This window comes from Sulfitobacter sp. AS59 (assembly GCF_038899995.1).
Taxonomy (GTDB): Bacteria; Pseudomonadota; Alphaproteobacteria; order Rhodobacterales; family Rhodobacteraceae; genus Sulfitobacter.
In genome coordinates this window covers 625681-682742 of record NZ_JBBMQK010000001.1, presented here as the reverse complement: position 1 = coordinate 682742, position 57062 = coordinate 625681, and the positions used below count along the sequence as shown (strand labels likewise).

The window sequence follows — 57062 nt, the reverse complement described above, 5'->3', positions numbered from 1 at the left end:
GTCGGGGGGACGCCTAAAGGTCGATGTTCTGCCAGCGGGGGCAGTTGTTGCTGCATTCCAAGTGCTGGACGCGGTGAATGACGGTCTGATTGATGCTGCACACTCTGTGCCGGTTTACTGGTACGGTAAGAACAAGGCCGCATCGCTGTTCGGTACGGGGCCGGTTTTCGGTGGCTCTGCAACAACGATGCTGTCGTGGTTCTATGAAGGTGGCGGTCAGGCGCTGTATAACGAGCTGACCCAAGACGTTATGGGTCTGGATGTCGTGGGCTACATGGGCTTCCCGATGTTCGCGCAGCCCTTTGGCTGGTTCAAAGAAGAAGTGAACACCGTTGCCGACCTGCAAGGGTTTAAGTATCGCACCGTTGGCCTTGCGGCTGACCTGATGGCCAAGCTTGGCATGTCGGTGGCGCAGCTGCCCGGCGGCGAGATTGTGCCCGCGATGGAACGCGGCGTGATCGATGCGTTCGAGTTCAACAACCCATCGTCGGATAAGGATTTTGGCGCACAAGACGTGGCCAAAAACTACTATCTGTCCTCGTATCACCAAGCGTCCGAAAGCTTCGAGTTCCTGTTCTCCAAGACCTTCTTGGAAGACCTGGACCCCGATCTTCAGGCCATCTTGAAATACGGTGTCGAAGCGGTATCGACGGCAAACACAGCCAAAGCGATGAACCGGTATTCTGCGGATCTGCAATTCTTGCAGAATGATGCAGGCGTCAACGTGCGCCGCACCTCCAAGGAAATCCTGGACGCGCAGCTCAAGGCATGGGACGAGCTGATTCCAGAATTGGAAACAGACCCGTTCATGAAGAAATGCCTCGACAGCCAGCGCGACTGGGTCAGCCGTGTGTCGTATTACGAGCTGATGAACTCGCCTGACTACGGGTTGGCTTACGAGCATTACTTCCCCGGCAAGATCAAGCTTTGATCGCTTAGGTCAGTGTAAAGAGACGAACCTCGGCATTTTTTGTGCCGGGGTTCTTACGCGAATTAAGGGAACACCATGTTATCCATTATCCGCTTCGCCGATAATCTTTCGGCTTGGTTCGGCAAATCATTTGCTTGGCTCATTCTACTCATGTCTATCGGAACGGGCTACGAGGTTTTCGTGCGCTATGTGATGAACAACCCCACCGCTTGGGCGCTGGATGTGTCGTTTATCATGTATGGCACGCTGTTCATGATGGGCGGCGCTTATACGCTGTCGCGGGGCGGGCATGTTCGGGGCGATTTCCTGTACCGGCTTTTGCAACCGCGGACCCAGGGCAAGATCGATCTTGTCTTGTACATCCTGTTCTTCTTTCCCGGTGTGACAGCCCTTATTCTGGCCGGGTGGAAATACGCCGCCCGATCATGGCAATACGGCGAAGTATCAGTGAACAGCCCTGCGGGCGTGCCGATTTACCAGTTCAAAGCGGTGATCGTCGCGGCAGGTATTTTGCTGTTTATCCAAGGGATTGCGCAGGTATGTCGATGCATTATCGCCATTCGCGATAACTATTGGGTGGAACCCGACGAAGACGTGTTCGAAACCGAAGACCTGCTTATGCAAGAGGCCAACAAGGCCGAGAAAGACCATATCACATGACCGATCCGCATATTGCCCTGATGATGCTGGGCCTGTTCATCATCTTTGTTTTCCTTGGCTTTCCGATTGCATTCACGCTGATGGCGATGGGCATCGGCTTTGGCTATTACGCCTATTTCGACGCGCGCCGCATGTGGCGCAGCTTTGACCGATTGGACGAAACTGCGGGGCAGTGGGAACAATGGTCGACCTGGGTCGAGGGGTTTTATAATAACCGAATATTCGACTTATTCGTGAACCAGACCTTTACGGTGATGTCGAACGAAGTACTGACCGCCGTGCCCTTGTTCCTCTTCATGGGCTATATCGTTGAACGCTCCAATATTGTTGACCGCCTGTTCACCACCTTGAATGTCGCGTCGAAGAACGTGCCGGGTTCGATGGGTGTTGCGGCGCTGATCACCTGCGCCTTGTTTGCGACAGCCACAGGGATTGTGGGCGCGGTCGTCACCTTGATGGGCTTGCTTGCACTGCCCGCGATGCTCAAAGCGCGCTATGATCCGTCCTTTGCGGCGGGCATCATTTGCGCGGGTGGTACATTGGGTATCTTGATCCCGCCGTCGATCATGCTGATCGTCTATGCTGCGGCCACAAACGTGTCTATCGTCCGTCTCTATGCGGCGGCGCTGCTGCCGGGGCTGACGCTTGTTGGCCTCTACCTGATCTACATCATAGGCCGGTCGTTGATCCAGCCATCCTCGGCACCCAAACCCACTGATGACGAAGTGCCAGACATGCCAATGGGCAAGCTGGTGTGGATGATCATCACGTCCTTTGTGCCGCTCGCTTTCCTGATCTTTGCGGTTCTCGGCTCGATCCTGTTCGGCCTTGCCACCCCGACCGAAGCAGCATCCATCGGGGCCTTGGGCGGTATCTTCCTCGCCTTTATCTATCGGGCGATGACGTGGCAGCGGATGCGTGAAAGCGTCTATCTGACGGTGCGCACGACGGCGATGGTGTGCTGGCTGTTTGTCGGGTCCTATACCTTCTCGGCGGTGTTCTCGTATCTTGGCGGCGAACATGTGATTTCCGAGTTCGTTCAGGGCATGGACCTCACGCCCATCCAGTTCCTGATCCTTGCGCAACTGATCATCTTTTTGCTGGGCTGGCCGCTGGAATGGTCCGAGATCATCATCATCTTCGTGCCGATCTTTCTGCCGCTTTTGGCCGTGTTCGAGATCGACCCGCTGTTCTTTGGGATATTGGTGGCGCTCAACCTGCAAACCAGTTTCCTGACGCCGCCCATGGCCATGTCGGCCTATTACCTCAAGGGGATCGCGCCGCCTGAACTACGGCTGACGCAAATCTTTGCGGGTGTTATGCCGTTCCTGTTCTGCGTGATCCTGTCGATGGTGCTGATGTATGTCTTCCCGTCGATCGTGTTCTATCTGCCGGAAATGTTCTATGGACGATAACGCCCCACATGCCGATCACATGGTCGCATCCCCCAGCGTGACGCTGCTGCGGGATCGATTGGCATCCGGTGCGCTGGATGCCAGCGCGCTGGTCGAAAGTTATATCGCCCGGATCGAGGCGCGCGAGGCGGACGTCGGTGCGTGGGCGTGGTTCGATGCCGACTTTGTGCGCGCGCAAGCCAAAACGCTGGATGCGCAACGCCGTGCTGGATTGCCGTTGGGCCGTTTACATGGGCTTCCTGTCGGGTTGAAAGACGTCATCGATACCCTGCGTATTCCGACGGAAAACGGATGCGCGGGCGATGCGGGGCGGGTGCCGCTGCGCGACGCCTTTATTGTTGAGCGTCTGAAAAAAGAGGGCGCGATCATCATGGGCAAGACGGTCACGACCGAACTTGCCTTTATGCATCCGGGCAAAACCGCCAACCCGCATAATCTGGCCCATACGCCGGGCGGATCATCGCAGGGTTCTGCCGCTGCCGTCGCTGATGGCATGGTGCCGTTGGCCATTGGTACGCAAACTGGCGGGTCCGTGATCCGGCCTGCATCCTTTTGCGGTGTGACTGGATACAAACCCACATTCGGCGCGATCCCGCGACGCGGTGTGCTGGCTCAATCGCCGACATTGGACACCATCGGGGTTTTCGCCAGCGATCCAGCGGGTGCCGCATTGCTGGCCGAGGTTTTGTTCGGCCATGACATCGACGATCCGGCAACCACATTGGCCCCCACACCCGCGCTGCACGCGGCGGCCGTGTCAAAACCACCGCTGCCACCTGTATTCGGTTTTGTGCGCCCGCCGGGATGGGACGAACACGCAGACCCGCAGATGAAAGAAGCGTTTAACGAGCTGATTGCAGCACTTGGCGATCAGGCGTTTGAATTGCCGCTGCCTTCGGTTTTTCAATCCGCCGCCGAGCAGCGCAAGCTGATCAACTTTGCGGAAATGGCCTATCATTACTACCCCTATGCCCGCGATATGGGCGATCAGTTGGGGCAGGTGACGCGCGACGCGATCAGCGAAGGGAACGCGGTGCTGGCACGTGATTACCAGTCGGCCTGTGATATGCCCAAGGTGCTGAATGCAGCGTTGGACGAATTGCTGACCCGCTGTGACGCTTTGATTTGCCCCTCTGCAACCGGCCCCGCACCACGCGGGCTTGAGAGCACGGGCGATCCGATCTTCAACGGGTTATGGACCTTTTGCGGCACACCTTGCATCAGCCTGCCGCTTCTCACCTCGGTCGAGGGGCTGCCAATGGGCGTCCAGCTTGTCGGCGAACGTGGCAATGACGCGCGCTTGATGCGCAGTGCGCAATGGCTGTTTAACTGGGCCGATGGCGCAACCTCATAAGGAATGACATGACATGAACCGCATACTTGCCCTTTTCGCCTTTTCCACGCTTGCTGTCTTTTTGCTGATCTTGGCGGTCAAAGTGCCTAGCCCTGATCTGGTGATCATTGTCCTCGTGACCCTTGCGTTCGTGGCCTATGATTTTGCCACCTCAAGCAAAAACAAACGGGATTAATCAAATGTCCAAGCCGGTTATCTGGATCACGCGCACCCTGTCAGATGCCACTTTGGAACGCGCCCGTCGCGATTACGAGGTGATCTGGGATCCGGCTGATACACCGGGCAGCGCGCAAGATATCATCGCGATGAGCGCCAAGGTCGATGGCATGATCCCGTGCCACTCCGAACATTTCAGCGCGGATGTTGTGGCCCGGCTTGATCCACGTCTTAAGATCGTCGCGAACCATTCGGTGGGCGTCGACCATTGCGATTTGGCGGCACTGCGGGCCAAGGGGATCACTGTCACCAACACGCCCGGCGTTTTGTCGGATGCCACGGCAGAGCTGGCGATGATGCTGATGCTGGGCGCTGCCCGTCGCGCGGTCGAGGGGGATCGCACGGTACGCTCGGGCGCGTGGAATTCTTGGTCGCCTGCGTTTTTGGTGGGCAAGCAGGTCACCGGTGCGCGGTTGGGGATTATTGGCATGGGCGGCGTTGGCCGCGCCTTTGCCCGCAAGGCGCGCGGCTTTGAGATGGAGATCCACTATCACAACCGCCGCCGCCTTTCGCCCGAAGACGAGGCTGGCGCGATTTACCATGAAGACCTTGATGATTTGCTGGTGGTCTCTGACTTCCTGTCCCTGCATTGCCCCGCGACGCCCGATACGACCGGCTTGCTGAACGCCGAACGGCTGGCACAAATGCCCAAGGGCTGCGTGATCGTGAACACAGCGCGGGGTGCGCTGGTGGATGAAGACGCGTTGCTGGATGCTATCAACAGCGGCCATGTCGGTGCGGCGGGGCTTGATTGCCTTGTGACCGAGCCGGGCGGAAATCCGGCATTTGCACAGCATGAAAACATCATGATGATGCCTCATGTCGGAAGCGGTACAGTCACGACGCGCAATGCGATGGGGTTCAAAGCGTTGGATAATCTGGATGCGTTTTTCCGGGGCGATACACCGCCGGACAAGCTCTGAATCTCCGGAGATCCGAGCCTGTTTCAGCGTTTCCGGATCGTCATACATGTCTGCTATTCTTGTCTTACACGGTAGGATCTCAACGTGCATCTGCGCGGGCCGATATCATTTCCGAGTCCATTCAATATCATATAGGTATTCATTAAAAACAAACCATTAGGCTGTGATCTTCATCTTTCCGGCCATGCCGCATTACGAAGGCGGCGATCTAAATACGGGAGGAGAATAATGCCGCGATTGAATTTTTGTATACAAGACCTTTTGACTTGGGATGCAAAGCGTGGAAAGATTTGTGGCGTAGAACCGGGGCGCTCGACCTTGGTCACATTCTGGGAGGAATATATGAAAATGACTGCACTCAAGGCAGCGGCGACGCTTGCCTGCTTTACGCTTGGCTCTGCTGCTCACGCCGAAACGCTGCGTCTGTCGCATCAATGGTCAAATACGGACGTGCGCCATCAGGTGGCGCAGATCGTCGCTGATGGTGTTGCGGCTGCGGATGTAGATTTGGATATCCAGATTTTCGGGTCCAAGTCGCTTTTTAAACCGCGCGAGCAATATCGCCCCCTAAGCCGTGGCCAGCTGGACATGACAGTTCTGCCGCTAAGCTATGCCGGTGGCCAACAGCCCGCGTTTAACCTGACATTGATGCCCGGCATGGTGAAAAACCACGATCACGCCGCCCGGCTTAGCGCGTCGCCGTTTATGGCCGCGCTAGAAGAGAAAATGGCCGAAGATGATGTGATGGTCTTGGTCCATGGCTATCTGGCCGGTGGTTTTGTCGGCAAAGACAAATGCATCACCAAGCCCGAGGATGTGAAAGGCCTGCAAACCCGTGCGGCTGGTAAGGCGTTTGAACAAATGCTGGCCGGGGCAGGGGCGTCGATTGCGTCCATGGCATCGTCCGAGATTTATAACGCAATGCAAACCGGCGTTCTGACGGCTGCGAACACATCGTCGTCGTCTTTCGTATCCTACCGGATTTATGAACAAGTGGCCTGCTATACACCAGCGGGCGATGTGGCGTTGTGGTTCATGTATCAACCGCTTTTGATGAACAAATCCAAGTTCGACGGGCTGACGGCAGATCAGCAAAATGCACTGCTGGACGCATCCGCTAAAGCGCAGGCGTTCTATCTGGAAGAAGCCAAAAAGCAGGACGCGGCATCCGAGCAGGTGTTCCGTGACGCGGGCGTGGAAATCGCGCAGATGACGCCAGCAGACTTTGAGGCATGGCGCGCATTGGCGCAGGAAACATCCTACAAAGCGTTCGTTGCAGATGTGCCTGACGGTCAGGCGCTGCTCGATATGGCGCTTGCTGTCGATTGATCCGATCAAGGGGGGCTGCTGACGCGGCCCTCCTTGCGCAGATGATTTTCAAAAAAGTCTAAGGATAATGTTATGGCGGGCCAAAGCTCGGCCGTTGCGGCGCAAACGGGAGACAATCCGTTCCTGCGTATCGTGGCGGCACTTTCTACGGTTGCAGGGTGGTGTTCGGCGGCGATGATTGTCGCGGCGGTGGCCATCACCTGCCAGATGATTTTCATCCGCTTTGTATTGAACGGATCGACCGTGTGGCAGACCGAAGCGGTGATTTATCTGGCCATCGGCTCAACGCTCGTGGGCTTGCCCTATGTGCAGCGTCTGCGCGGCCATGTGAATGTTGATCTGATCCCGATCTCGCTGGGGCCACGGGCGCGCTATATCATGGCGCTTTTCACGCTCTCGCTGTCCATCGTGATGGTCGCGATCATGCTGTGGTACGGCTATGAATTCTGGCACCTCGCCTTTGAACGCAACTGGAAATCCGACACGATTTGGGGCGTGCGTTTGTGGATACCCTATGCCGCGCTGCCCATCGGCTTTGCGCTGTTTTTGTTACAGCTGATTGCGGACCTCATCGCGGTCGTCTTGAAAATTGATAAGCCGTTCGGCTTGGAGGACCGCTAGTGGATCCGCTTACACTTGGCGCGTTTGTCGCCTTTAGCACGATTATTGTCCTGTTCTCCGGTGTGTCGGTGGCCCTTGGGTTGCTGATTGTATCGACCGGGTTCTTGATGGTCTTTGACGGGATGCGCTCGCTTGAGCTGCTGCCCGAAATCCTGTTCGGCAAGCTGGATAACTTTGCGCTTTTGTCGATCCCGATGTTCATCATCATGGGCTCGTCGATTGCATCAACGCGGGCAGGGGCCGACCTTTACGAGGCGCTGGAACGCTGGCTGACGCGTGTGCCCGGTGGGTTGGTGATCTCCAACCTCGGTGCCTGCGCGTTGTTCGCCGCCATGTCCGGGTCCAGCCCCGCAACCTGCGCGGCAATTGGCAAGATGGGCATCCCCGAGATGCGCAAACGTGGCTACCCCGATGGCGTGGCGGCTGGGTCAATCGCGGCTGGAGGCACCTTGGGCATCCTGATCCCGCCATCAGTCACCATGATCGTCTATGGCATTGCCACAGAAACATCGATCGGGCGCTTGTTCTTGGCCGGTGTGATCCCGGGCTTGCTGCTGGTCGCGTTGTTTATGGCGTGGTCGCTTTACTCCACATGGAAATCCGGCAACCGCGAATTGCTGGCAACGGGCAGCTATAGCTGGAAGGAAAAATTCGAAATTCTGCCGCGTGTCCTGCCGTTTTTGTTCATCATCATCGGCGTGCTTTATGCGATGTATGGCGGCGTCGCGACCCCGTCCGAGACCGCCGCCGTAGGCGCGCTTTTGTGTCTGGTGATTGCGATGGTGATCTACAAGCTGTGGAACCCGCGCGACCTGTGGGTGGTGCTGCGCGACAGTACCAAGGAAAGCGTGATGATCCTGTTCATCATCGCCGCTGCCGGTGTGTTTTCCTATATGCTGTCCAGCCTTTATATCACGCAATCCATCGCCAATTGGATCGGTACTTTGGATGTGAACCCGTGGGTGCTGATGGGCTTTGTGAACGTATTTCTGTTGATCGCCGGTTTCTTTCTGCCGCCCGTGGCCGTGATCTTGATGGCGGCACCGATCTTGTTGCCGATCATCACCACGGCAGGTTTTGACCCGATCTGGTTTGCGGTGGTGTTGACGATCAACATGGAAATCGGGCTGATCTCGCCGCCGGTGGGGTTGAACTTGTACGTGATCAACGGCATCGCGCCGGACATTTCGCTTAAGACGATTTTGATGGGGTCGCTGCCGTTCGTTGCCTGTATGGTGCTGGCGATCTTTTTGCTATGCGTCTTTCCGGGGCTCGCCACGTGGCTGCCTGACGCCGTGATGGGGGCCGCGATATGAGCGGTCCCTCCCTCAGGACAATCGTGCCTCTATTGGCGCTCGCAGTTGCATCCCCATTGGTCCGCGCGCTAAGCGCAGCCAGCAGACTTGAAATATAGGAACTTAAAGAATGGCTAATCCGCTTTTTGATCGTCTTTTTGGAAAACACGCAGGTACATCGCGGGTGTTTTTACATTTGGCAGATGGGCAAACGATCACCTATGCGGATTTTCTGCGCATGGCCGCGCAATATGCTGGGGCGCTGACCAAATTCGGATTGGTGCCCGGTGACCGGCTGGCGGTGCAAATCGCCAAGTCCCCGCAAGCGCTGGCCGTCTATGCCGCTTGCGCGCAGGCGGGCGTTATCTTTCTGCCGCTCAACACGGCTTATACGGCGGATGAAGTATCGTATTTCGTCGAAAACAGCGGTGCGCGGTTGGTGCTGTGTGATCAGGCCAAACACGCGGGCATGGTGCCGGTCGCGCAAGCATGCGGTGCCGAATTGGCAACGCTGAACGCCGACGGATCAGGCACATTTGCAGATGTCGCAGCCGATATGCCAGACAGCTTTGCGACCGTGGATCGGACCTTGGATGATCTGGCCGCGTTCTTGTACACGTCTGGCACCACTGGCCGGTCCAAGGGCGCGATGCTGACCCAGGGCAACCTGCTGTCGAATGCTGAAACATTGGTCAGCGAATGGCAATTTACCCAAGACGACGTGCTGCTGCACGCCTTGCCGATCTTTCACACACACGGGCTGTTTGTGGCGTCCAACATCACCTTGCTTGCGGGCGGTCAGATGATTTTCCTGCCCGCGTTCAACGTTGATCAGATCATTGAAAACCTGCCCAAATCCACGGCCCTGATGGGCGTACCGACGTTTTATACGCGCCTTCTGGGCGACAAGCGATTTACCAAGGAACTGGTCGCCCATATGCGGCTTTTCGTGTCGGGCAGCGCGCCGCTGTTGGCCGAAACCCATGTGCAGTTCGAAAAGCTGACCGGGCTGCGCATTCTGGAACGCTATGGCATGACCGAAACGAATATGAACACCTCGAACCCCTATTCGGGTGAACGGCGCGCGGGCACTGTCGGCTTTCCGCTGCCGGGGGTTGAACTCAAGATCACCGACAGCAAAACCGGTGAAACCTTGCCCCAAGGCGAGATCGGAGAGATCGAAGTGCGCGGCCCCAACGTGTTCAAAGGCTATTGGCAGATGCCCGAAAAGACCGCCGAGGAACTGCGCGAAGACGGGTTTTTCATCACTGGTGACTTGGGCCAGATCGATAAGGACGGCTATGTTCATATCGTCGGGCGGAATAAAGATCTGATCATTTCGGGCGGCTACAACATCTATCCCAAAGAGATCGAACAACTGCTGGACGATCAGGAAAACGTGCTGGAATCAGCCGTGATCGGCGTGCCGCATCCCGATTTTGGCGAAACGGTCGTGGCCATCTTGGTACCTGCGCCGACAGGGCAACCTGATCTTGAAGCAATCAAGGCAAATATCGCCACGTCACTGGCGCGGTTCAAGCATCCGCAACGCATGATTGTCTTGCCCGAACTGCCCCGCAATACGATGGGGAAGGTGCAGAAAAAGGCGCTGCGGGATCAGTTCAAGGATTTGTTCACGGGCTGAGGCCCCCGGCCTGACATCAAAGACTAGGGCAGGGGAACCAACGCCCCGCGATACTGAATAACATGGGCGGCCAGCGCGGATGCGGCATTGATCGATTGGTCTGTGGCGCGTCCTTGCGTCCAATTGGCCAGAAACCCGGCATTGAACGAATCCCCGGCGGCTGTGGTGTCGACAATCTGGTCGACCGTGACAGGCGCGTGGGTTGTCATTGTCCCGTCTTGCAGGGCGATGATTTCACCCGGACCATTCTTGACGATCACGGTGCTGGCCCCAGCATTTGCATATCGTTGCGCAGTGGCTTCTGGATTGGCATCGCCAAACCACTCGGCCTCGTCCTCAAACGACGGTAACACGATGTCGCTGGCGGCGGCGGCGGTCATCACATTGGCGGTCATATCTGAGACCGACGGCCAAAGCCGCATCCGCAAATTGGGGTCAAACACCACCACACCACCATCGCGGCGAAAATTGCTCAAAACCTCCAGCAGCCGTTCGCGATCCTCTGGGGGCAATATCGCCAAGGTGATCCCCGAGAAATAGGCAACATCCGCGCCGCTTAAGACTTGGCGAATGGGCTGTGCATCTTGGGCGAGGGTGCGCGCCGCACTTTGACCGCGCCAATAATTAAAACTGCGCTCACCCTCACTAAGTTGGATCATATAAAGCCCGACGATCAACCCGTCGCGGCGCGCGATATGGGCGGTTCCGATCCCGACATCTTCCATGAAGGTGACCATTCGATCCGATGCAGGGTCGCGCCCGACGGCGGTGAAATAATCAATCTGATCGGTGTCCGGCAAAAGCTTACGCAGATACCACGCGGTGTTAAATGTATCCCCGCCAAAACCCAGTTGATAGCTGCTATCGGCGTCCTTGGGTGCCATTTCGATCATGCACTCGCCGATTGAAACAATCCGCGTCATACGTTCGCTTCCGTGAAATAGCTGTGATCTTTGGCTTTCAGGTCCGCAATCAGGATCAGGATACGCGACAGGTGCAGATCAAGAACGCGTTCAGCCTCGTCCGGGTTATTGGAGATGATCGCATCGAAGAGGTCGATATGTTCCTGCAAGGCGATTTTTTGCAAGGAGCTATCCAGCGACAGCATGCGAATACGGTCCATATGGGCCTTTGTTTCTTGCAGCAAATCCCAGACGTATTCGACCCCTGCGATAATGCAAATCTCGCGGTGGAATGCCTCGTCAGCGTCATGGAACCCGGTGCGATCCGCTTTGCTGACCGCCTCTTTCTGGACGTCGATCAGGGCGGCAAGGCTATCGCGCCCCGAATCGGTTAGGGTCCGGCATGCGGTGCGGCAGGTTTTCACCTCAAGCGCTGTGCGAATAAACCGTGCCCGCAGTACCGCGTCTTCGGAAATAAGGCTTACCGTCGTGCCGCTTTGCGGGCGGATCATCAGAAAGCCCAGCTTGGCCAACCGCTTGAATGCCTCGCGGACCGGTTGGCGCGATACGCCCATTTGGCGGGCGACTTCGGCCTCGGAAATCTTGGTGCTTGGCGGTAATTCCAAACTTAGGATGCGCCGCCGTAACGCGTCAAAAACCTGATCAGCAACAGTAGGTTGCGGGATTTGCGTAATCGTGGGCAGGGGCAACATGGTTTCGTTTTGCTGCTTTGAAGTCACCATCGATCCGTCTTCCTGCACTTGGTTATTGTTCTTTCATTGTATGACAGTTTTTTCTGAACATGACAACTAGGATACTAGTTGACACATAAAATCTGACTAACTAGGTTATTAGTTGGGTCGGGTGGCATAGACGTGCATCCAGCCCCATCTGGGAGGGTGGCATGCAGCTATTGAATGAGGATCGGCTTTTTCCGACGGAGCCTACGGTGCGTGCCTTGGCGCGTGAGCTGTATGGCGACGTTAAGGATCTTCCGATCATCAGCCCGCATGGTCACACGGACCCGCGCTGGTTTGCTGAAAACGAGCCGTTTCCAGACCCGGCAAACCTGTTTGTAACGCCCGATCACTATGTGTTCCGGATGCTGCATTCTCAGGGCATCCCGCTGGATGCGATGGGCGTCCCGCGTGCCGACGGTGGCCCGGTCGAGGCTGACCCCAGAAAAATCTGGCGGCTGTTTGCACAGAACTACCATTTGTTTCGCGCCACGCCGTCGCGCATCTGGGTGGACCACGCGTTTCAGACGGTCTTTGGCGTGACCAAACGGCTTTCAGCAGACACGGCTGACGAAATCTATGACCAGATCGCCAATTGCCTGAGCCAAGACGCCTTTCGCCCCCGCGCTTTGTTCGAACGTTTCAATATCGAGGCGATTTCGACCACTGAAAGCGCAATTGACGATCTGCGTTGGCACAAGATGATCCGCGACAGCGGGTGGTCGGGCAGGGTGACGACCACCTATCGCCCTGACGCGGTGATTGACCCGGAATTTGACGGCTTTGCCGATAACGTCGCGATTATGGGCGAGCTGTCGGGTGAAGATACATCGACATGGGCGGGCTATCTGGCCGCACATCGCAACAGACGCGCGTATTTCAAAGCGGTCGGCGGGGCGACGGCCAGTGATCATGGCCACCCGACCGCCCGCACCGAAGACTTGCCACAAGCCGAGGCGGCGGCGCTGTTTGCCAAAGCGTTGCACGGCAAGTGCAGCGCAGAAGAGGCGGACCGTTTTCGCGGTCACATGCTGACCGAAATGGCGCGGATGAGCCTGGATGACGGGCTGGTTCTGCAAATTCACCCCGGTGCCGCGCGCAACCATTCGACGTCGATCTTTGACAGGTTTGGCCGCGACAAGGGCTATGACATCCCGACCCGCACTGATTACGTGACCGCGCTGCGCCCCTTGCTGAACGCCGTGGGCGAAAACCCTGGCCTGACGGTCATTATATTTACGCTCGATGAAACCAGCTATGCCCGCGAATTGGCACCGCTTGCGGGGGTTTATCCCGCGCTCAAGCTGGGGCCGCCGTGGTGGTTTCATGACAGCTATGAAGGGATGATGCGGTTTCGGGAAATGGCCACCGAAACAGCGGGTTTTTACAACACAGTCGGTTTTAACGACGACACCCGCGCATTCTGTTCCATTCCCGCCCGTCACGATGTGGCGCGTCGGGTGGATTGCTCGTTTCTTGCCACGCTGGTCGCAACGGGCCGGCTGGACAAGGACGAAGCAGTCGAGGTCGCTCAAGACCTCGCATATCGGCTTGCAAAACAGGCTTACCGGCTCTGAACGGGCCATTTTCTGGGAGGAAAAACCAATGACTTACATGAAATCTTTAGGTGCGGCGCTGCTGACATCCGTGGCGCTCTCCACGGCTGCATCCGCGTGCGAGGTCACGCTCCGGTCATCTGACACGCACCCCGACGGCTATCCGACGGTGGCAGCGGTGAATGCAATGGGCGACATGCTCAAGGAACGTTCCGGCGATCGCTTGTGCATCGAAGTGTTCCATTCTGCGCAGCTGGGTGAAGAAAAAGATACGATCGAGCAAACACAGTTCGGCGTGATCGACATGAACCGCGTTTCGCTTGGGCCATTCAACAACATCATTGAAGAAACCCAAATCCCGTCGCTGCCTTATATCTTCCGCTCGGTCGAACACATGCACAAGGTCATGGACGGCCCGGTCGGTCAGCAAATTCTGGACGCTTTCTCTGACCACGATCTGGTGGGGCTGGCCTTTTACGACGGCGGCTCGCGCAGCTTCTACAACTCCGAAAAGCCGATCAATTCCATGGCTGACCTTGCCGGTATGAAGTTCCGCGTGATGCAGTCGGACATGTTTGTTGATATGGTTTCCGCCCTTGGTGCGAACGCAACGCCAATGCCCTACGGCGAGGTATATTCGTCGATCCAAACCGGCGTTATCGATGGTGCCGAAAACAACTGGCCATCCTACGACAGTTCGGGTCACTTCGAGGTCGCGAAATACTATACGCTCGACCAACACTTGATCGTGCCCGAAGTTCTGGTGATGTCGAAATCCAGCTTTGACAAGCTAAGCGCCGAAGATCAGGCGTTGGTCCGTCAGGCTGCCAAAGACTCCGTGCCGATTATGCGCGATCTGTGGCAGGCACGCGAAAAAGAATCCGAAGCGCGTGTGCGTGAAGCGGGCGTAGAGATCGTAACAGACATCGACAAGACCCCGTTCATCGAGGCGATGGTCCCTGTTTACGAGAAGTATGTCACGTCTGATACTCTCAAGAAGATGGTCATGGATATCCAAGCGACCAACTAAATAACGGGATGGCCCGCCGCGCATTTTCCGGCGGGCCGTTTTTTCAAAGATTGGAACACTAAGTGAAAGATACGATGAGGTCCGTCGCCCGTGCCACATCCCGTATGGCGCATGTGTCGCTATGGGTTGCCGGACTTGGGTTGATCCTGATGACGGCGTTGATCGCAGCGCAGGTTTTCTGGCGCTATGTTTTAAATGACAGCATCGTGTGGACCGAACCCGCGTCGGTCATGATTATGGGGTGGTTCATCTTTCTGGGGGCCGCCGTTGGCATCCGCGAAGGGTATCATCTGTCCTTTGATGTCGTCCTTTATATGATCCCGCAAAAGGCCAAGCTGGTGCTCCACTCGATCTCTGATCTGACCGTGGCAGGCTTTGGCGTGGGCATGATCTGGTTCGGCTGGCAACTGGCCGAAAAGACGGCAGGCAACAAGCTGCCCGGTCTTGGAATTTCAGGTGCCTTTGATTTTATCCCTATCGTGGTGGGTGGATTTTTGATCGTCATTTTTTCAGTCGAACGGGTCGCACGCCGCGCTGCGGGCCTGGGGACGGCGCGCTTTGGCGATGACCCGGTGGAGGATTAACCGATGGAGCTTTACGTCCTGTTCGGCACATTTGTGTTTTTGCTTCTTATCGGGACGCCCGTGGCCTTTTGCCTTGGTGTGTCCAGTTTCGCGACCATCGCCTATCTGGGCTTGCCCCCGGTCGTGGTCTTTCAACGTCTGAATTCTGGCGTGTCGGTCTTCGCCTTGATGGCGATCCCGTTCTTTATCTTTGCGGGTGATTTGATGGTGCGGGGCGATATCGCCCGCCGCTTGGTCGCGCTGGCTGGGGCCTTTGTCGGCCATCTGCGCGGCGGTCTGGGGCAGGTGAATGTTCTGTCGTCGGTCATGTTCGGTGGCGTGTCAGGGTCGGCTGCGGCGGATGCGTCGGCGGTGGGCGGCCTGATGGTGCCACAGATGGTCGAACGCGGGTACGAGCCTGACTATGCCGTCAATATTACCGTGGTCAGTTCCATCATCGCGCTGTTGTTGCCGCCCTCGCATAACATGATCATCTATTCGATCGCGGCGGGCGGGCGCATTTCCATTGCTGATCTGTTTACCGCAGGCATCATTCCGGGCTTTTTGCTGGCTTTGGTGTTGATGATCACCGCGTGGTGGGTGGCCAAGCGCAAAGGCTATCCAGTGCAACCCTTTCAGGGTTACCGGATAATCGGGACGCTGTTCGTATCTGCGGCCCCCGGTCTGATCTTGGTCGCGATCATCTTTGGCGGGGTACGCTCCGGCGTCTTTACCGCATCTGAATCGTCAAACATCGCGGTCGTCTATGCGCTGCTGGTGACGTTCTTTGTCTATCGCACCCTCAGCTGGAACGACTTTATCCAAGCGACATTTGCCGCCGTGCGCACCACGGCAATGGTATTGATGGTGATCGGCTGCGCTGCGTCTTTTGGCTGGCTTTTGGCCTATACCAAGGTGCCAGCGTCGATGGTTGTGCTGTTGCAGGGGGTATCGGACAATCCGATTGTGATCTTGCTGCTGCTTAATCTGGTGTTGCTGATCCTTGGCACCTTTATGGACATGTCACCGCTGATCGTGATTACCACGCCGATCTTCCTGCCTGTGGCCTTGGCCTTCGGGGTGGATCCCGTCCACTTTGGGGTGATCTTGATCCTGAACCTCGGCATCGGCCTTTGCACCCCTCCGGTGGGGTCGGTGCTGTTCGTGGGCTGTGCTGTCGGGCGCATTCCGGTTTGGGATGCGGTGCGCACGATCTGGCCGTTTTACGGCGCGGCCTTCGTGGTGCTGCTGATGGTTACCTATATCCCTGCGCTGTCTTTGTGGCTGCCATCCCTGTTTCGCTAAGGAGAGTTTATGACCTATCCAATTGTGGCCGCTGATCCGGGTGTGACCCGCCAGATTTTGGCCGAGAACGCTGATCTGATGGTCGTCGCCTTTCGCTTTGAGGGCGGGGCCGAGGGCAAGCTGCATCACCATGTGCATGTCCAATCCACCTATGTCGAAAGCGGCCGTTTTCGTTTTCACCGGGACGGGGTCGATCATGATCTCGGGCCGGGCGACAGCCTGATCATTCCGTCCAATGTCACACACGGCTGCGTCTGCCTGCAAGCGGGCACGCTGATCGATACCTTTACGCCGCGCCGCGACGATTTCCTTTGAATTAGAAAGAGACCTCTCATGCTTAAGACAGAAACCCGCTATGCCATCGATCCCGCCACCGCCAAGACATTGGACACTGATCAGCTGCGCGACCATTTCCACGTCTCGGGGCTGTTCGCCCCGGGTGAGATCAATGTGGTCTACAGCCATTATGACCGGCTGATCCTTGGGTCCGCAGTGCCAAACGGGTCGCCACTGACCCTTGACCATGTCGAGGCGACAGGCACCAAGAGCTTCCTAGAGCGCCGCGAAATGGCAGTTCTGAACATCGGTGATACCGGCACCGTGACCGTGGACGGCACCAGCCATACGATCGAGAACGGTGAAGTGCTGTACATCGGCATGGGCGCGGGCCCGGTCGAATTCAGCGGGGCAGGGCGCTATTATCTGCTGTCGGCCCCCGCGCATCACACGTACGCGACGACCTTGATCAAAATCACCGACGCCCGCCGCGTCGAGATGGGATCGAAAGAGGCCGCGAACGAGCGGGTAATCATTCAACTGCTGCACCCTGATGTCTGCAAAAGCTGCCAGTTGCTGGTCGGCTATACGCAATTCGCCGAAGGGTCCGTTTGGAACACCATGCCCGCCCACACCCATGACCGCCGGATGGAGGCGTATCTGTACTTTGGCATGCCCGAGGACGCCCGCGTGTTCCACCTGATGGGCGAGCCAAGCCAGACCCGCCACCTTGTCATGTCTAACGAAGAGGCCGTGATTTCGCCGCCTTGGTCCATTCACGCGGGCGCTGGCACGTCGTCTTATACGTTCTGCTGGGCGATGGCCGGCGACAACGTCGATTTCACCGATATGGACATGATCCCGATGGGTGATCTGCGATGACCAACCCGTTCTCACTTGAGGGGCGGCATGCCTTGGTGACGGGTGCCAATACGGGCATCGGTCAGGCCATTGCGGTGGGTCTGGCCGCGGCGGGGGCGCAGGTGGTTTGCGCTGGTCGCCGCGCCAGTGACGAAACCGTCGCACAGATCACCGATGCGGGCGGTAGCGCCACATCCGTGCTGGTTGATTTCAGCGACCCGATGGCGGGCCAAAACCTGTTCGTCGGGAAAGACATCGATATTCTGGTTAACAACGCAGGTATCATTCGGCGCAATGATGCGGTGGATTTCACCGAAAGCGATTGGGACGCCGTGATGGATGTGAACCTCAAGGCACTGTTTTTCACCACGCAAGCCTTTGCCAAGGATGTCTTGGCACGCGGCGGGGGCGGGGCCGTGGTCAACATCGCCTCGCTTCTGTCGTTTCAGGGAGGCATTCGCGTGCCGTCTTATACCGCATCAAAACACGGTGTTGCGGGGTTAACCAAGATTTTAGCCAATGAATGGGCGGCAAAGGGCATCAATGTGAACGCCGTGGCACCGGGCTATATCGCGACCAATAATACCCAAGCGCTGCGGGACGATCCCAACCGCAATGCCGCGATCCTTGACCGTATTCCTGCAGGGCGTTGGGGCGATGCCGCTGATATCGCAGGGGCAGCCGTCTATCTATGTACGCCTGCGGCGCAATATGTTCACGGCGCGATCCTGAACGTTGATGGAGGCTGGCTTGCCCGCTGACACCAGCACTGAGCGCAAGGCCCGCCCCGCCTCAGGGATCGTTCATCTTGGGCTTGGCGCGTTTTTTCGGGCCTTTGGATGCGTTTATGTCGCTGATGCGATGGCGGCGTCGGGCGGCGATTGGGGCATCATCGGTGTCTCGTTGCGCAGCCCCGATACCCGCGATGCGCTAAAGCGGCGTGATTGGCGGTATCAGTCGGTCACGCTGGCACCGGACAGCGAAGAAATCCGCGATATCGAAGTGCTGAACAACGTGCTGGTTGCACCCGAAAACCCCCGCGCCGTTCTGGATGCGATGGCAGACCCTGCGATCAAAATCGTATCGCTAACCGTGACCGAGAAAGGGTATTGCCACAATCCGTCAACAGGCGCGCTTAACCTTGATCACCCCGATATTCAGCATGACCTGACCAACCCGCACCCCGTGTCAGCGCCCGGCTTTTTGGTCCGGGCGTTGGAAATGCGGCGCACGGCGGGGCACATGCCGTTCACGGTGCTGACCTGCGATAACCTGCCGGAAAACGGCAAACTGGTGCGCGGCATGGTGCTGCAACTGGCCAAAGAAATTGACCCGCGTCTGGCCGCATGGATTGAAACAAATGGTCGGTTCCCGTCAACCATGGTCGACAGGATCACCCCCGCCACGACCCAAGCCGACATTGACCGGATTGCGGCGCGCACCGGCATCTCTGACGCGGCACCCGTTTTTCATGAACCGTTCAGCCAATGGGCGATCGAGGATGATTTCGTCGATGGTGCGCGCCCTGACTTTGCCGCCGCCGGGGCTGAAATGGTTACCGACGTTACTGCGCATGAAAACATGAAGCTGCGCATGCTGAACGGCACGCACTCGGCGCTGGCCTATACCGGATACCTCGCCGGTCACGAAACCATTGCCGACACCATCGCCGATCCGGTTTTCGCGCGATACGCCCGGCTGCTGTGGTCCGAGATTATGCCATCCGTAGAGGCCCCCAAAGGGGTGTCTTTGGCGGATTATGCCGATGCCCTTTTTGCGCGCTACAGCAACCCGTCTATTCGTCACCGCACATGGCAGATCGCAATGGATGGCAGTCAGAAACTGCCGCAACGCATCCTTGGCACCCTGCGCGATAATATGGCGGCGGGGCGGCAATCGCCGGGGCTGTGTTTGGCTGTGGCGGCATGGATGCGCTATGGTGCTGGCTCGGACGAGGCGGGGCAACCTATCGATGTGCGTGATCCTTTGGCCGACCAGATGCGGGATGCTGCGGGCACCTCGGATACGGTTGCGGGCAAGATCGCTGCTTATCTGGCGCTGCGCGATGTCTTTCCCGCTTATGTGGCGGATCCTCTGCAAGAGCCCGTGACCCAAGCGGCGGAAGCGCTGTGGACGGACGGTGCCCGCCGCGCGATTGAAAAGGTGGCCAAATGATCGAAACCTGGCGTTGGTATGGTGATTTAGACGCAATCTCGCTGGGCGAGATTGCGCAAACCGGCGCGCGCGGGATCGTCACGGCCCTGCACGAAATTCCCTATGGCGAAGTCTGGCCGTCCCAAACCATCGCCGAACGCAAAGCGCGGATTATCGAGGCGGGGTTTAGCTGGGAGGTCGTCGAAAGCCTGCCCATCCACGAGCGCATCAAAAAAGGCGATGGCGATCTGTCGCAACTCTTTGCGAACTACCGTCAATCGCTGGCAAATCTGGCTGGGCAGGGGGTTAAGACCGTTTGCTATAACTTCATGCCGCTGCTGGATTGGACCCGCACCGACCTTGCAGCCCCTGTTGCGGGCGGGGCGACCTGCCTGCGCTTTGAGGCGGTGCGCATGGCCGCGTTCGAGGTCCATATGCTGGGCCGGCAGGCGGCCGAGGCAGATTATACGCCGGAGGTTCTGGCCAAGGCGGCTGCGTGGTTCCAGCAAGCGACCGAAGCCGACCGTGACGCATTGTTGGCAGCGATCATGGCCGGACTGCCCGGTGCATTCGACCGCTATGATGTCAACGGGTTGCGGGATGCCCTAACGCAGTACGACGGCATTGACCGCGCCGCGTTACGCGCGAATTACAAACGCTTTCTGGACGAGGTGATCCCCACAGCAGAAAACCTTGGCATGCGGCTTTGTGTGCATCCCGATGACCCGCCCCGCGATATCTTGGGGTTGCCCCGGATCGTGTCAAACGGCGATGATCTTGACTGGGTGCTGGCCGCCCATGACAGTCCTGCCAATGGCATCACACTGTGTTCGGGATCGCTGGGCGCGAACCCGCAAAACGATGTGCCTGCGATTGCGGCGCGTGTTGCGGATCGCATCCATTTCGCCCATCTGCGCAACGTCCGCAAAGACCCTGATGGATCGTTCGAGGAAGCGGCCCATCTGGACGGCGACACGGATATGGTGGCCTTGATTGCCGTGCTGTTGGCCGAACAAAAACGCAGGCAGGCCGCGGGGCGCGAGGATGTGTTGATCCCGTTTCGACCGGATCACGGGCATCATATGCTGTCGGATCATGAACGTGATCTGATCCCCGGCTATCCGTTGATCGGGCGGCTGCGTGGCTTGGCCGAATTGCGCGGTGTGATCCAAGGGTTGTCGCATGGCTGATGCATTGGTTCTGCACCCCGATGATACAATCGCTGTCTTGACGGCGCGGGCAGGCGCGGGGACTGATCCGCTGGGCATTGGGGGTGCTTTGACGGCACCCGTCGCGTCGGGCCACAAGATCGCGCGTAGGGCCATTGCAAAGGGCGCGCCGATCTTGAAATTCGGGCAATTCATAGGGACTGCGACAGGGGACATCGCAGCGGGCCAACATGTGCACAGCCACAATTGCAGCTTTGCCAACCCCGACCGGCGCTATGACATCGGCGCTGATCTGGCGCTGGCGCAGGCCGCTATCCCGCAAACGTCGCCGCTGACCTTTCAGGGCTATGCCCGCGCCGATGGGCGGATCGCGACGCGCAATTATATCGCCCTGATCGCCACAGTGAACTGTTCGGCCACTGTGATAAAAAAAGCCGCGGCCGAGGTCGAGGCCAGCGGGTTGCTCGACCACTACGAAAACGTTGACGGGATCGTGGCCCTTGCCCATGGCACGGGCTGCGGCATGGCGGCGACGGGGCGGGGCTATGACATCCTTGACCGGGTGCTCTGGGGGCATGCGATCCATCCCAATGTGGGGGCCACGGTCTTTGTCGGATTGGGGTGCGAGGTGATGCAGATCGCGCGGATGCAATCGCATTTCGGCGATGCCGGCACCGACCGGTTTCATGCGTTGACCATCCAAAGCAACGGCGGCACTCGCGCCACCATTGACGCGATCAAGGCTCATGTCACCGCGATCCTGCCGCAGGTGAACACGGCCCGCCGCACCGCGCAGCCCATGTCGGCCTTGCGCATCGCGCTGCAATGCGGCGGGTCCGACGGGTTTTCTGCGATCACTGCAAATCCCGCCCTTGGCAAGGCCAGTGATCTGATCGTGGCACAAGGGGGCAGCGTGATCCTGTCGGAAACACCCGAGATTTACGGCGCAGAGCAGCTGTTACTGCGCCGTGCCAGCAGCGACGCGGTGGCGCGAAAGCTGATTGCGCAGATTGAATGGTGGGAGGGCTATGCCGCCCAAAACGGCGGATCGATGGACAACAACCCCAGCCCCGGCAATAAGCAGGGCGGGATCACGACGATCCTCGAAAAATCCCTGGGCGCGGTGGCCAAGGTGGGCACGACGCCACTGACCGCCGTGTACGACTATGCCGAACAGGTCACGCAAGCCGGGGCCGTGTTCATGGACACGCCCGGTTATGATCCTGTGTCAGCGACGGGCCAGATCGCCGGAGGCGCGCAACTGGTGGTTTTCACGACCGGGCGCGGATCGGCCTTTGGGTCGAAACCGGCACCGACCATAAAGCTGGCCACGTCAGATCAGTTGATGGCGCAGATGCCCGATGACATGGATTTGGGCACCGGCGATATCGTATCCCAAGGGGTCAGCATCGCAGAGAAGGGGCAGCAGATTTTCGATCTGATCCGCGCCACGGCCTCGGGACAGGTCACAAAATCCGAAGCTTTGGGCTTGGGCAATGATGAGTTCGTGCCATGGCAAATCGGAGCGGTGATGTAGGGGTTTGGGCGCTAAAGGGCGTCGGTCAATATCTCGACCAGTTCTTGCTGCGATAGGGCAAAGGGGTTGCCTTTCATCGATGATGCGCCTGCTGATGCGGCTGCAACGTCTTGCAAATCTTCCGCACGCAGACCCATGTCACCCAATCCCCGCAGGCCCATGTCCCGCGACCATGCCTTTAGCCGCGACAGCCCCGTGCCGTCCGCGCCAAAGTGCTGGTCGATCTGATCCATCACCCATGTCAGGCGTTTTTGAATATCAGCCCCGTCCTGCGCCTTACGTTGGTGGGATGCCAGAACTGCGGGCAACAGCGCGCCGCAAATCTCTCCGTGGGGGGCGTTGGTTCTGCCGCCGATCACCCCAGCAAAACCGTGCACAGCGCCCAAACCGGCATTGGCCAGGGCCAGCCCGCCCCACGTACTGACCCGCGCCATAGCGTCCCACGCGGCGGGGTCATCTTTTTCAACCACATCCCTGATCGCCCCAAGCGCCGTTGGAATGGCCGCCAGACACAGCGCGTCAGTCATCGGGTTTGCCTTGATCGAAAGATAGGGTTCGATCACTTGGGTAATCGCGTCCAGCCCAGCAGAGAGGGTGACGCGGCGGGGTGCACCCTGCATCAGGCCCGCATCAACGATGGCGATGTCGGGGATCATGCGGGGATCGCGCAGGCTGACCTTGATGCCATGTTCCGGCACCGTAATCACCGCGTTTTTCGTGACCTCTGCGCCTGTTCCGGCGGTGGTCGGCAGGGCGATCAGGGGCAGGGGCGCATGGTCAAGCGGGCGACCGGTGCCCACGACCTCAAGATATTCTTGCGGGGGGGACGCGCAGGGGATGAGGGCGGCCAGTGCCTTGGCAAAGTCAATGACCGCACCGCCGCCAAGCGCGATCACCACATCCGGATTGAACCCTTTGATTTGCGCCAAAGCCAGTTGGACATCGGGCAGGCTGGGTTCGTTTTGACAGCCAAGGCTGCGCACCGTCATTCCCGCATCCGTGCACGCGCTCACCAACCATTCCGCGCGTTGCGCATTCGCGCCGTGCACCAGCAGCAGGTCGTTGCCGTAGGCACGGGCAAGGCTCGGGGCTTGCGTGCTTTGACCACGGCCAAAATGGATGGCTTGGGGGCTGAAAAACGAAAACATGTCCGGCTCCTTGCGCTGTGGGGTGGTGTCTTAGACGCTAAGTGTGGCCTGAACGGCGCGTTTCCAAGCGTCGTATTTCTGGCCGCGCAGGGTTTCATCCATATGCGGTGAAAACTGCGTCTCGCGCGCCCATGCTGCGGCGAACCCCTGTTGATCTGGATATATACCGGCGCGCATCCCGGCCAGCCACGCGACACCTAGGGCCGTGGTTTCGTGGTTCACGGGACGGTCGACCGGGGCCGCGATAATATCGGACAAAAACTGCATCGCCCAGTCATTCGCCGCCATGCCGCCATCGACGCGCAAGGTTGGCTGAACGCCGGTGGCTTTCCAATCTGCCGACATCGCCTCGAGCAGGTCACGGGTCTGATAACCGACGCTTTCAAGGGCTGCTTTGGCCATTTCGGCAGGCCCTGTGCCACGGGTCAGCCCAAAGGTTGCACCACGGCAATCGGGGTTCCAATAGGGCGCGCCAAGCCCGACAAAGGCAGGGACAAGGATCACGTTCTGATGCGGATCGGCCTGTTCGGCCAGCGCCTGGGTCTCTGCCGCGTCCGAGATAATCTTTAACCCGTCGCGCAGCCATTGCACGACCGCACCGGCCACGAAAATCGATCCTTCAAGCGCATAGGTGGGTTTACCGTCCAGCTGATAGGCGATGGTTGTCAGCAAGCGGTTGTTCGATTGCACGGGCGTGTCGCCAGTATTGAGCAGCGCAAAACAGCCGGTGCCATAGGTCGATTTCAACATGCCCGGCTTAAAACAGGCCTGCCCGATGGTGGCCGCCTGCTGGTCGCCCGCAACGCCATAAATCGGGACTGGCGTACCCAACAGATCGGGCTGCGTCTGGCCGAAATCGGCGGCGCAGTCTTTAACCTCGGGCAGCATTTCCATGGGGATGTTCAGCAGGCCGCAGATGGTCTGGCTCCACCGGCCTTTGTGAATGTCGTACAGCATGGTGCGGGCGGCATTGGTGGCGTCGGTGGCATGAACGGCCCCGCCGGTCAGCTTCCAGATCAGGAAACAATCAACCGTGCCAAAAAGCAGTTCGCCCTTGGCAGCGCGGTCGCGGGCACCGTCAACGTGGTCTAAAATCCAGCTTAGCTTGCTGGCCGAGAAATACGGGTCCAGCAACAGGCCGGTGCGGGCGGTAATCATCGGTTCGTGACCGGCGTCGCGCAGGGTACGACAGGTGTCGGCTGTGCGGCGGTCTTGCCAGACGATGGCGTTGTAAATGGGGTCGCCCGTTGTCTTGTCCCAGACAATGACGGTTTCGCGCTGGTTGGTGATGCCGATGCCCGAGATATCAGTCGCGGCGATATCCGCAGCTTTGATCGCATCGCGGCAGGTGGCAACCGTGGTGTCCCACAGGTTCACCGGATCATGTTCAACCCAGCCCGATTGCGGGAAATGCTGGGGGAATTCTTGTTGTGCTTGGGCCGTGACAGACATTGCGCCGTCAAACACAATCGTGCGGGTCGAAGTGGTGCCCTGATCAATGGCAAGAATATAGGTCATGTGGATCCCCGAAGCGTTAGGTGAAAAGCGGCCACCTTGAGGGGCAGCCGCTGATCTGAACTTTAGGCACATGGGCCTATGGTTCAAGAGTTAGGAGTAACCGGGGCCAGCTGCCTAGCCCCGGAAAGGGTCGTTTACTGCCAGGATTTGATCAGCTCGTCATAGGCGATTGTGACGGGCGTTTCATCCTCGTTTGCCAGTTTCGCTTTGGGCGAACCGGGCTGCGACAGCCAGTACTCTGGGTCCATTTCTTCGTTCATTTTCGGGCCGATATCACCCTGAACACCAGCACGTTCCAGACGGATCAGAACTTTTTCCTGATCTGCGCAAAGCGCATCAAGCGCTTCTTGTGGGGTTTTCGCACCGGACATTGCGTCGCCGATGTTCTGCCACCACAGCTGGGCCAGCTTTGGATAGTCAGGAACGTTGGTGCCGGTTGGCGACCACTGAACCCGTGCAGGCGAACGATAGAATTCGACCAGACCACCCAGTTTCGGCGCACGTTCGGTAAAGCTGTCGTGCTGGATCGTGGATTCACGAATGAATGTCAGACCAACATGGCTTTTCTTTACGTCCACAGTCTTGGATGTGACGAACTGCGCATAAAGCCACGCGGCTTGTGCACGGTCCACTGGTGTGGATTCCATCAGCGTCCAGGAACCGGCATCTTGATAGCCGATCTTGGTGCCTTCGGTCCAATATGCACCATGTGGGGAAGGGGCCATGCGCCATTTTGGCGTGCCGTCTTCGTTCATCACGGGCAGATCAGGTTCCACGGATGCTGCGGTAAACGCAGTGTACCAGAACATCTGCTGGGCGACGTTACCTTGGGCAGGGATTGGACCCGCTTCAGAGAATGTCATACCGGCAGCGGCAGGCGGGGAATACTTTTCCAGCCATTCGATTGCTTTGGTCACAGCGTAAACAGCCGCTGGTCCGTTCGTGGCACCACCACGCGCAACGCAAGACCCGACGGGCTGCGATTGTTCGTTTACGCGGATACCCCATTCGTCGACGGGCAGACCGTTTGGTTCGCCCACGTCACCGGCACCAGCCATGGACAGCCACGCGTCAGTGTAACGCCAGCCCAAGGACGGATCTTTCTTGCCGTAGTCCATGTTACCAAACACTTCGCCTTCGACGCCAAGACGCGACAGGTCGCGACCGGTGAAGAATTCAGCAATGTCTTCATACGCGGACCAGTTGACCGGAACGCCCAGATCATAGCCGTATTTTGCTTTGAAATCCGCTTTGTTCTGTTCGTCGTTGAACCAATCGTAGCGGAACCAGTAAAGGTTCGCGAACTGTTGGTCGGGCAGTTGGTAAACCTTACCATCGGGACCGGTTGTGAACGACAGACCGATAAAGTCTTCCAGATCGAGGTTCGGGTTTGTGACAGCCGCACCTTCGCCCGACATCCAGTCGGTCAGGTTACGTGCCTGTTGGTACCGCCAGTGCGTCCCGATCAGGTCAGAGTCGTTGATATAGGCGTCATAGATGTTTTCGCCCGACTGCATTTGCGTTTGCAGCTTTTCAACAACGTCGCCTTCGCCGATCAGGTCATGGGTGACCTTGATACCTGTAATGGCCTCGAACGCGGGGGCCAGAACGTTTGATTCATATTCGTGGGTGCCGATTGTCTCGGATACCACGTTGATAGACATGCCTTGGTAAGGCTGTGCTGCATCTACAAAGAATTGCAGTTCAGCTTCTTGATCGGCGCGTGACAATGTCGAAAGATCGCCAATCTCGCTATCAAGGAATGCCTTGGCGGCATCCATGTCCGCGAACGCTGGCGCGCCAAGCATGCAAGCCGCAAGCCCGATGGCAGTCGTTCCTTTAAGTCGCAAGTTCATGGTTGTTCCTCCCTAAAATAGAACAGTGAAAGCAGCCCCGGTTCTTGCGTGCCGGGGTACCTGATCGACTACACCCAGCGAAAAACCGCGATGGCATAGACGAAACACACAATCAGTGCCCCCCATTGGGGCGCGCTGAGCAGTCCAAGCCAGGCCAGATTGATAAAGGCCGAACCCAGCAACGTGATGAAAAGACGGTCACCACGGGTCGTTTCGATCCCCAAAACACCATTGCGCGGCGTTTCAGGAAATTTGATTGCCAGCACGGTGAAGGTCACCAGCGTGGCCGCAATGATTGCGAAGAATATGGCGGTCGGCCAAGTCCATGCCATCCATTCCATTAGATTTCTCCCTTATACGCGCCCAAGGGCAAAACCCTTGGCGATGTAGTTGCGAACAAAATAGATGACCAAGGCACCGGGCACGATCGTCAGAACCCCGGCTGCGGCCAACACACCCCAATCGATGCCCGACGCGCCCACGGTGCGGGTCATGGTGGCGGCAATCGGCTTGGCATCAACGCTGGTCAAGGTGCGGCTGAGCAGAAGTTCAACCCACGAGAACATGAACAAGAAAAACGCCGTTACCCCGATGCCGGAGGCGACCAGCGGCGTGAAAATCTTGATGAAAAAGCGCGGAAAGGAATAGCCGTCGATATAAGCGGTCTCGTCGATTTCCTTGGGCACGCCGCGCATGAACCCTTCGAGGATCCAAACCGCCAGCGGTACGTTGAACAGACAATGCGCAAGCGCGACGGCGATATGCGTGTCGAACAACCCGACCGAGCTGTAGAGCTGGAAAAACGGCAGGGCGAAAACCGCAGGCGGGGCCATCCGGTTGGTCAACAGCCAGAAGAACAGGTGCTTGTCCCCCATAAAGGAATAGCGGCTGAACGCATAGGCGGCAGGCAACGCCACGGCCAGCGAGATCACCATGTTCATCACCACATAGGCCATCGAGTTCAGATAGCCGGTGTACCAAGACGCATCGGTAAGGATGGTCAGGTAGTTGTCGAACGTCAGGTCGCGCGGCCACAGGGTAAAGGTGTTCAGGATCTCTGTGTTGGTCTTAAGGCTCATCATCACCAACCAATAGATCGGCAACAACAGAAACAGCAGATACAGGCCCATCACAACGGCGCTGCCATTTACGGACGGCAGGCCGAGCCCGCGTTTGGGGGGGGATTGGGTAAGATCAGACATCAGTGGCCATCCCTTTTATCAAGGTTCGTCATGACGGTGTAGAACACATACGACACCAGCAGGATCACAAGGTAATACATGATCGAGAACGCCGCCGCCGGACCCAGATCGAACTGACCCAAGGCCATCTTGACCAGATCGATCGACAGGAACGTGGTCGCGTTGCCGGGACCACCGCCTGTGACGACGAACGGTTCGGTATAGATCATGAAACTGTCCATAAACCGCAGCAGGATGGCGATCATCAGCACGCCCATAATCTTAGGCAGCTCGATGAAGCGGAAGACCTTCCAACGGCTGGCTTGGTCAATTTTCGCGGCTTGGTAATAGGCGTCGGGGATGGATTGCAGACCGGCATAGGCCAGCAGGGCCACCAGCGACGTCCAGTGCCAGACATCCATCACAATAACGGTGATCCAAGCGGCGGTGGGGTCTTGGGTATAGTTATAATCGATGCCAAGCGCGGCCAGTGTATGACCCAGCAGGCCAATATCGACGCGGCCAAAAATCTGCCAGATCGTGCCGACCACGTTCCACGGGATCAGCAGGGGCAGGGACATCAGCACCAGACAGAGCGAGGCCCAGAACCCTTTTTTAGGCATGTTGAGCGCGACAAAAATGCCCAGCGGAATTTCGATGGCCAGAATGATCAGCGAAAAGATGATCTGACGCGCAAAGGCATCCCACATCCGGTCCGAGGCAAGCATCTGCTTGAACCATTCTAGTTTGTCATCCAAAGGGTAAAAATCGCCCGCGAAAGCATCTTGCACCGAATAGTTCACCACGGTCATCAGCGGGATAACGGCGGAAAAGGCGACCAGCACGAGCACTGGTAGAATTAGGAACCATGCTTTTTGATTGACTGTCTTGTTCATGATCAAGCCACCTTTGGCGCGACGCGCCAGCTGTCGGAATACACATTCACACCTGCCGTATCAAAGACGATGCGGTTCATGTCGGGCGAGATTTCGGCACCTTCAGCGGCGATCACATTGATTTCGGAGCCTTGGAAATCCGCGCGAACGATCTTGTGGCGGCCGACGTCCTCGACCCTTTTGATGGTGACGGGCAGGCCGCTGTCACCGCCTTGCAGGGACGTGAATTCTGGCCGCACGCCCAGCTCGACTTTGCCCGTGGGGGTGCCGAAACCCTTGCCAAGTGCAATCTCGACGCCGCCAACCACGGCTTTGTCGCCCTTCACGTCGGCTTCCATCAGGTTCATACCGGGTGAGCCGATGAAATAGCCGACAAAGGTGTGTTCCGGCGTTTCAAACAATTCCTGCGGCGTGCCCATTTGGACGACGCGCCCATCATACATCACAACGACCTTATCGGCAAAGGTCAGCGCCTCGGTCTGGTCATGAGTCACGTAAATCATGGTGTGACCGAATTCGTGGTGCAGGGATTTCAGCTGCGTGCGCAATTCCCATTTCATATGGGGATCGATCACCGTCAGCGGTTCATCAAACAGCAGGGCGTTCACGTCTTCGCGTACCATGCCACGGCCCAGTGATATCTTTTGCTTGGCATCGGCGGTCAACCCGCGCGCCTTGCGGTTCAGCGTGTCTTCCATCCCGATCATCGCGGCGATCTGTTGTACGCGCTCTTGGATATAGGCCGGATCAGCGCCACGGTTGCGCAGGGGAAAGGCCAGATTGTCGCGCACCGTCATGGTGTCGTAGACCACGGGAAACTGGAACACCTGCGCGATGTTGCGCTGCGTGGTCGGGGCCATTGTCATGTCTTTGTCGTCAAACAGGATGCGCCCTTGGCTGGGGTGCAGCAGGCCCGAAATGATGTTGAGCAACGTGGACTTGCCACAGCCCGAAGCCCCGAGCAGGGCGTAGGCCTCGCCGTCGGACCAATCAAGGTTCAGTTCCTTGAGCGCAAAATCGTCTTCGGTGACGGGTTTGGGCAGATAGGAATGCGCCAGATTATCGAGGGTGATTTTTGCCATGTCGTGTTCCCTCAGGCTGCTGTTGCATAGGATGCAGGGGCGACCGAAGTGCCGTCTTCTGCAAAAATATAGACGTGAGCGGGGTCCAGATAGACATCCAGCGCCGTGCCGATCTTGAGGTTCTTCACCCCGTGGATCAGGCCAACCCAGTTGTCCCCGTGGTGATCCAAGTGCACGAACGTCTCGGAACCGGTGATCTCGGTCACTTGCAATTTGGCGTTGAAGGCCAAAGCGTTCGGTCCCTGTTGCACCAGCTCCAGATGGTTCGGGCGGAACCCGGCAAGGTAGTCGCCATCGCCGAGGGTCGCGAATGTGCCCGTCGCGGGGGCGGTTTGGGCGTCGCCAAAGGACAGGCTATCGCCCGATTTCCGGACCTTCAGGAAATTCATTGGCGGGTCGGAAAAGACGCGCGCGGTCGTCGCATCGACGGGCTGGCGGTAGACAACCGGCGTGCGGTCAAACTGGGTAATCCGGCCTTCCCACATCGCGGCGGTATTGCCGCCCAGCAGCAACGCCTCTTCCGGTTCGGTGGTCGCATAGACAAAGATTGAACCGGCTTCCTCGAATATCTTGGGGATTTCGGCGCGCAACTCTTCGCGCAGCTTATAGTCAAGGTTGGCCAGCGGTTCGTCCAGCAAGACCAACCCCGCGTCCTTGACCAAGGCGCGGGCGAGGGCGCAGCGCTGCTGCTGCCCGCCGGATAGTTCCAACGGCTTGCGGTCCAAAAAAGGGGTAAGCTTCATCAGCTCGGCGGCTTTTTTGACGGCCTGATCAATCTCGGTTTTTGATTTGCCCAACAGACGCATGGGGCTGGCGATGTTGTCATAGACGGACATCGAGGGATAGTTAATGAACTGTTGGTACACCATCGCCACGCCGCGATCCTGAACCCGCATTCCGGTCACGTCCTTGTCGTTCCAGATCACCTTGCCGGTGTTTGGCACATCAAGACCCGCCATCAACCGCATCAGGGATGTTTTGCCAGCAGATGTTGGCCCCAGCAGTACGTTCATCGTACCGGCGCGCAGCTCTAGGCTGGTGGGGTGGATATGTGTTTGGCCGTTCACGACCTTGGACACACCCTCAAGAACGAGTGACATTAACCTCTCCCTTTTCGCAACGCTGGTTGCGGTTCGCTGGTGGTTTGCGCTGTGTTTTTCGCCATCCAAACATCCAGCAGTTCAATTTCCTGCGCGGTCATGCGAAGGCCCAGTTTGGACCGCCGCCAAACCACGTCATCCGCCTTGCGCGCATATTCATTCTTGATCAGCCACAGCACTTCTTGCGCCGTCAAGTTCGATCCGAAGTTCTGACCCAAGTCGGCTTCGGCAGTGGCATCCTTCAACACTTTAAAAGCGTCAGTACCGTAGGCCTTGATCAGGCGTGTGGCCCAAGCCAGCGTCAGAAACGGGAACTGTTTTATCAGGCGCGCGGTCAGATCGGCAACGCCGTCCACAGGGAAATCACCACCGGGCAGGGGAACACCTGCCGTCCAGGGCCCTTCGGTATCTGGAAAGAACGGTGTGATCTTTTCCAGCGCCGTTTCGGCCAGCCTGCGATAGGTTGTGATCTTGCCGCCAAAGACGTTCAACATGGGTGCGCCTGCGGTTTCATTAACCTTTAACACATAATCACGGGTTGCGGCCGTCGCAGATGTCGCCCCGTCGTCGTACAAGGGGCGCACGCCGGAATAGGTCCAGATGATGTCGTCTGTCGTTACGGGTTTCTTAAAGTAGTTAGAGGCGAAATTTGCGAGATAGGATTGTTCTTCGGGCGTGCACACCGGCTTGGTGCCCACATCTTTATGTTCCGCGTCCGTGGTCCCGATTAGGGTGAAATCCGTCTCGTAAGGGATCGTGAAAATGATCCGCCCGTCTTCACCTTGGAAGAAATAGCATTTCCCGTGATCATAGAGCTTTGGGACCACGATATGGCTGCCGCGCACCAGACGCACGCCTTCGGTGGAATTGATGCGCACGGTGTTGCGGATGATATCTTCGACCCACGGGCCGCCTGCATTCACGATCATCCGTGCTTGCACCACCCGCTGCGCGCCGCCGTCCAACTCTTCAAGGGCGATATGCCAGATGCCGTCTTTCTGCTCGGCTGATACGACTTTGGTACGGACGTTAATCTTGGCACCGCGCGCCTCGGCGTCGCGGGCGTTCAGAACAACCAAACGGCTATCTTCGATCCAGCAATCCGAATACTCGTACGCCTTTTCAAAGCGGTCTTGCAGCGGGTCCCCTTCGGGCGTGCCGTGCAGATTAAGCGACGTCGTGCCCTTAAGGATCTTTCGACCGCCCAGATTGTCATACATGAACAGACCCAACCGGATCAGCCACGCGGGCCTACGCCCCTTCATCCACGGCATGACGACATTGAGCAGTTTCGATGTGGGCGTATCGCCTTCGAACCGCATATCGGCGTGGTAGGGCAGAACAAACCGCATCGGCCATGAGATATGCGGCATGGCGCGCAGCAGGGTTTCGCGTTCAATCAACGCCTCGCGGACAAGGCGGACTTCCCAATATTCCAGATAGCGCAAACCGCCGTGAAATAACTTGGTCGAGGCAGAGGAGGTCGCGGAGGCCAGATCGTGCATCTCGGCGAGTTCGACACTAAAGCCGCGACCCGCAGCATCGCGCGCGATGCCACATCCATTGATGCCGCCGCCGATGACAAACAGATCGACCATGTGATGGTGTTTGTGCTGGCTCAATGAAGCCTCCCCGCATTCATTTTGCACCGCAGACTTGCGTCCTGCGATTGGCGGTAAAGGAACACCTAATCCCGCTGAAACGCAATAACGAATGTTCGTTTATGTTCCTTTTTGATAAAATAGGTGAAAACGCGCGTTTTTTGGCTGGGTTTTCTTTCCGTATTAGATGGGTTGTTTGCGTTAACCGTGATTCGACCACTTGACCCCCCGCTCAGACTGCTGATTGTTGCGCGGGCGGTTCGTACGGCGGGATAGGGCCGTATCCGCACCACGCGTATGCACCACGGGAGGGCGCAATGGTTTCGAACTTCAGGCAAAAAGAGATACTTGAGCTTGCACGCAAAGATGGCAGGGTCACGGTAGATGGCCTTGCCCTGCAGTACGATGTGACTGTTCAAACCATCCGCCGCGATTTGTCGGATTTGGCGGAAACGGGGCAGCTTGAACGGGTGCATGGCGGCGCTGTGGTGCCGTCGGGGGTGGTGAACATCATCTACGAAGAACGGCGGCGGCTGAATGATGCGGGCAAAAAGGCCATCGGCGTCAGATGCGCCCAAGCGATCCCGGCAGGTGCGTCGGTATTCATGAACATCGGCACCACGACCGAGGCAGTCGCGCGCGAGCTGCTGAACCACGAAAACCTGTTGGTGGTGACGAATAACCTGAACATCGCCAATATTCTGGCGGCCAATCACAGCTGTGAAATTATTCTTGCAGGTGGCGTCTTGCGCCGTGCAGATGGCGGGATCGTTGGGGGAATGACCGTCGAAATGGTGAAGCAGTTCAAGTTTGATTACAGCATCTTGGGATGCTCGGCCATTGACGCAGACGGGGACATTCTGGATTACGACGGTCAGGAAATCATGGTCAGCAGCACCGCGATCCAGCGGTCGCGCAAGGTGATGGTCGTGGCCGATCATCTGAAATTCCAGCGTACCGCCCCGTTGGCCATCGCCACATTGGGCGATGCTGATGTGCTGTTCACTGATGGCGCGCTGTCGCCCGAGCTTGAGGCCCATTGCGCGGCTTGGGAGACCGAGGTGGTGATTGCATAGCCTGCAACCACGCCGCCCCAAAGCGGAGCGCGCATGAAAGATCGCGACAATACCGGTTGGATTTTTGTGCTGCCTGCCGCGCTGGTTCTGGGCCTTGTGGGTTTGATCCCGCTGATGACGGTGGTGAATTATTCATTCTTCGAGATATTTATTCTGGATGCACGGTTTTGGGTCGGTCTGGAGTGGTACGAGGGTATCGTAACGTCGGGCCGGTTCTGGGCCAGCTTTGGCCGCAGCACCCTGTTTTCAATGCTGATCCTGACGATACAAATCCCGCTGGGCATCGCCATCGCCTTGTGCATCCCGCAGCGAAAAACATGGGTCGGGATCAGCCTTGCCGTGGTGGCGCTGCCGCTGCTGGTGCCGTGGAATATGATCCCGTCGCTTTGGCTGGCGCTGATGAACCCCGATAGTGGCATTTTGGGCCGGGTGCTTAGTGCGTTGGGCTGGCCAGCGGATTGGAAGCTGTCGATCCCGCACACATGGGCCGTGGTGATCGCGATGGATGTCTGGCACTGGACCAGCCTTGTGGTGATCTTGTGCTATAGCGCGCTGACCACCATTCCGCCGTCGCATTATCAGGCCGCCGCAATCGACGGGGCAGGGCCGTGGCAGGTGTTTCGCCACATCCAATTGCCGCAGCTTTATCATGTCTTGCTGATGGCGGTTTTGCTGCGGTTCATGGACAGCTTTATGATCTATACCGAGGCGTTTCCGATCAATGCAGGCGGGCCGGACGGGGCCACGATGTTCTTGGCGGTGGATCTGGGCGAAGAGATCAAGGCGTTCAACTATGGCCCCTCAGCCGCCCGTTCGGTGATCTATTTCCTGATCGTGTTGATCGTCGCCTATAGCTTTAGCAAAGCGCAATCCAAGCTCAGCGACAGGCAAACGTCATGAGGGATCGCGCGCGCATGTGGCGGGTCATCAAAGCCTTGGCGCTGGCCGCATTTGTGGTGTTTGTCAGCCTGCCACTGGTGCAGATGATGATGATCAGCTTTGTCGCGACGCTGGCCCATCCTGATACACCGCTGGGCGCGGTCACTTTGCGCAATTACAGCGCCATCCTGACCGACCCAAGCTTGCGATCTGCCTTTGCCAATTCGATCGCCTATGTGCTGATCAACATTTGCATCACGGTGCCGGTGGCGATCCCGGCGGCTTACGCGTTTTCACGCCTCTCCTTTGTCGGCGACAAGCATCTGTTTCTGGCGTTCATCGCCTTTCGGATCACCCCGCCTGTCGTCCTGACCCTGCCGATATTCCAGCTGTTTTCATCGCTTGGCATTGAGAATTCTGTCTTTGGCATCGCGCTGGCGCATTGCCTGTTCAATCTGCCGATTTCGATCTGGATTTTGCAGGGGTTTATATCCGCTGTGCCAAAGGAAATGGATGAAACCGCGTTTCTGGATGGCTATTCCCGTCGCCGGTTTATCTGGAAAATCCTTCTGCCCCAGATCGCCCCCGGCATCGCGGTCACGGCGTTCTTTTGCTTTATGTTTTCGTGGGTCGAGGTCGTGTTTGCGCGCATTCTGACCACCACCAACGGAAAGCCGATTTCGATGGCGCTGAACGCCTTGTTCGGATTTCAGACCGACATCGGGTTGGTGATGGCCGTCACGGTCGCGTCAATGTTGCCGGGGGCTGCGTTACTGTTTGCGATGCGCAGCCATCTGTCACGCGGGTTCAAGATCGGCAGCGTTTAGGGCGTTTCAGGTGATGACATCGGGCGTGGTTCTGCCAATGATTTTGTCCATGTCGCTGACCTGTTGCGCGGCGGCCCAGACGTCTGCAAGGGCGGCTTGGGTGTCTTGCGTGGTGTCGCCATCAGTGCCTGAATATTGCTCAAGATAAAGCCGGATCGTGGCCCCTTCGGTGCCTGTTCCCGACAACCGAAAGACGGCGCGCGCGCCGCCGTCAAAGCCGATCCGCAGCCCTTGGTTCTTGCTGATCGATCCGTCAACGGGATCAAGATAGGAAAATTCATCCGCCGTTGTCACCGTCAGACCGGCCAGGGTTTTGCCCGGCAGGTCATGCAGTTGATCGCGCAGGTGATCCATCAGGCGGTTCGCCTTGTCCGAGGCCACGGCCTCAAAATCATAGCGGGAATAGTAATCGCGACCGTAGGTTTTCCAGTGCTCCGCCAGTATCTCTGCCACGGATTGTTTGCGCACGGCCAAGATGTTCAGCCACAACAGCACCGCCCATAGCCCGTCTTTTTCGCGCACGTGGTTTGATCCGGTGCCGGCGCTTTCTTCACCACACAACGTGACCTTGCCCGCGTCCAGGAGATTGCCAAAGAACTTCCAGCCGGTGGGCGTCTCATAGGCGGCAATGCCCAGTTTTTCCGCGACCCGATCACTGGCGGCACTTGTGGGCATCGACCGCGCGATGCCAGCCAATCCGTCACGATAGGCCGGGGCCAGATGCGCGTTGGCCGCCAGTACGGCAAGGCTGTCGGACGGGGTCACATAAATGCCGCGCCCCACGATCATGTTGCGGTCGCCGTCGCCGTCTGACGCAGCACCCAGATCGGGTGCGTTGTCAGACATCATAAGATCCACCAATGGCTTCGCCCAGATCGGGTTGGGGTCGGGGTGGCCTTTGCCAAAGTCCTCGAGCGGGATGCCGTTGACCACAGTGCCCGCTGCGGCCCCTAATGTGCCTTCCAAAATGGCCTTGGCATAGGGGCCGGTGACCGCATGCATCGCGTCAAATCGCATGGTAAAGCCGCTGGTAAACAACGCGCGGATTGCGTCGAAATCAAACAGATCGGCCATCAGCGCCTGATAGCTTTCGACCGGATCAACCACGCGGATCATTATCCCCGCCTGACGGGTTTCGCCGATCTGGCTTAGGTCCACATCCTCGAAATCAGCGATCTTGTAGCGGTTGATGGTTTTTGTGGCCTCAAATATCTGGGCGGTCAGCTTTTCGGGGGCGGGGCCGCCGTTGCTGGCGTTAAACTTGACGCCGAAATCTTCGTCGATACCGCCGGGGTTGTGGCTGGCCGACAGAATAAACCCGCCGTCGAATGCGTTCAGCCTGATCAAATGCGACACGGCTGGGGTGGATAGGATACCGTTTTGCCCCACGATCACCTCGGTCGCGCCATTGGCCGCTGCCATTTTCAGGATGGTCTGAATGGCTTGCTTGTTAAAGAAACGGCCGTCCCCGCCGACTATATAGCGGCCGCCATCCCGGCCTCCAATCCCGTCAAATGTCGCTTGGATGAAGTTCTCAAGATAATTCGGCCCCATAAAGACGCGGGTTTTTTTGCGCAGCCCGGATGTGCCGGGCATTTGCCCTTCGATCGGCGTGGTCGGGGTAATCTGGCTGGTCATCTTGTCGTCCTTGGCTTGGCAATCATCTCATGCGTACTGCGCACCACAGGGGCCTTGGGGTCAAGCCTTGCCGTGCGGTTAAATCGGTCTAGCTGCACATCTCATTGCGCCGTTGTTCAAGGGGACGCCAAAAGATGAAGACCACCGACACTACCCCAACCTGAGATAGATGGCGACGTCTTGGCGCAAATAGGGTACGAAGTTAATACATAAATATAATGAAGGAGGACATCTTATGACAGATGTGACGACGCCAGGCATTCCGACCCCGGATGGCGCGGCTGATGTGATCGATACCGATTACACCATTGGCCAAGACAACGTAGAGGGCAGCGTCGGGCCGTTCGGCTTTGATATTCACAACCCGGTTTTCATGATCTCGGGGATCTGCATCGTCGCCTTTGTATTTTATACGCTGGCGCTGCCTGAACAATCGGGCACGTTATTCAAATGGTTGTTCTCCTCTGTAACCAAGGGGTTCGACTGGTTCTTTATTGCAGCGGGCAACATCTTTGTTCTGTTTTGCCTTATGTTGATCGTCACGCCGCTGGGCAATGTCCGATTGGGCGGTGCATCGGCGGTACCTGATTACAACTATCTGGGCTGGTTTTCGATGCTGTTTGCCGCGGGTATGGGCATCGGGCTGATGTTCTATGGCGTCTCTGAACCGCTGTCGCATTTCTCAAGCTCGTTAGGCGGGACGGCTGTGGGCGACGACGGGCTGCGCACCGACTGGGCCCCCTTGGGTGCCGCTGCCGGTGATCAGGCCGAGGCAATTCGCCTAGGGATGGCTGCCACGATCTATCACTGGGGTTTGCACCCTTGGGCGATCTATGCGGTGGTCGGTTTGTCGCTTGCATTGTTCAGCTATAACAAAGGCTTGCCGCTGACCATTCGTTCGGCTTTCTACCCGTTGCTTGGTGAACGCGTCTGGGGTTGGCCGGGGCATCTTATCGATATCTTGGCTGTCTTTGCGACGCTCTTTGGCTTGGCCACATCGCTGGGCTTTGGTGCGGCGCAGGCGAATGCCGGTCTGAATGAACTGTTCGGCGTTCCTGTCGGGTCAACGGCGCAAGTCCTGTTGATTTCAGGTATTACGGCGGTGGCATTGGTGTCGGTACTGCGCGGCCTTGATGGCGGCGTCAAAGTACTGTCCGAGCTGAACATGGGCCTTGCGTTTCTGTTGCTGGCCTTTGTCTTGCTGGTTGGTCCGACGTTTTTGATCCTTAAGACCTTTGGATCGTCGCTGGTGGCCTATGTGGAATATCTGCCGGGTCTTTCCAATCCCATCGGGCGCGAGGACGTGAACTTTAGCCAAGGTTGGACATCGTTCTATTGGGCATGGTGGATCAGCTGGTCACCTTTCGTGGGCATGTTTATCGCGCGCGTCAGCCGTGGCCGGTCGGTGCGTGAATTCGTGACCTGCGTGCTGCTGATCCCAAGCCTTGTTTGCGTCTTGTGGATGAGCGTCTTTGGCGGCGTTGCGATCCAGCAGGTTGTGCAAGACGGCTATACCGCCGCCCAAGAGGCAGAGTTGCCACGCCAGCTGTTTGCCATGCTTGATGCGCTTCCCTTGGCGGGGATCACATCGATGATCGGGATCATTCTGGTTATCGTGTTCTTTGTGACTTCGTCAGATTCCGGATCGCTGGTGATCGATACGATCACTGCGGGCGGCAAGGTGGATGCGCCAGTGCCACAACGTGTGTTCTGGTGTGTGTTCGAAGGTGCGGTCGCAATTGTGCTGCTGCTGTCTGTCGGCGGGCTATCGTCGCTTCAGTCGATGGTCATTTCGACAGGGTTGCCGTTTACCGTGGTGCTGCTGGTGATGTGCTATGCCATCTACAAAGGCTTGCGGTCAGAGCTGAAGAACACCTGAAGACATTGAAATGAAAAAAGCTCCCCGTTGTCTTTCGACGGCGGGGCGCTTTGCGTTTAGGGGCAGGGCATTTGACAAACATGGAATGCCGCCGTTTTTCCTATGTCGCGGTGTAAATCTGTTCCTCTCGGGAATGCTCCGACAGATGCGTGATATGTTTGGCGCAAATCTCTTGCGCCTTTGCGACGTCTTTGATGGCGCAGGCGTCCAGCATGGCGGCATGTTCATTCATGGATTGATCCAGATGTATTCCGGTGATCGTGAACAGATGCGTGCGCAGGGCCATGAGCGGGCCGATTGTGGTCTCATAAGACTTGATCATCGAACTGTTGCTGCTGCCCGAGATGATGGCGCGGTGGAATTTCAGGTCGCCGCGTGAATATTGTTTTGTATCAGAGGTTTTTATGGCGTTCTGCATCTGATCCATGCCTGCGCGCATACCCGCAAGCAGGCAGTCATGGTTGCGCTCAATCGCAAGGGCAAGGCAGGCGGTTTCCATGATCGTACGATGTTCGCAAAGGTCGCGGGTCATACGTTCGCCGGGCGAAAATACGAAAGAACCGCGCTTTGGAAACACCCGCACAAGACCCTCGATCTGAAGCAACACAAGGGCTTCGCGCACGGGGGAGCGGCTGATCTCAAGCTGATCCGCCAGTTTCTGTTCGGATAGCTTTGTGCCCAGTGGAAACGTCCCCAAGATGATCGCCTCGCGGATCCTTTCGGCGGTCAGTTCGGTGAGAGATTTCTGTGGTGGAATCGGGTCCATGCGTCTGCTTTTTAAAATTGAAGCTATGGGAAGATGTAGTGATCTACCATGTTAGATGTCAATTGACACAATGCCCTTCCATGTAACATGGTAGTTTCGGGAGTGAGTCGCGCTTATATGGAAACGCGGCAAACAAGGGGGGAAACGGACGTGGCTACTTCATCGGCAAGGGTGTCATCAGAACAAGACGTGTTGTTGCAAGGCTGCGCACAAATCGTTGGCGCGTCTCAGGTCTTGTGCGGTGACGATGACATCGCGTTGCCGTTTCGCCAAGATTGGACAGGTCAGTACACGGCCATACCGTTGGCCGTTGTGCGCCCGAAAACCACGCAAGAAGTGGCGGACATTGTCAGCTTGTGCCGCGCGCACGGTGTTTCGATTGTTCCATCGGGCGGGCGAACGGGCCTGTGCGGCGGTGGCGTTCCGGTATCAGATCACAGCAGTATCATCCTGTCGCTTGAGCGGATGAGCGCGGTCCGTGCCCTTGACGTGGACGGGCGCAGCATGACCGTCGAGGCGGGCGTGATTTTGCAAACGGCGCAAGACCATGCGCGCGATAACGGCTTGGTATTTCCCCTGACATTTGGTGCGCAAGGCAGCGCCATGATCGGCGGCGCGTTGTCGACCAATGCGGGCGGATCGAACGTCGTGAAATACGGCACGACCCGCGAGTTATGCATCGGGATCGAAGCGGTGCTGCCGGATGGGTCGGTGATCAACGCGCTGACAGGTCTGCGCAAGGACAACACCGGCTATGACCTGAAGGATTTGCTGATCGGGGCAGAGGGTACGTTAGGCGTTATCACCGCCGCCGTGTTCAAGCTGCATCCGATGCCGCTGACCCGCACCACTGGCTTTTTGTCCTTGGCATCTTTGGCAGATGCGCCACGGGTGTTGAACGCCTTGCAGGACCGGACGGGCGGCGGGGTAGAAGCCTTTGAATACATGCCACTGGCCGCTGTTGATGTGATCTGCCGTGAATTTTCCGCGATCCGTCAACCTTTGGAAACACCGGCAGACACCGGCATATTTTTCGAAGTCGCCTCAAGCCGCAAGGATGATGCGGAAGCTGGCGCAGATGGTGATCCGCGCCTGCAAAGCATGGTTTTTGCGGCGCTTGAAGAGCTGATGGAGGAGGGGATCATCCTTGATGCGATGATCGCCCAGTCAGAGCAACAGCGCCTTGATCTGTGGACCATGCGAGAGTCGATCCTGGAGGCGATTACCGCCAATGGACCCGCTTATCACATGGATATTTCGCTGCCGCTGGCCGCGATTGCCGAATTCGTCTCGACCATGGATGCGGCGGTGGCCCCCATGGGGTTTCGGCCACTGACCGTCGGGCATCTGGGCGATGGCAACCTGCACTATGCATTAAGCGCGGCACAGGGGCAGGATTGGGAGAGTTTGCCCCTCGCGCAGGCCAAAGCGCAGGCCTTTGCGCAGCTGTCGCGTCTGAACGGATCGTTTTCGGCAGAGCACGGGATCGGGCAAAGCAAGTTGGATGTGATGCAAAAGTTGAAAGAGGCCAGCCAACTGGCCGCGATGCGCGCCATAAAGCAGGCGCTGGACCCAGATGGGCTGATGAACCCGGGAAAATTCATTCCCGCACAGGGTGATACCGACAAGGCAAAATAGTCGTTTCTTTATGGGAGGAGAAAGAATGAGACAGATAATTGCAAAAGGACTGGGTGCGGCGCTGGCGCTTGGATTGGCGATGCCCGCAAGCGCGCAGGCGCTGTTTGACGGGTGCCCGTCGGGTGAAATAATGGGCCGCTTTGTGGAATTTGGCCGCTCAGGCAAGATGCCACCCGATCTGGGCCGCTGGTTAAGCACGCCAGACGCGCAAGAGGTCGACACATGGGCCCCCTTCGACAATGTGAATTACGTCGGTATCTGCTGGGTGTCGTCCTGGCTGGTGCACACCGATGACGGAAGCGTTTTGATTGATACGCTTTATGGCCCGTTCACGCCGGTATTGCTTGAGAATATCGCCAAGACCGGCACCGATCTGGCGGATATCAAATACGTCTTGATGACCCATGGGCATTTTGACCACGTGGCGGGTGCCGCGGAGCTTAAGCCATTGTTGCCGAATGCAACATTCGTGATGACCCAAAAAGGCTGGGACGAAGCCGTTGCATCGTCAAAGGCATCGCAAGCCGGGCCACGCGCATGGCAGATGATAGAACCTGAAATGGTCGCCGCGGACGGAGAAGAGATCAAGCTGGGTAATAACAGCTTCACCGTTTTGGCAACGCCGGGCCATACATGGGGCACCGCGTCCTACGCCTATGATGTTCAGGACGGCGACGAAACGCACCGCGCGGTCACGATCGGCGGTCTGGGCCTGAACGCGATTGAAGGCCCCGCGCAGGTAGAGGCGTTTATCGACAGCCTTGATCGGCTTCGCGCCCTGACCGAGGACGGCGATACAGGCATCGACGTCCACCTGACGACCCACGGTTTCTCTAACGGGTTGGACGAAGACCGTCAGGCCATGGCCACGCGCAAAGAAGGCGAGCCAAATGTGATGGTCGATCCGGAAGGGCTCTTGGCGCAGATCGCGACATTGCGTGAGGGTGCCGTCAAGCGGCTGGCCATCGAGCAGAACAAGTGAACGACTGAAAACAACCAGGGAGGAAGACCAATGAAACTTACGTCTAAACTAAAGGCACTGGGTGCCGCAGCGCTGATCGCGTTGAGCGCGCCGATGGCTGCCCACGCTTGGGAGCCAAGCAAACCAATCACCATCCAGATCGGCTTTGGGGCCGGGGGATCGACCGACACCATGGGTCGTGTTCTGGCCGAAGTGATCAAAGATCAAACCGGATGGAATGTCATCGTTGAAAACCGTCCCGGCGGCGGCGGTGTGGCGATGTTCACCAGCGTGTCGCAGCGGCCCGCTGACAATCACACCATCGGCATGGGTGTCGGCATTCCGGTGCTGGTGCAACTGGTCCAGCGCGGCGATGAACTGCCGTTTGACATCGACAGCTTTGATTATCTGGGCACCATCGCCAAGGCCGAGCTGGCCTTGGTCGCCAGCGCCGATGCGCCGTTTGACGATCTGCAAGGTATGATCGCCTATGCCAAAGAGCAGGGCAACATGCCGCTTGCCACCATGGCACCGCCACAGGTGTTGATGATGAAAGCAACGACCAAAGCCTCGGGCGTGGATTTCAATCTGGTGACTGCGGATGGTGGTGCCGAAGTGATCCGGTTGATTTTGGGCGGTCAGGTTTTGGCCGGTTTCGCCTCGGGCGAGCATTTCCCATATCTTGAATCCGGGGACATGAAGGTGATTGCCAGCGCGAACCAAGCGCGGTTGAGCTATGCGCCGGACACCAAGACATTCGTTGAATCCGGCGTTGATGCCTTTGTTGACGCGGTGTTCTTTCTTGCGATGAAGGCTGGCACCGATCCTGAGGCCGCAGCCGCCATTGCGGCCGCGATTGATGCGGCTGTGCAATCGCCGGAAGTCGCGGAAATCGTGCGCAACGCGGTGCAGGGTGATCCGATCAACATGGGCCCCGAGGGTGCCAAGTTGATGATGGTTGACGGCCTTGCGAATGCAAAGCGTCTCTTCGCGAACTAAGCTGATGTGCCCCGCTGCCGGTGGCGGCGGGGCACACACCAAAGGGAGGGGAGACCCGCATATGACCAACTCAGCCGACCGTTTAACCGGCGCGTTTTTTCTGATCTTCGGGCTTGCGATGGTGTTCCTTGTGATCCCCGCATATGTCGAAGCGCCCGAAGGCGGCAATCTGTCGCCCCGGACACTGCCCTATGTTGTGGCGTGGGTCATTTCTGTTTGCGGTGGTCTTTTGATCCTCAAACCTACAACCCATCAAGCCCCTGACGGGCGCTTTTTCATGCAGGCTGCGGCCTATGTCGCAGTGTTGGGTGGGTCTATTTATGCGATGTCTTTGTTCGGGTTTATCTATGTGGCACCCGTACTGGCCCTCGTGATCATGCTGATGATCGGCGAACGCCGCCCGCTTTGGCTGGGGATCGGTGCCGTGCTCATGCCCGCCGCGATCTGGTTTCTTGTCACGCAACTTCTGGAACGGGGCTTGCCCGGATAGGACGCCGTTATGGTCGATCTCTCAATTATTTTGGCCGGTTTTGGGGATGTGTTTACCCCCATTAACATGCTGTTTGTCGTCTTTGGCGTTGTGCTGGGGCAGTTTGTCGGTGCTGTGCCGGGGATCGGGCCGGTGATGGCGATGGCCATTGCGATCCCGTTCACCTTTGGGCTGGACCCGCTGCCTGCCATCGCTTTTCTGGTCGGCGTCAACAAGGGCGGGCTGGTCGGGGGCGCGGTGCCTGCGATTTTGATGAATACGCCCGGCACGCCCGATGCGGCAGCGACCGCGCTTGACGGCTATCCGCTGGCGCAGCAGGGCAAGCCGCTGAAGGCGACCAAGATGGCGTTGTTTTCATCCATCACGGGCGACACGTTCAGCGATATTGTTCTAATCACCGTCTCTGCGCCGCTGGCGATCCTTGCGCTTAAGATGGGCCCCGTCGAGATCGTGGCGCTGATGGTTTTTGCCTTTTCCATCATCTCGGGCCTGATGGGGGAGTCGTTGATCAAAGGCGTTATTGCCGCGGGTTTGGGGTTGATGTTTTCCTTCGTTGGTACGGACCCCGAGCATTTTTCCCCCCGCTTAATTTTCGGGTTTTGGGACTTGTTCGACGGGCTTGCCTTGCCATCCGTGGCCATCGGGATGTTGGCCATATCGGAAATCTTGCGGCGCATGTCCGATGGCTATGGCCGCGCGGGGCAGGGCATTCTGACGCCGGACAGTGGTAATCCCGATGATCGCCGTGTGACTTGGGCCGAATATTGGTCCTGCCGATACACCTTGTTGCGCGGGGCCACCATCGGCACGATCCTTGGCGCGTTGCCCGGCATCGGCTCCACGGCTGCGGCGTTTATGTCTTACGCGATGGCCAAGGCATCCTCGAAAGACCCCGACAGCTTTGGCAAAGGCAACATCCAAGGGATTGCGGCCACTGAATCCGCCAATTCCGCCGTGGTCGGTGCCAACCTTATCCCCTTGCTGACCCTTGGCATTCCAGGAAGCGTGACCGCCGCGTTGATCATCAGCGCGTTCATGATCCACGGGATGCAGCCCGGCCCGCTATTGTTCCAGACCCAAGGCCGGCTGGTCTATGGACTGTTCGGCGCGATGATCATGGCGAATTTCGTGAACCTGTGGGTCGGCCAAGCAGGTCTGCGGCTGTGGGTCAAAGTCGTCTCCGCACCCGAAGCGGTGATCTTTTCCTCGGCGCTGTTGCTGTGCTTTGTCGGTGTGTCGATGGCGACCAACGGGTTGTTCGGCATAACGGTCATGCTGATCTTTGCCGTCATCGGCCTGCTGATGCACAGCTTTGGCTATTCCATGGTGATCTTCATCATCGCATTTTTCCTTGGGCCGCAGTTTGAAAAGTCACTGTCCCAAGCCACGGCGTTGTTGAACGGCAATCTGCTGAACATCTACACAAGCCCTGTTGCCATGGCCCTTTTGATCCTGTCGGTGGTGTCGCTGTATTGGTTCGTGTCAAAACGAACCAATACAGTTGCGGACACCACCAACCTAGGGGTGCCGGATGGTGAAACGCTGGATCAAAAGCGTTAGAAGCGCCCGCAATCCACCTTCATCTTATCGCCCGTGATGGCAGAGCTTAGATCGCTGGCATAATACAGCGCCGCGCGGCCGACTTCCTCAGGCGCGACCCAGCGTTTGAGGGCGGCAACATCGGTGTAATTCTCGCGCTCGATCTCGGACGCGGGGCGACCTTCGGCTTCGGCGCGGCGGGCAAGGATGCGGTCCATATTCTCACCGGACACCGCGCCGGGCATCAACGCATTGACGCGCACGCCGACGGGGCCAAGTTCACGCGCCATGGTTTCGGTAATGCCGATCAGGGCGAATTTGGACGCCACATAAGCGGACCGCATCGGATAGCCCTGAATGCCCATCAGCGAGGACATGTTGATGATCGATCCCGACTCTTGGGCGGTCATGATCTTGGCGGCCTCTTGCAGGCAATACATCGCACCCACAAGGTTGATGTTCATGCAGGTCACCCAGTCGCCCATGTCGACCTCGGCCACCGGCGCGATGGGGCCGGGGCCGCCTGCATTGTTCAGCAGGACGTCAACGCTGCCCGTGATGTCGCGGGCCTTGGCGAACATGGCGCGCACGTCATCCTGATCGGACACGTCGCAGGCGATGGCATGCCCGCCAACGGCCTTTGCGACCTTTTCCAACGGTTCCAGCCTGCGCCCTGCGACAACGACCGTTGCGCCTGCTTGGGCAAAGACATGGGCCGTTGCTTCGCCGATGCCGCTGCCACCGCCGGTGATTACGGCCAGTTTTCCGTCCAGTCGGGCCGGGTCTTGTGTCATGTCATGTCCTTTTCAAAATCGCGCCCCGGGTCGAAAAGGGGCATTTCGGGCTCTCGCCCCAGAATAGCATCGCCCATCAACTGCCCGATATAGGGGCCGATGGTGTACCCGCCGCGCACGCAGCCCAGCACATAGGCGTCAGGAACGCCGGGCAGGGCACCCGCCAGCGGGTAAAAGTCGGGCACATTGGCCTCGAACCCTGTCCAGCTGCGTGTCACGCGGGCAGCACCAAGGGCGGGCACCGCGTATTGCGCGAGCGCAAGATTGGGCCGCACGGTTTGCGCGTTCACAGTGCCACGCCCGTCTTGCGGGGTGCCAAGCCCCTGCCAGCCACCGCCGATCAAAACGGTGCCGTTGGCCTTTTGCTTCATGGTTAGCAGACCCGTCGCATGGCCAATGACGCTGCCCATCAGTGGTGGCATACGTTCGGTGACAGATACCGTGTTGACCCGCGCATTCACGGGCAGGTCCACATCCAGCAGCGTGGCAAGGGGTTTCAACCACGCGCCCGCCGCCAGCAAAATGCGTTTCGCGTGGATGGTGCCGTGGGGCGTGGTCAGGGCGAAACCGTTGTTGCGGTCAATTGCCGTGACCTCGCACCCCTCGCGATAGGGAATGCCCGCATCGCGTAGGCGTCCACGGTAATAGTGACCGGTGAGCGAGGAATTGGCATAACCGTCCTCGGCGCAAAAACTTGCCGCTTCGACCTTTTGGGTCAGGTTCGGTTCGGCCGCGCGCAACCGGTTGTTGGATACAAATTCAATCGGCGCGCCTGCCTGCGCCTTGAGGGTCTGACGTTCCTGCAGCATCTCGGCCTCGCGGGCGTTGAACGCCAGCGTGTAGCCGCCGGTTTTGGCAAAGCCGACGGCATCGCCCATTTCTTCCCACAGATGATGCCCCTTTAGCGCATAGGGCATCAGTTTCACGCGTTTGATTTGCAGGCTGAGCGTGCCCGCGTTGACGCCGGACGCGCCCTGACCCAGGTCGCCCTGATCCAGAACGATGGCGGACATGCCGCCTGCCGCGACGCGCAATGCGGTCGCGCAGCCCATGATGCCGCCGCCGATGATGGCGATGTCGTATGTTGTGTCAGCGGTCATAGCGGGGCCGGTTTTGGAATGGGCAGATCGTCATAGTCAAAGTCGCCCGCAGCTTGGCCAAGCGGCACTGGGCGTAAGGGCGGGCGCGGTGTCGGGGGCGGCACATCCGAGATTGGCGTGCCCGTTTGCGAAGCGATTAGCGCTGCGATGGCCGTCTGGCAGTATTTGCCGCCACAAGGGCCCATGCCCGCCCGCAGTCCTGATTTGACAGCATTGGCGCTGGCAGCACCGGTAGTGATCTCCGCTGAAATGTCCGCATGGCACAGGCTTTCACAGCGGCAGACGATGGTGTGAGGCGTGGTAAGTGCCTGCACCTCGGGGCGCGGCAGGCTGAGGGCCGTCATCGCTTGGCCAAACCGCGCGGCCCGCTGCCATGGGCGCAGTGATGGTGTGGGCACGGGTTTCCCCAGATCTCGGGCAACCCGTGCGCCCGTTAATGTCCCTTGAAGGCCTGCGGCGGCCACCCCGCGAATGCCGCAGCCGTCGCCGCACAGATACAAACCTTCGACAGGTGTCGCCCCGTCCGGCGCGGCGTCGGGCACCCAACCACCCAATTTGGGATCGTGGCGTATGGGTACCCCAAGCATCTGCGCGGCTTCGATTTGCGGGGCCAATCCGTGGCCCAGGCACAAGCTGTCTGCGGCAAACTCTGGGCCTGCTGTAGTGTTGTGCAGATTGCGGGTCATCACGCCGGTGACACCGTCGGTGCCCGACACTTCCGACACGGCATGGCCCCACAAGATCGGCACCCGCGCCAGCATCAAATCGGCCATCCAAACGGCCCCTCGCGCCAACAGCTTTGGCTGGCTCAGCATCGCTGGCACGGCGCGCGCCCAATCAATGCGGGTGTTTGGCGTGACGATGGCCGCGACCTCGCCCCCCAGACGGCGGATTTCGCTGGCCACATAAAATACCAACGGGCCGGTTCCGCTGACGACCGTCCGCTTGCCGGGCAGGGACAAGGATTGCTTGAAAAGCGCCGTGGCACCTGCCAGCCCGATCACGCCCGGTGTGGTCCACCCCGGCACCGGCTGCACATATTCGCGCGCACCCGTGGCAAGGATCAGCGCGCGGGCGGTGATTTCCGTTGATGTATTGTCTTGCAAGATTTGCAGGTGCCATAGGTCCGTCTCGCGCCGGATATCCCAAACGCGGGTGTTGGAGCGTTGTGTTACGGTGCTTTCGCCCAAGGCGCTGCGCAGCGTATCACCTGCCGTGCCTTCGGGTGTCGCGGGGGCAGAGACGATGCTGGCGGACTTGCCACGCCACACCTGCCCACCAGCTGCGGGCTGTTCATCCAGCATGACAACACGCAACCCGCTGCGCGCGGCTTCCAACGCGGCGTTACCGCCTGCGGGCCCCCCGCCAATCACGGCAATATCGTAGGGATCAGGCATCAGGCCCGCGCGACCACAAGATCAGCGGCCACATCCGTGCGGCAAGCCTCGACCACCTGGCCCTGCACAACGACAGCGCATTCCTGACACAGCCCCATGCAGCAAAACGCGCCGCGCGGGGCCTTGTCATTGGGGGCGTGACGCAAGTTCAAATGCCCCGCGCGCAGCAGGGCGGACACGAGGCTTTCGCCCCTATGCCCCTCTACAGGCGTGCCATCAAAGGTGAAGGTCACCCATTCGGAACGCTGTATTTGCGTTGCTTGGTTTGGAACCAGCCGGATCATTTGTAAGAGATGCCCAGTTCATCAAAGGTGCGCTTGATCTTGTCGATATCGGCCTCGGCCAAGGGCAGGACCGGATCGCGCGGAATACCGGCAGGTTGGCCGATCAGGTTCAGCGCGGCCTTGAAGGCAGCAGGCCACGTGCCCGTGCCCATCAACACTTCGTACAGAACCGTCAGTTGATGATGAGCGTGGCGATAGGTGTCATTGGGCGCGCCGTTCCCCACTGCCGCCATGTCAGAGGGCAGCATGTCGGTGAATTCCGGACCCGTGGCGATAAAGCCTTTTGCGCCAAGGGCAAAGGCGGGCAGGATATAGTGGCAGGGGCCGGTCATCACCGACATGCGATGGCCAAGGCGGTGCAGCAGATGCGTGTGATAGAAAAAGTCCCGCTGGCTTTCCTTGATCCCGATGACATTGTGATTGTCGAGCAGACGTTCGGTCTGGTCGATGGTCAGCGAAAAGCCCATGCGGCGTGGCGAGTTGTAGAGCACCAGCGGCAGTTTGGTGGCGGCTGAAACCTTGTCGAACCGTGCCATCAGCTCGGCCTCGGACGCCTTGAGCACATAGGTCTGCGGCATCGACAGCAGCACATCGGCACCGTTTTCTTCGGCGGCGCGCACATAGGCGAGCGAGGCGTCGATCGTGGGGGCGGACACGCCCATCATCACCGGCACGCGCCCTTTGGCGGTGTCTTTGGCCAGCCGCACAAGGCATCCGCGTTCCTCTGCGTTCAGCGCCCAGCTTTCTCCGTTGTCGCCCGCGATGCAGATGCAAGTCGCGCCCCGTGACAGCAGGAATTCGAACAGATCGACAAAGGCATCCTCCATAATCTCGCCACGGTCGTTGAAGGGGGTCGCGATGGCGGGGACATAGCCGTGAAGGTCGTCTTTTTGCATGGGATCAGGTCCTTGGTGTCGGGATTTGGCAGGTGAAGACGCCGCCATATTGGGCGTCCACGATGAAAAGGCGGTGCGGGTCGGTGGAGTCAAAGGTAACGGACGTGGTCCAAAGCCCGCGCGGCAGGCGCACATCGGCGATCAGGTCACCGACAGCGTCGAAAACATAGGCGCGGCCTGCTTGGGCCTGGGCAACCGCCAGCCAGCCGTGGGCGTTGCAGGCCAGCCCGTCGGGGCCAAGCCCGCCGGACAAGTTCAGATAGGTGCCGACCATGGGCATGCCATCCTCGGGCAAGCGGGTCGAGAATTTCCAAACCTGATTGGCGCGCGTCGCGGCCACATAGACCCACGCGTTGTCGGGCGACACGGTGATGCCGTTGGAATAGGGCACGCAGTCCAGCACAAGCCGCAGATCGCCGTTATGCCAGCGATACACCCGTCCGCGCGGGTCGCTTAGGCTGGTGCGCCCACTGTCCGTGAACCAAAGCGCGCCGTCGGGGCCATAGGCCATGTCCGACAGGCCAAGGAAGGGCGACGCGCCGCCGGTGCTGAGAATGTCAAAAGTGGTGTCGCCGGTCAGCTCGATCAGCCCGTGTCGGTAATCTACGGCAATGCGGCGACCATCGGGGGCGATGCGCATGGCGTGGGGCTCGCCGTCGATCTGATGCATCTGCGTCCAATCACCCGCAGGCGAGACGCGGAACACCCGCCCATAAGGCACATCTGACAGCCAAAGATTGCCGTCCTTGTCAAAGAACGCGGCCTCCAGAAAGGAATGCATCGTCTGACCGGGACGTGTCATTTTGGCCCAAGCCGATGGCGCACCCCGGTGATGCAGATCATCGGGAAGCTCGGTCCAAAGGGTCGCGGTCAATTGGGTCATGTCACGATCCCTGCATCGTAAAGCTGTCTGATCTGCTGCGCGCTGAGCCCCATCTCGGATAGAACCGCATCGGAGTGTTGGCCGAGCGTCGGAGGCGCTTGATGTACTGTGGCCCCTTTGCCGCCCATGTGGAAGGCTGTTGTGGGCAAGGGGATGTCCGTATCCGACGGGCTGGGTTGAAAATAACCGCGGGCCGCAAGTTGCGGCAATGCGACCGCTTCGGCCAAGGTCTTGACCCGCTCTGCCGGCAGGTCAGCCGCGCGCAGGCGGGTCACCCAGGTGTTTGCGTCTGCCGTCAGGAATATGTCGCGCAAGGCGCTTTTGGTGGTGTCGGACAGCGCCCAAACGTCGGGCCACGTGTGCACTTGTGTCAAAGCGGGCAGCGAGTGGCCCAGCCCGTCCAATAGTGTCGCGAGCTTGCGGTATTGCGCGGGGTGGAACGCGCCTAACATCAACTGTCCGTCTTGCGTGTCATAGCTGGCAATGCCCGGTTCTTTGCCCCGCGCGACAGATGCGGGGCGCTGGGCGGCGGCGGCTTCGGGGGCCATCATTTGCATTGCGATCTCAAGCATTGAGACCGAGATATGCGTGCCGCGCCCGGTTTGCGCGCGCTGGTTAAGCGCTGCGGTCACGGCAAAGGCAGCGGCATATCCCGTCGCGTAATCGACGAAGGACACCCCCGGTTTGACACCGCCGCATTGGCTGATGGTGCCGCTGGTGGCCTGTATCACATTGTCATAGGCACCATGTTCGGCCTGCGGACCGCTGTCGCCATATCCGGTGATGGAACAATAGATCAGTCTGGGATTGATGGCTGCCAGAACATCGTACCCAAGGCCAAGTTCCGCCAAAGCGCCGGTGGTATAATTCTCGACGATCACATCGGCAGTTTTCGCGAGCGACTTAAGAAGGTCGGCCCCCTCAGCGCTGCGCAGGTTTATGGCAAGGCTGCGTTTGTTGCCGCCCTGCACCTGATAGTTCAGCCCAAGCCCTGCGGCGTTCAGATCATCATCCGGCCCCCGTCCGCGGGCGCAGTCCGGATTTGACGGGTCTTCGATCTTGATCACATCTGCGCCCAGAAGCCCCAATTGATAGGTGCAAAACGGCCCGGCCAACACATGGGTCAGGTCCAGCACTTTTATGGTGTTCAACGCGGTGGTCACAGAAGGAAAGCCTTGCGATCTGAAATCTTCGTGTCTAATATACAAAACACTAGTTTATATACAAGACATAAAGATGTGAGAGCCATGGCCAATAGCAGCGTCTTCCACCGCGACCTCAACTCTGACCTTCCTGTGGTCGTTGCGGGGGATGGGAATTACCTAATTGATGCGTCGGGACGGCGCTATCTGGATGGGTGTGGCGGGGCGGCTGTGTCGTGCATCGGCCATGATCATCCCAAAGTGCGCGAAGCGATCAAGGCACAGGTTGATAAGCTTGCCTTTGCGCACACCGGATCGTTTACCAACCAACCGGCCGAAGATTTGGCAGCCTATCTGGTGGCGCGCGCGCCGAAAGGGACGGGCAATGGCAGGGTGCTTTATCTTGGCTCCGGCTCCGAAGCGATGGAGGCCGCGTTAAAACTCGCCCGGCAATATTGCATCGAGAAGGGGGAGCCAGACCGCCACCGGATCATTGCGCGCAAGCCAAGCTATCATGGCAATACATTGGGGGCCTTGGCCACTGGCGGCCATGCGGGCAGACGCGCGCCCTTTGCGCCCTTGCTGATTGATGTCACGCATATCGACGCGCCGTACCCCTATCGTTTGCAGCATAACGGCGAGAGCGAGGCCGATTTTGCGCAGCGCATGGCCAATCTGCTGGAAAATGAGATTAAACGCTTGGGGCCTGAGAGCGTCATGGCCTTTGTCGCGGAGCCTGTTGTGGGCGCGTCCTTGGGCACGCAACCTGCGCCAAAGGGGTATTTCAAACGTATCCGAGAAATCTGTGACCAATACGGTGTTTTGCTGATCGCTGACGAGGTGATGAGCGGCATGGGGCGAACCGGCACCACCTATGCACTGGAGCAAGAGGGCATCGCTGCCGATCTAACCACCATGGCCAAGGGGCTTGGTGCCGGATACCAGCCGATTGCCGCCGTTCTGGCCGCGCAAAGCGTGGTTGATGTGATTAAGGCAGGCAGTGGCAAGCTGTGGAACGGGCATACCTATATGTCCCACGCGATTGCCACGGCGGGTGCCTTGGCCGTGCAGAACGTGATCGACGACGAAAACCTATTGGACAATGTGGCCAAGCGGGGCGCGCAGCTTGAGGCGGCGTTGCGTGCTGCATTTGCCCACCATCCCCATGTGGGCGACATCCGCGGGCGCGGGCTGTTCTGGACGGTTGAGCTGGTAGCCGATCTGGGGACCAAAGCGCCGTTTGATCCCGCCGACGGTATCGCCACGAAAATCGGCGCGGCGGCCAAGGCGCGCGGCGTCATGACCTATCCGTCGCAGGGCTGCATTGACGGGGTTCATGGCGATCACGTGCTGTTGGCACCGTCCTATACCTCGACCGAGGCCGAGATTGATCTGATCGTTCAGACGCTTTCCGCCGCCGTTGCCGGCGTGTTGGAGCAGTAGAATGGCACGCAAGACGATCCTGACCGCCGCGATCACTGGCAACCTGATGACGCCAGAGATCAGCCCGCATTTACCTGTCACGCCCGAACAGATCGCGCGCCAAGCGCTGGATGCCGCAGATGCCGGTGCCGCCATCGTGCATCTGCATGTGCGCGACCCCGAAACCGCCAAAGGGTCGATGCGGCTTGATCTATACGAGGAGCTGGTGGCGCGTATCCGTGCCGAGAACACGGACGTGCTGCTGAACCTGACCACGGGCGAGGGCGGGCGGTTTATCCCGTCCGACGATGATCCGCAGGTGGCCGCACCCGGGTCGACCCTATGTGTGCCAGAAAAACGCGTGGCCCATGTCGAAGCCTTGCAGCCTGATATCTGCACGTTGGACTTTAACACCATGTGGTCGGGGCAGGCGTCGGTGATCAATGCGCCGCGCAACCTCGAAATTATGGCGGGCCGGATTTACGATGCAGGCGTCAAACCCGAGATCGAGATTTTCGACAGCGGTGATCTCCACATGGTCAAAGATTTCGTTGCGCGGGGTGTTCTGAAGACACCGTTGATGGTGCAAATGGTGCTGGGCGTGCGCTTTGGCGCGGTCGCCAACCCGGCCACGATGGCCTATCTTGTCAGCCAATTGCCCGAAGGCACCGAATGGGCCGCATTTGGCATTGGCCGCGCGGCATTTCCGATGTTGGCGCAGGCCTGGCTGCTGGGCGGGCATATCCGCATCGGCATGGAGGACACGGCCCATATCGCCAAGGGCCAGCACTGTGAAAGCAACGCACAGCTGGTTGAAAAAGCGGCGCGGATCATCGGTGATCTAGGCGGCGCACTTGCCACCCCGGATGAGGCCCGCAGCATTCTGGGCCTCGCTGGATGACCCTAGCTGCCCTGATACCCCAAAGCGCGCGAGATTTGCAGCGCGGCGTCTTGGGTCTTGGGCAGATAAAAGCTTTCTACCCTATCGAAATCAAACCCGCTGTCGGGGCCGGACAGGTTCACGCAAGCCACGATCGCGCCGGTATTGTCGCGCACCGGCACTGCGATGCTGGACCCGCCCGGTTCACGAAAGCCGCGCGATATCACGCACCCCGCATTGCGCGCCTGTGCGACGCGGGCGGCAAGGCTGGCGGCACCCATCGGCGTGTGTTCGGTAAAGCGGTGCCAGTTCTGGTGGGCAGCGAAATCTTGCAAGGCGGCATCGTCCAACGCCCCCAGCAAACACCACCCAATCGCCGAGGCATAGGCCTGTGTGCGGGTGCCAGTGCGCATGTTCGACACATACCCGGACCGCGCCTGATGGCTGACAAGGTACAAAACATCATCGCCCTCAAGCACGCTCAGATGGGTGGAAACGCCGGTTTCATCTCGCAAGGTCGCGAGAATGGGGCGGGCAATGGCGGTAATGGGCTGCTGGTTCAGATAGGAAAACCCAAGGTTCAAAACGCGCGCGCCAAGGGTAAAGGTATTGGCCTGCTCCGCCTCGCGGATAAACTCCATCTGCCGCAGGGTATAGACCAGACGAAACGCCGAACTCCGGCTCAGCTCCATCGCGCGGGCGATATCGCTCAGCGACATGGGCGTTTCTGCCGCGCCAAGAATTTCAAGAACCCTAAGACCCCGATGCAGACCGGGGACAAAATAGACATCATGATTGGACGCTTTGGTCATGGGCGTATGGTTTCCGTATTGCCTTCCTTGGTGTTTAATATGCAAAACATACCAAAGACAATGGAGGACAGGTGATGACCGACGCAGCATCCAACCTTTTACCAGCCACGAACGAAGACACCTGCGGGCCGTATTTCCCGATCTATTTCGCCGATCCCGCGCTCGAGGATCTGACCCGTTTTGATCCCGGCGTGGTGGGCGCGGCCGCAGGCACAGCGATCATCCTGCGCGGCCGTGTGCTGGACCGCCATGGGGAACTGGCCAACGGGGCCGTGTTGGATTTTTGGCAGGCCAATGCCAAAGGCGTCTACCGCACCCCCGCGACCGAAGGGCACGAGGACATCGACCCGTGGTTCCACGGCTATGGCCGGATGCGCACAGCGTCGGGCGTCTATGAATTCCGCACAATCCTGCCGGGCGCAGCAGCGGGGCGCGCGCCAAACATCACGATCACGATCTTTTCCGACGGGATCAACCGGATCGTCACGCAGGTGTTCTTTGATGGGCAGGGCGAGAATGCCAGCGACCCCGTTCTGCAAGCGGTCGGCGATGACGCACCAAAACTGATCGCGCGCCACGACGGGCGCACCGCCAGCGGGGCCGAGGTCTATGTCTTTGACATCGTCATGGCGGGCCCCGGCGAAACCCCATTCTTTGACGATCTGGAGAGCTGAACCATGGCCAATCAAGGACGCATTCTGGGCATTGGCCCGACCGATAACACATCAGACCAACGCACCCCGCGCCAGCGCCTGCGGCTGATCCCCGAGGTCGCCCGCGCCAGCTTTGTGCCGGTGGTGCCAGCGCGATACGCGACGAACCCGCATGAATGGGACATGACCCGCACCGCGCCAGACCGGCCCCGCGCCGATGGCACCTCGATCGAGGTTACCGGCCGCGTGCGCAGCGCATCCGGCCGCCCGGTGGCAGGCGCACTGCTGGAGGTCTGGAGCGCCAATCACTATGGCCGCTACCGCCATGTGGAGGATCATTCGGGCCTGCAACTGGACGAAAACCACCTTGGCATGGGGCGCGTGCTGACCGATGCCGAAGGGCGCTATCGGTTCTGGGCGATCAGCCCGGGTGCCTATCTGGCGCGGCCCGATATCGGACGCTGGCGGCCCAAACATATCCATATGTCCGTCAGCGGCGGATCATCGCGGCTGATCACCCAGATGTATTTTCCGGACGAGCCGAACAACGCAAGCGATCCGATGGCAATCCTGATGGGCGACGCGTTTGAACGCAACGTTGGCAGGCCCCGTGACCCGCTGACAGTGGATGTGAAAGAGGCCTACGACTTTGATATCGTCGTCGGCGGACGGAATGCGACGTTCTTTGAGTAGGGTTGTGGTTGGGGAGGGTTAGGGGTGGTCGGCCCAGACCAGCCATTGACGATTGGTCGCCACGCCGCAGTGCAGCTTCCCTCAAGCGGACGTTGGTGGCCAGCGCAGTAACTAAGCTGTCATTCGTCCGCCGTGAAGTCGATGTGGATGTGGTTGCCATCGGGGTCGCGCAGATGGAATTGTATAAGCCCGACCGTGTCCAACACGAACCGTTGATGTGGGATGGACTCTTTCCTTAGAGTTTCTTCAAATGCCACATAGTCTGTCGCGGTCAGTGCGAAGTGTTCGAGCTTCAACTTCACTTCGGAGCCAACCGCAGGGTCGCCCCTTTGCCCCACAAGATGGATCACGGCCGTATCGCCCGCATAAAGCCACGCGCCCGGAAATGGAAAATCCGGACGCGGGCCGGTGCGCATGCCTAAAACGTCGCGATACCAAGCCACCATTTTTTCGACTTGGGTGGTTTGGATATTGACGTGATCAAGTCTGCGCACCTGCATTTCAGAAACCTTCCAATGTGATTTTGCCCTTGGCCTTGCCGCTTTCAATCAGC

General features: G+C 58.6%; 56 protein-coding genes (2 of these 56 only partly in view). 33 read left to right on the top strand and 23 right to left on the bottom strand.

Annotated features, from left to right (window positions below):
* The 10 genes from WNY39_RS03410 to WNY39_RS03365 form a co-directional block, all read left to right on the top strand.
* Window positions 1–931: the 3' portion of a TRAP transporter substrate-binding protein gene (locus WNY39_RS03410; RefSeq protein WP_341234808.1), read on the top strand. 200 nt of this gene lie to the left of the window's left edge; 931 of the gene's 1131 nt are visible here — the last part of the coding sequence; its start codon lies off the left edge, out of view; its stop codon occupies window positions 929–931.
* 75 nt (window positions 932–1006) lie between these two features.
* Window positions 1007–1591 (top strand): TRAP transporter small permease subunit, encoded by a 585-nt coding sequence (locus WNY39_RS03405; protein WP_341234807.1) that lies wholly within the window; start codon window positions 1007–1009, stop codon window positions 1589–1591.
* Entirely contained in the window at window positions 1588–3006 is a 1419-nt protein-coding gene (locus WNY39_RS03400) for a TRAP transporter large permease subunit (protein ID WP_341234806.1), read from the top strand. The genes WNY39_RS03405 and WNY39_RS03400 overlap by 4 nt, the downstream gene beginning before the upstream one ends.
* Window positions 2996–4360: an amidase gene (locus tag WNY39_RS03395; protein ID WP_342844055.1), complete on the top strand. Its 1365-nt coding sequence runs from the start codon at window positions 2996–2998 to the stop codon at window positions 4358–4360. The genes WNY39_RS03400 and WNY39_RS03395 overlap by 11 nt, the downstream gene beginning before the upstream one ends.
* Window positions 4361–4373: 13 nt before the next feature.
* Window positions 4374–4535, top strand: a complete 162-nt coding sequence (locus WNY39_RS03390; RefSeq protein ID WP_342844053.1) for a hypothetical protein — start codon at window positions 4374–4376, stop codon at window positions 4533–4535.
* 4 nt (window positions 4536–4539) lie between these two features.
* Window positions 4540–5499, top strand: a complete 960-nt coding sequence (locus WNY39_RS03385; protein WP_342844051.1) for a D-glycerate dehydrogenase — start codon at window positions 4540–4542, stop codon at window positions 5497–5499.
* Window positions 5500–5841: 342 nt separating this feature from the next.
* Window positions 5842–6828 (top strand): TRAP transporter substrate-binding protein DctP, encoded by a 987-nt coding sequence (gene dctP / locus WNY39_RS03380; protein WP_342844049.1) that lies wholly within the window; start codon window positions 5842–5844, stop codon window positions 6826–6828.
* Between the two features lie 72 nt (window positions 6829–6900).
* Complete coding sequence (locus WNY39_RS03375; protein ID WP_342844047.1) at window positions 6901–7449, top strand: TRAP transporter small permease; 549 nt, start codon at window positions 6901–6903, stop codon at window positions 7447–7449.
* Window positions 7449–8765, top strand: a complete 1317-nt coding sequence (locus tag WNY39_RS03370; RefSeq protein ID WP_342844045.1) for a TRAP transporter large permease — start codon at window positions 7449–7451, stop codon at window positions 8763–8765. The genes WNY39_RS03375 and WNY39_RS03370 overlap by 1 nt, the downstream gene beginning before the upstream one ends.
* Window positions 8766–8874: 109 nt before the next feature.
* Entirely contained in the window at window positions 8875–10389 is a 1515-nt protein-coding gene (locus WNY39_RS03365; RefSeq protein WP_342844043.1) for a malonyl-CoA synthase, read from the top strand.
* 23 nt (window positions 10390–10412) lie between these two features.
* Here WNY39_RS03365 and WNY39_RS03360 read toward each other — a convergent pair whose 3' ends face one another.
* Both WNY39_RS03360 and WNY39_RS03355 read right to left on the bottom strand, forming a co-directional pair.
* Window positions 10413–11312: a sugar kinase gene (locus WNY39_RS03360; RefSeq protein WP_342844041.1), complete on the bottom strand. Its 900-nt coding sequence runs from the start codon at window positions 11310–11312 to the stop codon at window positions 10413–10415.
* Window positions 11309–12034, bottom strand: coding sequence for a GntR family transcriptional regulator (locus WNY39_RS03355; RefSeq protein WP_342844039.1), 726 nt, complete (start codon window positions 12032–12034; stop codon window positions 11309–11311). The genes WNY39_RS03360 and WNY39_RS03355 overlap by 4 nt, the downstream gene beginning before the upstream one ends.
* A gap of 161 nt (window positions 12035–12195) precedes the next feature.
* Between WNY39_RS03355 and uxaC the strand changes: the two genes are divergently transcribed.
* From uxaC to WNY39_RS03305, 10 genes are all read left to right on the top strand, one after another.
* Window positions 12196–13605: a glucuronate isomerase gene (uxaC, locus tag WNY39_RS03350; RefSeq protein WP_342844037.1), complete on the top strand. Its 1410-nt coding sequence runs from the start codon at window positions 12196–12198 to the stop codon at window positions 13603–13605.
* A 28-nt stretch (window positions 13606–13633) separates the two neighbouring features.
* Window positions 13634–14614, top strand: coding sequence for a TRAP transporter substrate-binding protein (locus WNY39_RS03345; RefSeq protein ID WP_342844035.1), 981 nt, complete (start codon window positions 13634–13636; stop codon window positions 14612–14614).
* 62 nt (window positions 14615–14676) lie between these two features.
* Window positions 14677–15198, top strand: coding sequence for a TRAP transporter small permease (locus tag WNY39_RS03340; RefSeq protein WP_342844033.1), 522 nt, complete (start codon window positions 14677–14679; stop codon window positions 15196–15198).
* Between the two features lie 3 nt (window positions 15199–15201).
* Entirely contained in the window at window positions 15202–16482 is a 1281-nt protein-coding gene (locus WNY39_RS03335) for a TRAP transporter large permease (RefSeq protein WP_342844031.1), read from the top strand.
* A gap of 9 nt (window positions 16483–16491) precedes the next feature.
* Window positions 16492–16797 (top strand): cupin domain-containing protein, encoded by a 306-nt coding sequence (locus WNY39_RS03330; protein ID WP_342844029.1) that lies wholly within the window; start codon window positions 16492–16494, stop codon window positions 16795–16797.
* A gap of 18 nt (window positions 16798–16815) precedes the next feature.
* Complete coding sequence (gene kduI, locus WNY39_RS03325; RefSeq protein WP_342844027.1) at window positions 16816–17640, top strand: 5-dehydro-4-deoxy-D-glucuronate isomerase; 825 nt, start codon at window positions 16816–16818, stop codon at window positions 17638–17640.
* Window positions 17637–18380, top strand: coding sequence for a 2-dehydro-3-deoxy-D-gluconate 5-dehydrogenase KduD (gene kduD, locus WNY39_RS03320; protein WP_342844025.1), 744 nt, complete (start codon window positions 17637–17639; stop codon window positions 18378–18380). The genes kduI and kduD overlap by 4 nt, the downstream gene beginning before the upstream one ends.
* The gene (locus WNY39_RS03315; RefSeq protein WP_342844023.1) at window positions 18358–19794 is read left to right on the top strand and encodes a mannitol dehydrogenase family protein; all 1437 of its coding nucleotides are present in this window, start codon (window positions 18358–18360) and stop codon (window positions 19792–19794) included. Before kduD ends, WNY39_RS03315 begins: the two co-directional genes overlap by 23 nt.
* A complete protein-coding gene (gene uxuA / locus WNY39_RS03310) occupies window positions 19791–20963 on the top strand; it encodes a mannonate dehydratase (protein ID WP_342844021.1) in 1173 nt (390 codons plus the stop codon). The genes WNY39_RS03315 and uxuA overlap by 4 nt, the downstream gene beginning before the upstream one ends.
* The gene (locus WNY39_RS03305; RefSeq protein ID WP_342844019.1) at window positions 20956–22479 is read left to right on the top strand and encodes an altronate dehydratase family protein; all 1524 of its coding nucleotides are present in this window, start codon (window positions 20956–20958) and stop codon (window positions 22477–22479) included. The genes uxuA and WNY39_RS03305 overlap by 8 nt, the downstream gene beginning before the upstream one ends.
* An 11-nt stretch (window positions 22480–22490) precedes the next feature.
* Here the strand turns inward: WNY39_RS03305 and WNY39_RS03300 are convergent, their stop codons facing one another.
* The 9 genes from WNY39_RS03300 to glpD form a co-directional block, all read right to left on the bottom strand.
* A complete protein-coding gene (locus tag WNY39_RS03300) occupies window positions 22491–23627 on the bottom strand; it encodes an iron-containing alcohol dehydrogenase (protein WP_342844018.1) in 1137 nt (378 codons plus the stop codon).
* Window positions 23628–23657: 30 nt separating this feature from the next.
* Entirely contained in the window at window positions 23658–25145 is a 1488-nt protein-coding gene (glpK, locus tag WNY39_RS03295) for a glycerol kinase GlpK (protein WP_342844016.1), read from the bottom strand.
* Between the two features lie 134 nt (window positions 25146–25279).
* On the bottom strand, window positions 25280–27001 hold the full coding sequence (locus WNY39_RS03290) for an ABC transporter substrate-binding protein (RefSeq protein WP_342844014.1): 1722 nt from the start codon (window positions 26999–27001) through the stop codon (window positions 25280–25282).
* A gap of 68 nt (window positions 27002–27069) precedes the next feature.
* Window positions 27070–27342, bottom strand: coding sequence for a DUF2160 domain-containing protein (locus WNY39_RS03285; RefSeq protein ID WP_342844012.1), 273 nt, complete (start codon window positions 27340–27342; stop codon window positions 27070–27072).
* Between the two features lie 12 nt (window positions 27343–27354).
* Window positions 27355–28203 carry a carbohydrate ABC transporter permease gene (locus WNY39_RS03280; protein WP_342844010.1) on the bottom strand — a complete coding sequence of 283 codons (849 nt, stop codon included), beginning with the start codon at window positions 28201–28203 and terminating at the stop codon, window positions 27355–27357.
* Window positions 28203–29078 (bottom strand): sugar ABC transporter permease, encoded by an 876-nt coding sequence (locus WNY39_RS03275; protein ID WP_342844009.1) that lies wholly within the window; start codon window positions 29076–29078, stop codon window positions 28203–28205. Before WNY39_RS03275 ends, WNY39_RS03280 begins: the two co-directional genes overlap by 1 nt.
* Window positions 29079–29080: 2 nt before the next feature.
* Window positions 29081–30160 (bottom strand): ABC transporter ATP-binding protein, encoded by a 1080-nt coding sequence (locus WNY39_RS03270; protein WP_341234780.1) that lies wholly within the window; start codon window positions 30158–30160, stop codon window positions 29081–29083.
* 11 nt (window positions 30161–30171) lie between these two features.
* A complete protein-coding gene (locus WNY39_RS03265) occupies window positions 30172–31260 on the bottom strand; it encodes an ABC transporter ATP-binding protein (RefSeq protein ID WP_342844007.1) in 1089 nt (362 codons plus the stop codon).
* Window positions 31260–32858 (bottom strand): glycerol-3-phosphate dehydrogenase, encoded by a 1599-nt coding sequence (gene glpD, locus WNY39_RS03260; RefSeq protein ID WP_342844353.1) that lies wholly within the window; start codon window positions 32856–32858, stop codon window positions 31260–31262. Before glpD ends, WNY39_RS03265 begins: the two co-directional genes overlap by 1 nt.
* Before the next feature lie 320 nt (window positions 32859–33178).
* Here glpD and WNY39_RS03255 point away from each other — a divergent pair, with 320 nt between their 5' ends.
* The 3 genes from WNY39_RS03255 to WNY39_RS03245 are packed head-to-tail and all read left to right on the top strand — an operon-like array spanning window position 33179 to window position 35643.
* Entirely contained in the window at window positions 33179–33937 is a 759-nt protein-coding gene (locus WNY39_RS03255) for a DeoR/GlpR family DNA-binding transcription regulator (protein WP_342844005.1), read from the top strand.
* A 33-nt stretch (window positions 33938–33970) separates the two neighbouring features.
* Window positions 33971–34837 carry a sugar ABC transporter permease gene (locus WNY39_RS03250; RefSeq protein ID WP_342844003.1) on the top strand — a complete coding sequence of 289 codons (867 nt, stop codon included), beginning with the start codon at window positions 33971–33973 and terminating at the stop codon, window positions 34835–34837.
* Complete coding sequence (locus tag WNY39_RS03245) at window positions 34834–35643, top strand: carbohydrate ABC transporter permease (protein WP_342844002.1); 810 nt, start codon at window positions 34834–34836, stop codon at window positions 35641–35643. Before WNY39_RS03250 ends, WNY39_RS03245 begins: the two co-directional genes overlap by 4 nt.
* 6 nt (window positions 35644–35649) lie before the next feature.
* On the opposite strand, the gene WNY39_RS03240 is transcribed toward WNY39_RS03245, so the two are convergent.
* A complete protein-coding gene (locus tag WNY39_RS03240) occupies window positions 35650–37281 on the bottom strand; it encodes an alpha-D-glucose phosphate-specific phosphoglucomutase (RefSeq protein ID WP_342844000.1) in 1632 nt (543 codons plus the stop codon).
* 235 nt (window positions 37282–37516) lie between these two features.
* Here WNY39_RS03240 and WNY39_RS03235 point away from each other — a divergent pair, with 235 nt between their 5' ends.
* The gene (locus WNY39_RS03235; RefSeq protein ID WP_342843998.1) at window positions 37517–39160 is read left to right on the top strand and encodes a BCCT family transporter; all 1644 of its coding nucleotides are present in this window, start codon (window positions 37517–37519) and stop codon (window positions 39158–39160) included.
* 100 nt (window positions 39161–39260) lie between these two features.
* Here the strand turns inward: WNY39_RS03235 and WNY39_RS03230 are convergent, their stop codons facing one another.
* The gene (locus tag WNY39_RS03230; protein WP_342843997.1) at window positions 39261–39926 is read right to left on the bottom strand and encodes a GntR family transcriptional regulator; all 666 of its coding nucleotides are present in this window, start codon (window positions 39924–39926) and stop codon (window positions 39261–39263) included.
* 150 nt (window positions 39927–40076) lie between these two features.
* On the opposite strand from WNY39_RS03230, the gene WNY39_RS03225 reads away from it, so the two are divergent.
* The 5 genes from WNY39_RS03225 to WNY39_RS03205 all read left to right on the top strand — a co-directional run bounded on the left by WNY39_RS03225 (window position 40077) and on the right by WNY39_RS03205 (window position 45574).
* Window positions 40077–41564, top strand: a complete 1488-nt coding sequence (locus WNY39_RS03225; RefSeq protein ID WP_342843995.1) for an FAD-binding oxidoreductase — start codon at window positions 40077–40079, stop codon at window positions 41562–41564.
* Between the two features lie 25 nt (window positions 41565–41589).
* Window positions 41590–42546, top strand: coding sequence for an MBL fold metallo-hydrolase (locus tag WNY39_RS03220; protein ID WP_342843993.1), 957 nt, complete (start codon window positions 41590–41592; stop codon window positions 42544–42546).
* A gap of 30 nt (window positions 42547–42576) precedes the next feature.
* The gene (locus tag WNY39_RS03215; RefSeq protein WP_341234770.1) at window positions 42577–43524 is read left to right on the top strand and encodes a tripartite tricarboxylate transporter substrate binding protein; all 948 of its coding nucleotides are present in this window, start codon (window positions 42577–42579) and stop codon (window positions 43522–43524) included.
* Window positions 43525–43585: 61 nt separating this feature from the next.
* Entirely contained in the window at window positions 43586–44014 is a 429-nt protein-coding gene (locus tag WNY39_RS03210; protein WP_342843991.1) for a tripartite tricarboxylate transporter TctB family protein, read from the top strand.
* A 9-nt stretch (window positions 44015–44023) separates the two neighbouring features.
* Window positions 44024–45574, top strand: a complete 1551-nt coding sequence (locus WNY39_RS03205) for a tripartite tricarboxylate transporter permease (RefSeq protein ID WP_341234768.1) — start codon at window positions 44024–44026, stop codon at window positions 45572–45574.
* On the opposite strand, the gene WNY39_RS03200 is transcribed toward WNY39_RS03205, so the two are convergent.
* The 7 genes from WNY39_RS03200 to WNY39_RS03170 are packed head-to-tail and all read right to left on the bottom strand — an operon-like array spanning window position 45571 to window position 52070.
* On the bottom strand, window positions 45571–46347 hold the full coding sequence (locus WNY39_RS03200) for an SDR family oxidoreductase (RefSeq protein WP_342843990.1): 777 nt from the start codon (window positions 46345–46347) through the stop codon (window positions 45571–45573). The two genes, WNY39_RS03205 and WNY39_RS03200, sit on opposite strands and share 4 nt — an antisense overlap.
* Window positions 46344–47447, bottom strand: a complete 1104-nt coding sequence (locus tag WNY39_RS03195) for an FAD-dependent oxidoreductase (protein WP_342843989.1) — start codon at window positions 47445–47447, stop codon at window positions 46344–46346. Before WNY39_RS03195 ends, WNY39_RS03200 begins: the two co-directional genes overlap by 4 nt.
* Window positions 47444–48844: an FAD-dependent oxidoreductase gene (locus WNY39_RS03190; protein WP_342843987.1), complete on the bottom strand. Its 1401-nt coding sequence runs from the start codon at window positions 48842–48844 to the stop codon at window positions 47444–47446. The genes WNY39_RS03195 and WNY39_RS03190 overlap by 4 nt, the downstream gene beginning before the upstream one ends.
* Window positions 48844–49128, bottom strand: coding sequence for a (2Fe-2S)-binding protein (locus WNY39_RS03185; protein WP_342843985.1), 285 nt, complete (start codon window positions 49126–49128; stop codon window positions 48844–48846). The genes WNY39_RS03190 and WNY39_RS03185 overlap by 1 nt, the downstream gene beginning before the upstream one ends.
* Window positions 49125–50024 carry a dihydrodipicolinate synthase family protein gene (locus WNY39_RS03180; RefSeq protein ID WP_342843983.1) on the bottom strand — a complete coding sequence of 300 codons (900 nt, stop codon included), beginning with the start codon at window positions 50022–50024 and terminating at the stop codon, window positions 49125–49127. Before WNY39_RS03180 ends, WNY39_RS03185 begins: the two co-directional genes overlap by 4 nt.
* 4 nt (window positions 50025–50028) lie before the next feature.
* Window positions 50029–50907: an SMP-30/gluconolactonase/LRE family protein gene (locus WNY39_RS03175; RefSeq protein ID WP_342843981.1), complete on the bottom strand. Its 879-nt coding sequence runs from the start codon at window positions 50905–50907 to the stop codon at window positions 50029–50031.
* Window positions 50904–52070: a CoA transferase gene (locus WNY39_RS03170; RefSeq protein ID WP_342843979.1), complete on the bottom strand. Its 1167-nt coding sequence runs from the start codon at window positions 52068–52070 to the stop codon at window positions 50904–50906. Before WNY39_RS03170 ends, WNY39_RS03175 begins: the two co-directional genes overlap by 4 nt.
* An 84-nt stretch (window positions 52071–52154) precedes the next feature.
* On the opposite strand from WNY39_RS03170, the gene WNY39_RS03165 reads away from it, so the two are divergent.
* Window positions 52155–53492: an aspartate aminotransferase family protein gene (locus WNY39_RS03165; protein WP_342843977.1), complete on the top strand. Its 1338-nt coding sequence runs from the start codon at window positions 52155–52157 to the stop codon at window positions 53490–53492.
* A gap of 1 nt (window position 53493) precedes the next feature.
* The gene (locus WNY39_RS03160) at window positions 53494–54372 is read left to right on the top strand and encodes a 3-keto-5-aminohexanoate cleavage protein (RefSeq protein ID WP_342843975.1); all 879 of its coding nucleotides are present in this window, start codon (window positions 53494–53496) and stop codon (window positions 54370–54372) included.
* 2 nt (window positions 54373–54374) lie between these two features.
* Here WNY39_RS03160 and WNY39_RS03155 read toward each other — a convergent pair whose 3' ends face one another.
* The gene (locus WNY39_RS03155; protein WP_342843973.1) at window positions 54375–55163 is read right to left on the bottom strand and encodes an IclR family transcriptional regulator; all 789 of its coding nucleotides are present in this window, start codon (window positions 55161–55163) and stop codon (window positions 54375–54377) included.
* A gap of 74 nt (window positions 55164–55237) precedes the next feature.
* On the opposite strand from WNY39_RS03155, the gene WNY39_RS03150 reads away from it, so the two are divergent.
* Together WNY39_RS03150 and WNY39_RS03145 are read left to right on the top strand one after the other, a co-directional pair.
* Complete coding sequence (locus tag WNY39_RS03150; RefSeq protein WP_342843971.1) at window positions 55238–55837, top strand: hypothetical protein; 600 nt, start codon at window positions 55238–55240, stop codon at window positions 55835–55837.
* A 3-nt stretch (window positions 55838–55840) separates the two neighbouring features.
* Window positions 55841–56509: a protocatechuate 3,4-dioxygenase subunit beta gene (locus tag WNY39_RS03145; RefSeq protein ID WP_342843970.1), complete on the top strand. Its 669-nt coding sequence runs from the start codon at window positions 55841–55843 to the stop codon at window positions 56507–56509.
* Window positions 56510–56628: 119 nt separating this feature from the next.
* On the opposite strand, the gene WNY39_RS03140 is transcribed toward WNY39_RS03145, so the two are convergent.
* Both WNY39_RS03140 and WNY39_RS03135 read right to left on the bottom strand, forming a co-directional pair.
* Window positions 56629–57009: a VOC family protein gene (locus tag WNY39_RS03140; RefSeq protein ID WP_342843969.1), complete on the bottom strand. Its 381-nt coding sequence runs from the start codon at window positions 57007–57009 to the stop codon at window positions 56629–56631.
* A gap of 1 nt (window position 57010) precedes the next feature.
* Window positions 57011–57062: the end of a zinc-binding alcohol dehydrogenase family protein gene (locus WNY39_RS03135; RefSeq protein ID WP_342843967.1), read on the bottom strand. It continues 962 nt past the right edge of the window; only the last 52 of its 1014 coding nucleotides appear in the window; its start codon lies beyond the right edge, outside the window — the gene reads right to left on this strand; the stop codon is at window positions 57011–57013.

Coding starts and splice junctions, on each gene's coding strand:
- WNY39_RS03405 (WP_341234807.1), top strand. CDS start 1,007: ATGTTATCCATTATCCGCTTCGCCGATAATCTTTCGGCTTGGTTCGGC.
- WNY39_RS03400 (WP_341234806.1), top strand. CDS start 1,588: ATGACCGATCCGCATATTGCCCTGATGATGCTGGGCCTGTTCATCATC.
- WNY39_RS03395 (WP_342844055.1), top strand. CDS start 2,996: ATGGACGATAACGCCCCACATGCCGATCACATGGTCGCATCCCCCAGC.
- WNY39_RS03390 (WP_342844053.1), top strand. CDS start 4,374: ATGAACCGCATACTTGCCCTTTTCGCCTTTTCCACGCTTGCTGTCTTT.
- WNY39_RS03385 (WP_342844051.1), top strand. CDS start 4,540: ATGTCCAAGCCGGTTATCTGGATCACGCGCACCCTGTCAGATGCCACT.
- dctP (WP_342844049.1), top strand. CDS start 5,842: ATGAAAATGACTGCACTCAAGGCAGCGGCGACGCTTGCCTGCTTTACG.
- WNY39_RS03375 (WP_342844047.1), top strand. CDS start 6,901: ATGGCGGGCCAAAGCTCGGCCGTTGCGGCGCAAACGGGAGACAATCCG.
- WNY39_RS03365 (WP_342844043.1), top strand. CDS start 8,875: ATGGCTAATCCGCTTTTTGATCGTCTTTTTGGAAAACACGCAGGTACA.
- WNY39_RS03360 (WP_342844041.1), bottom strand. CDS start 11,312: ATGACGCGGATTGTTTCAATCGGCGAGTGCATGATCGAAATGGCACCC.
- WNY39_RS03355 (WP_342844039.1), bottom strand. CDS start 12,034: ATGGTGACTTCAAAGCAGCAAAACGAAACCATGTTGCCCCTGCCCACG.
- uxaC (WP_342844037.1), top strand. CDS start 12,196: ATGCAGCTATTGAATGAGGATCGGCTTTTTCCGACGGAGCCTACGGTG.
- WNY39_RS03345 (WP_342844035.1), top strand. CDS start 13,634: ATGACTTACATGAAATCTTTAGGTGCGGCGCTGCTGACATCCGTGGCG.
- WNY39_RS03335 (WP_342844031.1), top strand. CDS start 15,202: ATGGAGCTTTACGTCCTGTTCGGCACATTTGTGTTTTTGCTTCTTATC.
- WNY39_RS03330 (WP_342844029.1), top strand. CDS start 16,492: ATGACCTATCCAATTGTGGCCGCTGATCCGGGTGTGACCCGCCAGATT.
- kduI (WP_342844027.1), top strand. CDS start 16,816: ATGCTTAAGACAGAAACCCGCTATGCCATCGATCCCGCCACCGCCAAG.
- kduD (WP_342844025.1), top strand. CDS start 17,637: ATGACCAACCCGTTCTCACTTGAGGGGCGGCATGCCTTGGTGACGGGT.
- WNY39_RS03315 (WP_342844023.1), top strand. CDS start 18,358: ATGGAGGCTGGCTTGCCCGCTGACACCAGCACTGAGCGCAAGGCCCGC.
- uxuA (WP_342844021.1), top strand. CDS start 19,791: ATGATCGAAACCTGGCGTTGGTATGGTGATTTAGACGCAATCTCGCTG.
- WNY39_RS03305 (WP_342844019.1), top strand. CDS start 20,956: ATGGCTGATGCATTGGTTCTGCACCCCGATGATACAATCGCTGTCTTG.
- WNY39_RS03300 (WP_342844018.1), bottom strand. CDS start 23,627: ATGTTTTCGTTTTTCAGCCCCCAAGCCATCCATTTTGGCCGTGGTCAA.
- glpK (WP_342844016.1), bottom strand. CDS start 25,145: ATGACCTATATTCTTGCCATTGATCAGGGCACCACTTCGACCCGCACG.
- WNY39_RS03290 (WP_342844014.1), bottom strand. CDS start 27,001: ATGAACTTGCGACTTAAAGGAACGACTGCCATCGGGCTTGCGGCTTGC.
- WNY39_RS03285 (WP_342844012.1), bottom strand. CDS start 27,342: ATGGAATGGATGGCATGGACTTGGCCGACCGCCATATTCTTCGCAATC.
- WNY39_RS03280 (WP_342844010.1), bottom strand. CDS start 28,203: ATGTCTGATCTTACCCAATCCCCCCCCAAACGCGGGCTCGGCCTGCCG.
- WNY39_RS03275 (WP_342844009.1), bottom strand. CDS start 29,078: ATGAACAAGACAGTCAATCAAAAAGCATGGTTCCTAATTCTACCAGTG.
- WNY39_RS03270 (WP_341234780.1), bottom strand. CDS start 30,160: ATGGCAAAAATCACCCTCGATAATCTGGCGCATTCCTATCTGCCCAAA.
- WNY39_RS03265 (WP_342844007.1), bottom strand. CDS start 31,260: ATGTCACTCGTTCTTGAGGGTGTGTCCAAGGTCGTGAACGGCCAAACA.
- glpD (WP_342844353.1), bottom strand. CDS start 32,858: ATGGTCGATCTGTTTGTCATCGGCGGCGGCATCAATGGATGTGGCATC.
- WNY39_RS03255 (WP_342844005.1), top strand. CDS start 33,179: ATGGTTTCGAACTTCAGGCAAAAAGAGATACTTGAGCTTGCACGCAAA.
- WNY39_RS03250 (WP_342844003.1), top strand. CDS start 33,971: ATGAAAGATCGCGACAATACCGGTTGGATTTTTGTGCTGCCTGCCGCG.
- WNY39_RS03245 (WP_342844002.1), top strand. CDS start 34,834: ATGAGGGATCGCGCGCGCATGTGGCGGGTCATCAAAGCCTTGGCGCTG.
- WNY39_RS03240 (WP_342844000.1), bottom strand. CDS start 37,281: ATGACCAGCCAGATTACCCCGACCACGCCGATCGAAGGGCAAATGCCC.
- WNY39_RS03235 (WP_342843998.1), top strand. CDS start 37,517: ATGACAGATGTGACGACGCCAGGCATTCCGACCCCGGATGGCGCGGCT.
- WNY39_RS03230 (WP_342843997.1), bottom strand. CDS start 39,926: ATGGACCCGATTCCACCACAGAAATCTCTCACCGAACTGACCGCCGAA.
- WNY39_RS03220 (WP_342843993.1), top strand. CDS start 41,590: ATGAGACAGATAATTGCAAAAGGACTGGGTGCGGCGCTGGCGCTTGGA.
- WNY39_RS03215 (WP_341234770.1), top strand. CDS start 42,577: ATGAAACTTACGTCTAAACTAAAGGCACTGGGTGCCGCAGCGCTGATC.
- WNY39_RS03210 (WP_342843991.1), top strand. CDS start 43,586: ATGACCAACTCAGCCGACCGTTTAACCGGCGCGTTTTTTCTGATCTTC.
- WNY39_RS03205 (WP_341234768.1), top strand. CDS start 44,024: ATGGTCGATCTCTCAATTATTTTGGCCGGTTTTGGGGATGTGTTTACC.
- WNY39_RS03200 (WP_342843990.1), bottom strand. CDS start 46,347: ATGACACAAGACCCGGCCCGACTGGACGGAAAACTGGCCGTAATCACC.
- WNY39_RS03195 (WP_342843989.1), bottom strand. CDS start 47,447: ATGACCGCTGACACAACATACGACATCGCCATCATCGGCGGCGGCATC.
- WNY39_RS03190 (WP_342843987.1), bottom strand. CDS start 48,844: ATGCCTGATCCCTACGATATTGCCGTGATTGGCGGGGGGCCCGCAGGC.
- WNY39_RS03185 (WP_342843985.1), bottom strand. CDS start 49,128: ATGATCCGGCTGGTTCCAAACCAAGCAACGCAAATACAGCGTTCCGAA.
- WNY39_RS03180 (WP_342843983.1), bottom strand. CDS start 50,024: ATGCAAAAAGACGACCTTCACGGCTATGTCCCCGCCATCGCGACCCCC.
- WNY39_RS03175 (WP_342843981.1), bottom strand. CDS start 50,907: ATGACCCAATTGACCGCGACCCTTTGGACCGAGCTTCCCGATGATCTG.
- WNY39_RS03165 (WP_342843977.1), top strand. CDS start 52,155: ATGGCCAATAGCAGCGTCTTCCACCGCGACCTCAACTCTGACCTTCCT.
- WNY39_RS03160 (WP_342843975.1), top strand. CDS start 53,494: ATGGCACGCAAGACGATCCTGACCGCCGCGATCACTGGCAACCTGATG.
- WNY39_RS03155 (WP_342843973.1), bottom strand. CDS start 55,163: ATGACCAAAGCGTCCAATCATGATGTCTATTTTGTCCCCGGTCTGCAT.
- WNY39_RS03150 (WP_342843971.1), top strand. CDS start 55,238: ATGACCGACGCAGCATCCAACCTTTTACCAGCCACGAACGAAGACACC.
- WNY39_RS03145 (WP_342843970.1), top strand. CDS start 55,841: ATGGCCAATCAAGGACGCATTCTGGGCATTGGCCCGACCGATAACACA.
- WNY39_RS03140 (WP_342843969.1), bottom strand. CDS start 57,009: ATGCAGGTGCGCAGACTTGATCACGTCAATATCCAAACCACCCAAGTC.